The organism is Streptomyces sp. NPDC004838, assembly GCF_053600955.1.
Genome location: NZ_JBSGAW010000012.1, coordinates 167,694 through 215,600, shown reverse-complemented (window position 1 = coordinate 215,600; position 47,907 = coordinate 167,694). Strand labels below are relative to the sequence as shown.

Sequence of the window (47,907 nt, the reverse complement as noted above, 5' to 3'; positions counted from 1 at the left end):
GTCGTGACGTGACACTCATACAGATCAAGTCTACTGCTCGGATTTCCTCCACAGCGGGACTGCGACCCACCCGACCACGGCCCGGCTGGCGAACACGTCCGGACCCACCCCACCTGACCAGGTCTTCTCTCTCCGCTCCCACCAGAACCGGCCAGGACCGGCCCCTTTGATCCGGTCCGTTCCGATCCTCGGGGCGCACCCTCCCGCCCGCCCCGCGCGGGGCGGCCCGCCGAGGACCCCGTACCCTCATACCTCGTGAGTACGGTGTGCGTGGTGCGGCGGCTGGTGAAGACGTACCCTGCCGCGCGCGCCCGCCGAGGGGTTCCCGCCACCCCCGAGGTGCGCGCCACCGACGGCATCAGCCTGGAAGTCGAGGGCGGCGAGATCTTCGGACTCCTCGGTCCCAACGGCGCCGGCAAGTCCACTCTCGTGCGCCAGTTGACCGGTCTGATGCGGCCCGACGCGGGCGGCGTCGAGGTGCTCGGCCACGATCTCGTACGTCATCCGGAGCGCGCCGCCCGCCTCATCGGCTATCTCGGACAGGAGTCCCCGGCGCTCGACGAGCTGACCGTCTCGCTCGCCGCGGAGACGACCGGGCGGCTGCGCGGACTGACCACGCGGGACGCGCGCGCCGAACGGGACGCCGTCCTGGAGGAGCTGGGACTGACCGGACTGGCGGGGCGCGCCCTGAAGAGGCTCTCCGGCGGGGAGCGGCGGCTGGCCTGCTTCGCCACCACGCTCGTGGGAGAGCGCCCACTGCTCGTACTGGACGAACCCACCACCGGAATGGACCCCGTCGCCCGGCGGGCCGTCTGGGCGGCGGTCGACCGCCGCCGTGCCGAACGGGGAACGACCGTGGTGCTCGTCACCCACAACGTCATCGAGGCGGAGACCGTGCTCGACCGGGTCGCCGTACTGGAGCGCGGCCGGGTCATCGCCTGCGACACCCCCGGCGGGCTGAAGGAACGGATCGCGGGCGAGGTCCGGGTCGAGCTGCTGTGGCGCGAGCGCGCGCCGCTGGAAGTGCCCGAGGTCGCCGCGCTGCGCGGGTCCGCTCAGGAGTCCGGCCGCCGCTGGGTGCTCAGGCTCGCGCCCGACGAGGCGCGTGCGGCGGTCGCGGCGGTGACGGGCGGCGCGGCCTTCGCCGCGCTCGATGACTTCACGCTGGCGACGCCCAGCCTGGAGGACGTGTACTTGGCGCTCGGGGGGAACGCGACGAAGGGGCTGGTCAAAGCGTGAGCATCGTGCCCGCGGAGGCGGTGTCCGGGCGGACACAGATCAGGGACCACGGCGCGGCGGCGGTCGCCCCCGCGCCGCTCGCACCGAGGGCGCGGCTGGTGCCGGCGCTCGGCGCGGTGTACCGCGCGCAGTTGTCGCGGGCACGGGTCGCCCGGATTCCGCTGCTTTTCGTGGCGACGTTCCAGTCCGTCGGGATCATGGTCCTGATGCGGGGCGTCGTCGACGGCGGCGCGGAGGCGCGGGCCGTCGTCGCCGGATCGTCGGTGCTGGTGGTCGCGTTCGTCGCGCTCAACCTCCTCGCCCAGTACTTCGGACAGCTGCGGGGGAGCGGCGGCCTCGACCACTACGCGACGCTGCCGGTGCCGCCGGCGGCGGTGGTGCTCGGCGCGGCCGGCGCGTACGCCTCCTTCACCGTGCCCGGCGCCGTCTTCACGGCGGTCACCGGCAGCGTGCTCTTCCAGCTGCCCATGACACACCTGTGGGTCCTCGTCGCGGTCATCCCGCTCTCCGGAGCGGCCCTCGCCGGGCTCGGCGCGGCGCTCGGACTCCTCGCGCCACGGCCGGAACTCGCCACACTGCTCGGACAGTTGGGCATGTCCGCCGCGCTGCTGCTGGGCGTGCTCCCGGCGAGCAGGCTGCCGGAGCCGATCTCGTACGCGCGTGATCTGCTGCCCTCCACCTACGGGGTCGACGCGCTCGCCCGGACGTTCCAGACGAACCCCGACTGGGCGGTCGTCGGCCTTGACCTGGCGGTCTGCGCGGTGGTCGGTCTCGTATCGCTGACGGTCGCGACGTGGGCGTATCGCCGGGCGGCGGTCCGATGAGGCGAGGTCGCGACACGCCTGGCACGATGGCGTGGTGACCGCACCGCTGACACCGCCCCACCAGCCCCACCGCTCGTCGGACGAGCGTTCCCCGCAGCCGCCGCAGGCACACCAGCCGCACCGCCAGCAGCAGGGACATCAGTCGCAGCAAGGGCATCAGGGAGAGCAGGGGCACCCGGGGTCGCCGAGCGGTCCGGTGCCCCCGCACGGCCACGACGCGGGCGACCTGTACGGCGCCGGAGCCCCCGGCGACCCGGGCCGCTCCGGACTCCGGGCCGACCTGCGGGACGGCGCGATCGTGCTGGTGGCCATGGCGGTGCTGGGAGTGGCGCTGGGCCTGCTGTGGCTGTGGCTGGCCCCCAGGGTGCCGCTGGTCTCGGACGGAAAGGCCGTGTTCCTCCAGGACACCGAGGGCGAGGAGTCGATCGGCGCGGACGGAACGTTTGCCCTCCTGGGCCTGGCCTTCGGCGTGGTCACCGCCGCCGCGGTCTTCTGGTTCCGCCGCAGCGGCGGCATCGTCCTCGTGGCGGCCCTCGCCCTCGGCGGGCTCCTCGGCTCGGTCCTGGCCTGGCGCGTCGGCCTCTGGTTCGGTCCCACGAACGACGTGGTCGCCCACGCGAAGGCCGTCGGCGAGGGCGTCACCTTCGACGCCCCGCTGAAGATCAAGGCGTACGGCGTCCTCCTGGCCTGGTCCCTCGCGGCGATGGCGGCCCATCTGTCCCTGACGGCCCTGTTCGGCCCCCGCGACCCCCAACCCGAGCCGGACTGGTACACCCGAGAATCCACCTGACGTCCCGCCCGCCGTCCCGCCGCGGGCGGGGCAGCCGGGGGTCTTGGGCCTAGGCCGCTTCTGATGGATCTTGCTGGGCTCGCGTGCCCTGGCACCGCTCCCCCTCGGCCCTGCGGCCGGGGAGGTGCCCCCACCCTGGGCCTGGCGGCCCGGGAGGTACCCCCACCCTGGGCCTGGCGGCCCGGGAGGTACCCCGACCGCATGGATTCCCTCCTCCGCCTTGCGATGCACGGCACCAGACCCCGCTCCCTGATCCAGCCTGATCCATCAGAAACGACCTAGTGCCGGGCTACGCGGGTCGGCGGCCGTGGTTGGCCTTGCGGGTGCGCCACTTGCGCTTGCGGGTGCGTTTGGACATGGCGAGTCCCTCCCTCGACGGTTCCGTATCCATCTACGGTCTCTACGGTCGTAGCGAAGGAGCGGCCCGCCGTCGAGCCCCTAGGACTCCCTAGGACCCCCTAGGACTGCGATCTCGCCACCGCGAGCACGCCCTACGCGCGCCCGATCGGGGCCAGCACCGCCGACGTCAGCTCCGCCAGGTCCGACGGGGAGAGCTCGACCTCCAGACCGCGCCGTCCCGCCGAGACGCAGATCGTGGGATGGTCCGCGGCCGACGCGTCCAGAACCGTACGGAGGCGCTTGCGCTGACCGAGGGGGGAGATCCCGCCCCGGACGTACCCCGTGGTGCGCTCCGCCGCCGCCGGGTCCGCCATCGCCGCCCGCTTGCCGCCCACCGCGCCGGCCAGCGCCTTCAGGTCCAGCTGGCCCGCCACCGGCACCACGGCGACCGTCAGCTCCCCGTCCACGTCGGCGACGAGGGTCTTGAAGACCCGGTCCGGCGACACCCCGAGCGCCTCGGCGGCCTCCTCGCCGTACGACGGCGACGCCGGGTCGTGCTCGTACGCGTGGACCGTGAACGGTGTGCCCGCCGCGGTCAGCGCGACGGTCGCCGGGGTGCCGCCGGCCGCCTTCTTGGCCTTCTTCGCCACTTCACAGGCTCCTGTTCGCCCAGAGGTTCGGCCGGGACCGGCCGGCTTCGTCCGGAGGTTCGGTCGGGGCCGGCCGGCTCCGACCGAAGGATCAGTAAGGATCAGTAAGGATCAGTTGGGACTGGTCGGCGTCCGGGTCAGATCCACCGCCGGGAGCGACGGAAGATGCCGGATCACCGCGGTCTCCGCGCGCAGCAGCGTCAGCTCCTCGCGCAGCCTCGCCGCCGTGTCGTCCGCCTCCAGGAGCCGCTGCTTCGCGGGTGTGTCCAGTACGGCCGCCGCCGCGACCAGGTACGACACCACCGACGGCTCGTCCGGCAGATCCGCGCCGCTCGACAGGGACCGCTCCCGCGCTCCCGCGAGCCGCTTCTGGTAGCTGCGGAAGGCCCGCAGCACGCCCTCGGCCAGCGCCCCGGCCTCCTCCCCGGTCTCCTCCGGGATCTCCTCCAGCTCGGCCGTCAGGAAGGGACCGCTCGCGTCGACGGAGAGAATCCTGACCCGGGTCGTACCGGTGGCGAGCACCTCGAAGCTGCCGTCCTCCCGCTCCCGGATCGTCGCCGCGTCCGCGATACAGCCCACGGAGTGGAACGCCTGGACCGGATCGTCGCCGAAGCCCGCGGCCGGTCCGCGCTCGGGCTCCGCGGTCCGGTCCGGCATACCGGGCGCGGTCGGCGCGACTTCGTGGCCGTCGCGGATGGCGACCACCGCGAACAGGCGCGGCTCCGACTCGTCCGTCTTCAACAGCTCGCGCATCATGGCGCGATAACGCTCCTCGAAGACGTTCAGGGGCAGGACGAGGCCCGGGAAGAGCACCGAGTTCAGCGGAAAGAGCGGGAGTCGAGCGGTGGTCACGACGGACAAGCCTAGTGGTCCGCGGATCCCCGGTGGTCCGCGGATCCGCTTCGTCCGGCCCCGGCCCACAGAGGCGTCATGGCGGCCAGCCTCAGCCGCACTGCGGTGCGCGCCTCCAGAAAGCGGCCGAGCGGATCCTCGGAGAAGTAGACCCAGGGAAAGGAGGTCGCGTACGGCCCTATCTGCCGGAACTGCTCCAGCGCCGCCTCCCATCGGCCCCGTCTGACCAGTACGGACGCCAGGAGGTTGCGTATCTCCGCGGGCCAGGGGTCCCCTGCCCGGTAGCCGGCGGAGAGTCCGATCGCGAGATCGGCCGCCGCGTCGATGCGGTCGTTCTGCACGGAGGTGGTTCCGGTGGAGCCGGCGTCACGGCTCAGCAGCTGCGCGAACGCGGCCCGCACCGGCAGTGCCTGGATCAGCGAGCCCGGCAGCGCGTCCGAGGCCGCCTTCTCGGCGAAGTCGAAGCACTCACGGTGGGAGCCGTACCACTGGGCGGAGAGATAGCGCAGCGCCGCGACATGACACCCGTAGTGGTGCGAGGAACGGCGTACGGCTTGCTCCCACAGCGATTCGAAGGCGGTGTGCTGGGCATGGGTGCCGCGCGCGTGGTCCAGCGAGATCCGCCACGGCACCGGATCCTCGGGGGCGCCGTCCGCCGCCGCGTCGATCAGCGGCCCGATCTCCCGCAGCCGTTCGGCGCGCGCCGGGGAGGCCCAGGCCCTGCGGACCTCCAGTTCCGCCTTGACGACGAGCGCGTCCGGGTCCCTGGGGGCCGCGGCCAGCCAGCGCACCAGCCACTCGTCCCGCGCGTACGCGAAGGCCGCGAGCCGGGTGACATGGCGGTCCCGGCTCTCCCACTCCGCCGCGCCACGCGTGGTCGCCAGCAGCTTGGCGGCCGGTTCCCAGTCGCCGAGCGCGGCGGCCACGAGCGTCGGGGCCATCCGTTCGTCGGGAGCGTCGAGGAGCACGGCCTCGTCGGGCGGCAGGCCCGTCGAGGCCGTGCCGAGGTGTGGCGCATGGCGGATCCTGCGTGCGGTGAGCAGGAGGGCGCGAAGCAATGACATCGTGCGGACCATTGAAAACCGCAGGTCGGAGCCGCGCCAGGGAATCCCTGTGAAGCTTTGGTAGCGGCAAAATGGTTGTCCTACCCCAGGCCAAGAGAGCGTAAAGACGGGCCAAGAGAGGGTAAAGAAGCGTGGTCGTTCCGGGGTGGAGAATCCCATACGGCCGCCCTTGTGCCACCCGTCTCCACAGCCACGGAGGACTACGGAGGAAGGCAGGCGCCCCAGGGGCCCCAAGGGCGGCGACGACCGCGTGCCGCAACGCGCTGCCCGCACCGGCGGTGAGGCTACCGGGCGTCACCCACTCCGGCAGTGCGGCTTGGCGGCCTCACCCGCGCCGCAGCAGTCTGGACGCCCCCGCCGCCACCGTCGTCGCCAGAATCCATCCCAGCAGCACCAGACCCGCCGCGGCCCACTGCCAGGGGCCCGTCAGCCGCCAGTAGCCGTCCTGGCCGAGGTTGATCACCGGGATCAGCAGATCCAGCGCGTAGAGCGGCGCGTTCCACCGGGGATGCTCGTCCCTCTTGATCGGTTCGGGGTCCACCTGCGCGAACGCCAGCGCGCCCGCCGCCCACAGCACCGCCATCCACAGCGCGGCCCGGCCCGGCCGGTAGCCGTACGCCACCGTCAGATCCTGGAGGTGGCCCCAGAGCTTCGCGGCCAGCGGCAGCGTCTCCCGCCGCCGCCGCTGCTTGGCGAGCAGCACCTCGCGCGCGTCCGCGTCCTCACCGCTGTTGCGGAGCACGGTCGCGAGCCGCTCATACGGCTCCGGGGAGTACTCGGGCGTCGCCGACGCCACCCACTCCAGCCGCCGGCTCAGCGGAAACGCCTGGTACGGCACGAGGTTCTCGTACACGAACCCGCCCATCGCCAGACCGCCGGGACCCGGCCAGCTCGCCGCCAGGTCGACCAGGGTGACGACCTTCGCGCCGTTCAGCACGACCCGCCCCTCCTCGGGGCGCTCCGCGTTGAATCGCAGCTCGGGGGTGACGATCCGGCGCAGGGACAGCTCCTCGCCCGCGCTGAGCACGAAACGCGCCCGGTGCAGATCCACCGCGTCCCCGAACCGGCCGTCGTCCAGACGCACCCCTCCGTAGCACTCGAACGGCTGAATCCGGGTGCCCTGCCTGGCGCCCGTGCCCCGGACGCCGAACGGCGGGGTGACCCCCTGATTCCCGGTCTCGCTCACCCAGGCGGCCGTCAGATAGAGCGTCCTCTCCACCGTGAGCTGGGGTGCGTTCAGGGCGCGGCGCTCGGCGGTGCCCCGCAGCTTGCTGCCGCGCAGACTGAGGGAGACCCCGACCTTCGCGCCCCGGAGACTGAACTCCCCGTACGTCTGGATCAGTTCGGCCTGCAGATCCTGTGCGACCAGCATTCCGTCGGCCGAGATCGCCCGGCCCTTGCGGTCCGGCCGCACATGGATCTGGTTGATCAGCAGATCGGTGCCGATCTGCGCGTCGGTGAGCCGGATGCCGTGCTCGACCCGGCAGCGCGGCAGATGCAGATCGCCCTCGGTGCGCAGCCGTGCCGCCTCCAGCTTCGGAATCGCGCAGCCCACCATGCGCACGGTCGTGACATGCGCCTCGGGCATCAGGATCTCGCTGTCGAAACGGCAGCCGTGCAGCTCCACATAGGGCGCGACCGTGCCGCCCGCGAGCTTGAGCGTGCCGGATATCTGCACCCCGCGCAGTTTGAGCGCGGCGACCCGCCCCGGCCTCGCCGGCGGACCGCTCAGCAGCAGCCGGGCGACGACGAAGGCGCGGACCGTGCGCTCGGGCCCCCAGGGCCGGGCCGAGAACGGATCGTTCCGCAGCGGATCGGGGTCGCTCGCGTCGAACGTGCCCCCGGCTCTGAAGGCGTTCCACATCCGCTGCTCGGACGGGCTCAGCCCATCCGGAGGTCCATCGTCCGGCGGCTCGGGCACAGCCGTTTCCCCCGTTTCCCTCACTCGTGCGAATGGCTTGTGCGAAGTCGCGCGCAGCCCCGTCCAGCGGTCTTCCCGCTGAGTGACGGAGCGAACGCTAGTGGTCATCGGCTGCCCGTGGGGTGGCCGTGACCTGTATCAGCCAGTGATACGGGGAACGGCGGCCGATCCGGGTCTGAGAGAATTGGCGGTGTGATCTCCCGAATCGATCTGCGCGGCGACGCCCTCCCCGAAGGCGCCGCTCTGCGCGACCTGCTGCCCCGTGCCGAGTTCGACGTGGAAGCCGCCCTGGAGAAGGTGCGGCCCATCTGCGAGGACGTACGCCATCGCGGCACGGCTGCGCTGATCGAGTACGCGGAGAGATTCGACGGCGTCACCCTGGAGCGGATCCGGGTGCCCGAGGCCGCGATCAAGGAAGCCCTGGAGCAGCTCGACCCCGGCGTCAGGGCCGCCCTGGAGGAGTCCATCCGGCGCGCCCGGATCGTCCACCGCGCCCAGCGCCGCGCCGAGCACACCACCGAGGTCGTCCCCGGCGGCACGGTCACCGAGAAGTGGGTCCCGGTCGACCGCGTCGGGCTCTACGCGCCCGGCGGCCGGTCCGTCTACCCCTCGTCCGTGATCATGAACGCGGTCCCGGCGCAGGAGGCGGGCGTCACCTCCATCGCCCTCGCGTCCCCGCCGCAGAAGGAGCACGGCGGCCTTCCCCACCCGACGATCCTCGCCGCCTGCGCCCTCCTCGGCGTCGACGAGGTGTACGCGGCCGGCGGCGCGCAGGCCGTCGCGATGTTCGCGTACGGCACCACGGGCCCCGACGGCTGCCCCCCGGCGAACATGGTCACCGGCCCCGGCAACATCTGGGTCGCCGCCGCCAAGCGCTACTTCACCGGCCGGATCGGCATCGACACCGAGGCCGGGCCGACCGAGATCGCCGTCCTCGCCGACGCCACCGCCGACCCGGTCCATGTCGCCGCCGACCTCATCAGCCAGGCCGAGCACGACCCGCTGGCCGCCGCGGTCCTGGTCACCGACTCCAGCGCGCTCGCTGACGCGGTCGAGAAGGAGCTGGAGCCGCAGATCGCCGCCTCCCGGCACATCGAGGACCGCATCGTCCCGGCCCTGTCCGGCAGGCAGTCCGCGATCGTCCTCGTCGACGGCGTCGAGGAGGGGCTGAGGGTCGTCGACGCGTACGGCGCCGAACACCTGGAGATCCAGACCGCCGACGCCGCCGCGGTCGCCGCGCGGGTACGGAACGCGGGCGCGATCTTCGTCGGCCCCTTCTCGCCCGTCTCCCTCGGCGACTACTGCGCGGGCTCCAACCACGTCCTGCCGACCGGCGGCTGCGCCTGCCACTCCTCGGGCCTGTCCGTCCAGTCCTTCCTGCGCGGCATCCACATCGTGGACTACACGCGGGACGCCCTCGCCGAGGTGACCCACCACGTCGTCACGCTCGCGGAGGCGGAGGACCTGCCCGCGCACGGCGCGGCGATGAAGGCAAGGTTCGGCTGGAAGGTGCCCGGCAAGTGAACGACCCGATCGGTATCGACGATCTGCCCATCCGCGAGGAGCTGCGCGGCAAGACGCCCTACGGCGCCCCCCAGCTCGACGTGCCCGTACAGCTCAACACCAACGAGAACCCGTATCCGCTGCCCGAGCCCCTCGTCGAGCGCATCGCCGAGCGGGTACGGGAGGCGGCGCGCGGCCTCAACCGCTACCCCGACCGGGACGCGGTCGAACTCCGCACCGAGTTGGCCGCCTATCTGACCCGTACGGCAGGCCACCCGGTCTCCGTGAAGAACGTCTGGGCGGCCAACGGCTCCAACGAGGTCCTCCAGCAGCTCCTTCAGACCTTCGGCGGCCCCGGCCGCACGGCCATCGGCTTCGAGCCCTCGTACTCGATGCACGCACTGATCTCCCGCGGCACCGGCACCGGCTGGCTCTCCGGCCCGCGCCGGGACGACTTCACCGTCGACCTCGCCGCCGCCGAGCGCGCCATCGCCGAGCACCGGCCCGACGTGGTCTTCATCACCTCGCCCAACAACCCCACGGGCACGGCGGTCGACGCCGGGACGGTCCGCGCGCTCTACGAGGCCGCCCAGGCCGCTCGGCCCTCCCTCGTGATCGTCGACGAGGCGTATGTGGAGTTCAGCCACCGGCCCTCCCTGCTGCCGCTGATCGAGGGCCGCCCGAACCTGGTGGTCTCCCGGACGATGTCCAAGGCGTTCGGCGCGGCCGGACTCCGCCTCGGCTATCTGGCCGCCCACCCGGCGGTGGTCGACGCGGTCCAGCTCGTACGCCTGCCGTACCACCTCTCGGCCGTCACCCAGGCCACCGCGCTCGCCGCCCTGGAGCACACCGATACGCTGCTCGGGTATGTCGAGCAGCTCAAGACCGAGCGGGACCGCCTGGTCGCCGAGCTGCGTGCCATCGGCTACGAGGTCACCGACTCCGACGCCAACTTCGTGCAGTTCGGACGGTTCGAAGGCGAAGGCGCCACGCAGGACGCCTGGCGGAAGATCCTCGACCGGGGCGTCCTGGTCAGGGACAACGGCGTACCGGGCCGGCTGCGGGTCACCGCGGGCACGCCCGCCGAAAACGACGCGTTCCTCGACGCGGTACGTGAGTTGAAGAAGGAGCAGAGCGCATGAGCCGCGTGGGCAGGGTGCAGCGGACCACCAAGGAGACGTCCGTCGTCGTCGAGATCGATCTCGACGGCACCGGGCAGGTCGAGGTCTCGACCGGGGTCGGTTTCTACGACCACATGCTCGACCAGCTCGGTCGGCACGGCCTGTTCGACCTCACGGTGAAGACCGAGGGCGATCTCCACATCGACTCGCACCACACCATCGAGGACACCGCGCTCGCGCTGGGCGCGGCCTTCCGGCAGGCGCTCGGCGACAAGGTCGGCATCTACCGCTTCGGCAACTGCACCGTCCCCCTGGACGAGTCGCTCGCCCAGGTCACCGTGGACCTCTCCGGCCGCCCGTACCTCGTACACACCGAGCCGGAGAACATGGCGCCCATGATCGGCGCCTACGACACCACCATGACCCGGCACATCCTGGAGTCCTTCGTCGCCCAGGCCCAGATCGCCCTGCACGTCCACGTCCCGTACGGGCGCAACGCGCACCACATCGTCGAGTGCCAGTTCAAGGCGCTCGCCCGCGCGCTGCGCTACGCCTCGGAACGCGACCCGCGCGCCGCCGGAATCCTCCCCTCCACGAAGGGCGCGCTGTGAACGGCCTCGCCACCATCCTGATCGTGGTCGGGCTCTTCTTCCTCGGCGGCGTCTACTCCTTCGCCAAGCAGGGGTTGCCCAAGGGCGTGATCGCGCTGCTCGCCATCGGGGCGGGGATGGCCCTGGTCGCCGGTGTGCTCCGGCTGGACGTGTGGTCATGAGCGCACCGAAGAAGGTCGTCGTCTTCGACTACGGATTCGGCAACGTCCGCTCCGCGGAGAGGGCGCTGGCCCGCGTCGGAGCCGATGTCGAGATCACCCGCGACTTCGACGAGGCCATGAACGCCGACGGGCTCCTCGTCCCCGGCGTCGGCGCGTTCTCCGCCTGCATGGAGGGACTGCGCAAGGCCCGCGGCGAGTGGATCATCGGCCGCAGGCTCTCCGGAGGCCGGCCCGTCATGGGCATCTGCGTCGGCATGCAGATCCTCTTCGCCCGCGGCATCGAGCACGGTGTGGAGTCCGAGGGGCTCGACGAGTGGCCCGGCACGGTCGGCCCGCTCAAGGCCCCGATCGTCCCCCACATGGGCTGGAACACGGTCGACGCCCCCGCCGACAGCACCCTCTTCGCCGGGGTCGACCCCGGCGCCCGGTTCTACTTCGTGCACTCCTACGCGGTGCACGAGTGGGATCTGGAGATCACCAACCCCGCCATCCGCGCGCCCCATGTCACCTGGGCCACCCACGGCGAGCGCTTCGTCGCCGCCGTGGAGAACAGCGCGCTCTGGGCGACGCAGTTCCACCCCGAGAAGTCCGGCGACGCCGGCGCCCAGCTGCTGACCAACTGGATCGGAACACTGTGACCAAGCTCGAACTCCTCCCCGCCGTCGACGTCCGCGACGGACAGGCCGTCCGCCTCGTCCACGGCGAGTCCGGTACGGAGACGTCGTACGGCTCCCCCCTGGAAGCCGCCCTCGCCTGGCAGCGCGCGGGCGCCGAATGGCTGCACCTGGTCGACCTCGACGCCGCGTTCGGCACGGGCGACAACCGCGCGCTGATCGCCGAGGTCGCCGGGAACATCGCCGGTCACGGCGTCAAGGTGGAGCTGTCCGGCGGCATCCGCGACGACGCCTCCCTCACCGCGGCCCTCGCCACCGGCTGCACCCGCGTCAACCTCGGCACGGCCGCCCTGGAGACCCCCGAGTGGGTCGCCAAGGTCATCGCCCGGCACGGCGACCAGATCGCCGTCGGACTGGACGTACGCGGCACCACCCTGCGCGGCCGTGGCTGGACCCGCGACGGCGGCGACCTCTACGAGACCCTGGCGCGACTCGACTCCGAGGGCTGCGCCCGGTACGTCGTCACCGACATCGCCAAGGACGGCACGCTCCAGGGGCCCAATCTGGAGCTGCTGAAGAACGTCTGCGCCGCCACCGACAAGCCCGTCGTGGCGTCGGGCGGCGTCTCCTCGCTGGACGACCTCCGCGCGATCGCCGGGCTCGTCCCGCAGGGCGTGGAGGGCGCGATCGTCGGCAAGGCGCTCTACGCGAAGGCGTTCACGCTGGAGGAGGCTCTCGCGGCGGTGTCCTCATGACGGAGGCGGACCAGGACATCCGGCGGATCGCGAGCGGGTCCCCCTGGGAGGACGTCTTCGGGTTCGCACGTGCCGTGGCGGTGGGCGACCGGGTGGTCGTCGGCGGGACGACGTCCTTCAAGGGCCCGATACTGTACGGCGAGGGCGACCCCTACGAGCAGGCGCGGGTCGCCATGTCCAACGCCCTCGCGGCCATCGGCGAACTGGGCCTCGGCCCCGAGTCCGTCGTCCTCACCCGGCTGATCCTGACCCACGCGCGGGACGTGGACGCGGTCGGCCGCGCCCATCGGGAAGTCTTCGGCTCCGTCCGCCCCGTGATGACCATGACGATCGTCTCCGGCTTCGTCGACCCGCGGATCCTGGTCGAGGTCGAACTGGAGGCGTACCGGGGCAATCGCAACGGCCAGGGGGAGCGGGAGGAGGACTCATGACACTCGCCGTCAGGGTCATCCCCTGTCTCGACGTCGACAACGGCCGCGTCGTCAAGGGAGTCAACTTCCAGAATCTGCGGGACGCGGGCGACCCGGTCGAGATGGCCAAGCTGTACGACGCCGAGGGCGCGGACGAGCTGACGTTCCTCGACATCACCGCCTCGTCCGGCAACCGGGAGACGACGTACGACGTGGTCCGCCGTACCGCCGAGCAGGTCTTCATCCCGCTCACCGTCGGCGGCGGCGTCCGCTCGGCCGACGACGTGGACCGGCTGCTGCGGGCCGGGGCCGACAAGGTGGGCGTCAACACCGCGGCGATCGCCCGCCCCGAACTGATCCGCGAGATCGCCGAGCGCTTCGGCCGCCAGGTCCTCGTCCTCTCCGTCGACGCGCGCCGTACCCCGTCGGGCTCCTTCGAGGTCACCACGCACGGCGGGCGGAAGGGCACGGGCATCGACGCGGTCGAATGGGCCCACCGGGCCGCCGAACTCGGCGCCGGCGAGATTCTGCTGAACTCGATGGACGCCGACGGCACGAAGGACGGCTACGACACCGAGATGATCACGGCCGTGCGCGAGCACGTCACCGTCCCCGTGATCGCCAGCGGCGGCGCGGGGCGGCTGGCGGACTTCCCTCCGGCCGTCGACGCGGGAGCGGACGCGGTGCTCGCCGCCTCGGTCTTCCACTTCGGCGATCTGCGGATCTCCCAGGTGAAGGACGTGCTCAGAGAAGCGGGCCACCCGGTCCGCTGAGCTTCCCGGGCCCGGCCGCTCACCCCGTATGACGGGGCGGAGGCGACCGGGCCCACCGGCATCACGTCACGGCCGCCGCCGGGGGCCTGAGTTCCGGGCTCCGTTGGACGTCCCGACAGCGTTGTCGCGGGGGCGGGAGCCCCAGTCGCGGACCGCCGGGCCCACGGCTCCACCGCTCACATGGCGATGCCCAGCTTCGAGTCCCGGACCAGCCCCACGGCATCCTTCTCGCCCTCGATCTCCACCCGCGCCGCGTCCTGGCGGCCGAAGGTGAACATCGTCAGCTCGCTCGGCTCGCCCGTCACGGTGACCACGGGCGTGCCACGGTGGGCGACGACGGTCTGACCGTCGGGGCGGCGCAGTACCAGACCGGCCGGGGACTTGCGGCCGAGCAGCCGGGCCGCCTTCTCCAGACGGGCCCAGAGCGCGTCCTCGAAGACCCGGTCCAGCGGACGCGGGGTCCAGTCGGGCTGGGCGCGGCGCACATCCTCGGCGTGGACGTAGAACTCGACCGTGTTCGCGGCCTCGTCCACCTGTTTGATCCCGTACGGGGACATCTTCGGCGGCCCGGTACGGATCAGCTGGATCAGCTCTTCGTACGGCTTCTCCGCGAACTCCGCCTGCACCCGGTCCAGCCGGGGCTTCAGCACCGAGAGCAGGATTCCGCCCGCCGCGTCGGCGCGACGCTCGCGCACCACGACATGGGCCGCGAGATCCCGTGTCCGCCAGCCGTCGCAGAGCGTCGGGGCGTCGGGACCGGCGTCTTCCAGCAGGTCCGCGAGGAGGAGCCGTTCACGCTTCGCATGGGTCGACATATTCGCCAGCGTACGGCCGACGCGACCGGTCCGCCCAGTGGACGTTCCCACACCGGACCCCGCCCGGGCGGCACAATGGGCGCATGACCAGCAGCGTTCCCGCGAGCCCCCTCGACCCCGCAGTCGCCGCCCGTCTCAAGCGCTCCGCCGACGGGCTGCTCCCCGCCATCGCCCAGCAGTACGACACCGGTGAGGTGCTGATGCTCGGCTGGATGGACGACGAGGCCCTCCACCGCACCCTGACCACCGGCCGGGCGACCTACTGGTCCCGCAGCCGGCAGGAGTACTGGGCCAAGGGCGACACCTCCGGCCATGTCCAGCACGTCAAGTCCGTCGCCCTGGACTGCGACGCGGACACCGTCCTTCTCAAGGTCGACCAGATCGGAGCCGCCTGTCACACCGGGGCCCGCACCTGCTTCGAAGCCGATGTCCTCCCGCTCGGCCAGTAGCGACGTCCTCCCGTTCGGCCAGTAGGGTCGGGCCCCATGGACCTGGAGACTTTCCGCAAGCTCGCCGCCGACCGCCGTGTCATCCCCGTCAGCCGCCGCCTCCTCGCGGACGGCGACACCCCGGTCGCGCTCTACCGCAAGCTTGCCGCCGAGCGCCCCGGCACCTTCCTGCTGGAGTCGGCGGACGGGGGCGCCTCCCACACCGTGGGAGGCGGGGGAGGCAGCTCATGGTCCCGCTACTCCTTCGTCGGGGTGCGCAGCGCCGGGACGCTCACCGAGCGTGAGGGCCAGGCCCACTGGCTGGGCACCCCGCCCGTCGGCGTACCCGTGGAAGGCGATCCGCTGGCGGCCCTGCGCGCCACCGTGGAGACGCTGCACACCCCCCGCGATCTGGCCTCCGGGCTGCCGCCCTTCACCGGCGGCATGGTCGGCTATCTCGGCTACGACATCGTCCGCAGGCTGGAGAAGATCGGACCGGGCGAGCGCGACGACCTCAAGCTCCCCGAGCTGACCATGCTCCTGACCTCGGACCTCGCGGTGCTCGACCACCGGGACGGCACGGTCCTGCTGATCGCCAACGCCATCAACCACAACGACCTCGACACCGGGGTCGACGAGGCGTACGCGGACGCCGTCGCCCGGCTCGACGCGATGGAACATGATCTGGCCCGCCCGCTCGTCTCCCCGCCCGTCGCGCTGCCGAGGTCCGAACTGCCCGAGTTCTCCGCCCTCTGGGGCGGCGAGGACTACCAGGCGGCCGTCGAGGACGTCAAAGAGCGCATCCGGGCCGGCGAGGCGTTCCAGGTGGTGCCGTCGCAGCGGTTCGAGACACCCTGCGAGGCGAGCGCTCTGGACGTCTACCGCGTCCTGCGGGCCACCAACCCCAGCCCGTACATGTATCTGTTCCGCTTCGACGGTTTCGACGTGGTGGGCTCCAGCCCCGAGGCCCTGGTCAAGGTCGAGGACGGGCACGCGATGGTCCACCCCATCGCCGGGACCCGCCCGCGCGGAGCGACCCCGCAGGAGGACCAGGCCCTCGCCGACGAGCTGCTGGCCGACCCCAAGGAGCGCGCCGAGCACCTGATGCTCGTCGACCTCGGCCGCAACGACCTGGGCCGCGTCTGCGAGCCGGGCACCGTCGAGGTCGTCGACTTCATGTCCGTCGAGCGGTACTCCCACGTCATGCACATCGTCTCGACGGTGACCGGCGAGGTCGCCGAAGGCCGTACCGCGTTCGACGTCCTGACCGCCTGCTTCCCCGCGGGCACCCTCTCCGGGGCGCCCAAGCCCCGCGCGATGCAGATCATCGACGAGCTGGAGCCCTCCCGGCGGGGCCTGTACGGCGGCTGCGTGGGCTACCTCGACTTCGCCGGGGACTCCGACACCGCGATCGCCATCCGCACGGCGCTGCTGCGCGACGGCACGGCGTACGTGCAGGCGGGAGCCGGTGTGGTGGCCGACTCCGACCCGGTCGCCGAGGACACCGAGTGCCGTAACAAGGCCGCCGCCGTCCTCCGCGCGGTCCATACCGCCAACCGGATGAACGGCCGGACCGGCCGGTAACCACTACCGGGCTGAAAGACGGCTCGAGGCGTAAGGGATAGTGGGGTATGTGAGCGCAGTCCCCGTACCCCAGCCCCGCGCCGGATCCGCCGCTTCCATCGCCGCCGACCGCGGCCGCCGCAGCCTCGCCGCGGCCCTGCTCCTCGGCGCCGTCGGCGCGACCGTCGTACTGCTCGCCTCCGGCCAGATCTGGGCCGAGGGCACGGCTGACGTCGGCGGCGGCACCCTGCCGCTGGACGCCGACGGCGGCGATGTGACCGGTGTGCCGACCGCCCTCGCCATCGTGGGCCTCGCCGCGCTGGTCGCCGTCTTCGCCGTACGCCGCGCGGGCAGGTTCCTCGTATCGGCGCTGCTCGCCCTCAGCGGCGCGGGCGCGGCCCTCGCCTCCTTCCTCGGGGCCTCCGACGCGGACGCGCTCGACGAGAAGGCGGCCGAGACCACCGGCGACGCCGCCGCCACGATCGACGGGCTCACGCACACCGCCTGGCCCTATGTGACCATGGCCGCCGGTGTGCTGATCCTCCTCGCGGGGCTGCTGGCCCTGAGATACGGCCGGCTCTGGCCGACCATGTCGGGCCGGTACGAGCGCGACGGCAGCCCCCGCTCCCGCAAGGCGCCGACCGTGGACCCGGACCGGCCCGAGGACCTGTGGAAGGCGCTGGACCGCGGCGAGGACCCGACCGACCGGCAGTAGCGGCCGATCGGGGCCGACCGGTCCGGAACGGGGCCGAGCCCGACGGAAACGGACCGGAGCCCCGGCCGGACGGACGGTGGACAGGCGGGACGGACGGTGGACGGGCCGGACAGGCGGGGACGGGCGGTGGACAGGCCGTTCCGGACCCGGCCGCGGGCCCGCGGCCCACGGGAGCGGACATGCGCCCTCCCGTCCGGCGGGCTTCTTCCCGAACCGGCTGTGACCTTGTCCTCAGCGGCCCGCCGCCCCGGCGTTTCACGGCGCGCGGCTGCCCGACGGCGGGTGTGATCTCCGTCTCATCACCCCGGCCTCAGATCGGTTCACGGCGTACGGGACAATGAACGACGAGCCTCCGGCTCGCATCGGGCGCAGGCGTTCCGCCGCGCTCATCAAAGCGTCACAGCAACGAGGAGCGATTCATGTCGGGCACCGCCCACGGACACACACCGGCTGCCTGGGCCGGTGTCACCATCTCCTTCATCGGCTTCTGCGTCGCCGGCGTCTTCATGGTCGCCGCCAACCCGCTCGGCTTCTGGGGCGGCATCGCCATCGTGTTCGTCGGCGGCGGCGTCGGCCTCGCGATGAAGTCGGCCGGCATGGGTGCGCCGAAGGAGTCCGCGGTCCGGATCCAGGCCCGCGAGAGGGCGACGCAGATCGCCCGCACGCGTCCGACGGGGGCAGTGTTCTCCTCGTCCTCCTCCTGACCCACGGGCCCTCACCGGGCCCCCGGCCGACCCCGGCCACGCTACGCAGGGCGCAGACCGGCAGCCGCCGGGCTGCGCCTTTCCGTCACCGTGGAGAGAATCACGGAGTGGACGCCATGACTTCTTCCTCCGTCACACCCGTGCCCGGACCGGGCCAGGAGGCCCCCGTCGGGGCCTCCTCCGCCGGGACCGCCCTGGGCGGGACCGCTCCCGAAGCCGCCAGAGCCGCTCTTCCCGAACCCTCGTCAGGATCCCCGGCCGGGCTTGCCCCCGGCCCCGAATCCGGCCCCGCTCTCGGCCCCGCCTCCGCGGCCGTTCCCGGACCGTCCGCCCATGGGCCGGTGCCCGGCACCGCCCCCGGAGCCGCCCCGGAACCCGCCTCATGGCCCGCCGGCCCGACCTCCGCCCCGCCCCCCGGAACCGGGCACTCCGCCCGCTGGGCCGCTCCCGTACCCGCCGTGGGAGCGCCGACGCCCCCGTCGCGGCCCCAGTCCCTCGCGCGCCGGCTCGTGGCACCGCTCGCCACCATGGCCGGGGTCGCCGCGGCCTTCGCGTACGTCGGCGCCATCGACCCCAACGAGCCCGGCCACTACCCCGCCTGCCCCCTGCTGCGCTACACCGGCGTGTTCTGTCCGGGATGCGGCGGGCTGCGCAGCGCGCACGCCTTCATCCACGGCGACCTGGCCACCGCTTTCGGCGCGAACGCCGTCGCCGTCATCGGCTACGGCGTCTTCGCCGTCCTCTGGACACTTTGGCTGATTCGCGTCGTTCGGGGGAGGCCCGCGGCGAGCTGGCGGATCTCCGTCGCCCCCGTCTGGTGGTGGTCGATCGGCGCGGCCGTACTGATCTTCAGCGTGGTGCGGAACCTGCCTTTCGGCTCCGCGCTTGCCCCGTGACCGGCTCCTCGGGACCCGCGGCGACCTGCTCCGGGTCCCAGCCAGTGGGACAGCCACCGGCCGGATGTGAGGCCCGAGCCGTCCTGCGGATACCATCGACATGGCTGATCCTTGACCATCAACGTCCCGGAAGGGGGCCGCTCGCGTGAGTGTGCTCGACGAGATCATCGAAGGCGTACGCGCCGACCTCGCAGAGCGGCAGACGCGCGTCAGCCTCGACGAGCTCAAGGAACGCGCGGCCCGCGCCCCCGTGGCCAAGGACGGCGCCGCGGCTCTGCGCGGCGAAGGCGTCCAGGTGATCTGCGAGGTCAAGCGCTCCAGCCCGTCGAAGGGCGCGCTCGCCGCGATCGCCGACCCGGCCGCCCTGGCCGCGGACTACGAGGCGGGCGGCGCGGCCGTCATCTCCGTCCTGACCGAACAGCGCCGCTTCGGCGGCTCGTTGGCGGACCTCGAAGCCGTCCGGGCACGGGTCGACATCCCCGTGCTCCGCAAGGACTTCATCGTCACCGCCTACCAGCTGTGGGAGGCCCGTGCGTACGGAGCCGACCTGGCGCTCCTGATCGTCGCCGCGCTGGAGCAGGAGGCCCTGGTCTCCCTGATCGAGCGCGCCGAGTCGATCGGGCTCACCCCGCTCGTCGAGGCGCACGACGAGGACGAGGTCGAGCGCGCGGTGGCCGCCGGAGCGAAGGTCATCGGCGTCAACGCCCGCAACCTGAAGACGCTCCAGGTCGACCGTGGCACCTTCGAGCGGGTCGCCCCCGAGATTCCGGCGCATATCGTCAAGATCGCCGAGTCCGGGGTACGCGGACCGCACGATCTGATCGCCTACGCCAACGCGGGAGCCGACGCGGTACTCGTCGGCGAGTCCCTCGTCACCGGCCGTGACCCCAAGTCGGCCGTCGCCGACCTGGTCGCGGCGGGCGCGCACCCCGCACTGCGCCACGGCCGGAGCTGACGCCTCCCATGCCCGCCGCCGCCCTCCGCCCCGCGCGTCCCGCCCCCGGTGACGCGTACGCCCGCCTCGCCCGCGGCTGCCGCCCTCGCGGCTGCCGCGCCCCGGCGCGACGGGTGCACGGGCGGAGGGTGCGGTACGTCATCGGCTCGGAGCCCGGCCAGGTCAACGGCATGCGATGGCGCGGAGTGCACGCGCCCCGCTGAACCGGTTCTCCCCTCCTCGCGCCTCGAGGTCCGCGGAGGCGGCCACCGTACGGCGGACTCACGGCCGAGCGGTCACGATCGTCCCGGGCAGGCAGCCGCGCGCCGATCGCCGGACGCGTTCCCGTCGGCACGCTCCGGGCGGCTGCCCGGAACGCTCCCGCACGGGCCACCGCCTGTCGCGCCACGGGCAGGCGAGGCACCGACGGCAGCCCCACACCGTGTGGGGCGTCCGTACGGTCCGGCCCGCGCGGACGAGACCGTACGGCGAGACCGCGGCGGCGCGGGCGCGCGCATACCGTGTCCTTTGCACACCAGACTTCAGGGGCGTCAGCCCCTTCTGAGGAGTACGTCGATGTCTTCGGACTTCTTCATTCCGGACCCGGAGGGTCAGGTTCCCAGCGCCGCTGGATACTTCGGCGCCTTCGGCGGCAAGTTCATTCCCGAGGCGCTCGTCGCCGCGGTGGACGAGGTCGCCGTCGAGTACGACAAGGCGAAGGCGGACCCCGCCTTCGCGGCAGAGCTGGACGACCTCCTGGTCAACTACACCGGCCGCCCGAGCGCCCTCACCGAGGTTCCGCGCTTCGCCGAGCACGCGGGTGGAGCGAGGGTCTTCCTGAAGCGGGAGGACCTGAACCACACCGGTTCGCACAAGATCAACAATGTGCTGGGCCAGGCGCTGCTCACCAAGCGCATGGGCAAGACACGCGTCATCGCCGAGACCGGGGCCGGCCAGCACGGCGTCGCCACCGCGACCGCCTGTGCGCTCTTCGGCCTGGAATGCACTATCTACATGGGCGAGATCGACACCCGCCGCCAGGCGCTGAACGTCGCCCGGATGCGGATGCTCGGCGCCGAGGTCGTCCCGGTGAAGTCCGGCAGCCGGACACTGAAGGACGCCATCAACGAGGCGTTCCGCGACTGGGTCGCCAACGTCGACCGGACGCACTATCTGTTCGGTACGGTCGCGGGCCCCCACCCCTTCCCGGCGATGGTGCGCGACTTCCACCGGGTCATCGGCGTGGAGGCCCGCCGCCAGATCCTCCAGCGGGCGGGCCGGCTCCCCGACGCGGCCATCGCCTGCGTCGGCGGCGGCTCCAACGCGATCGGGCTCTTCCACGCGTTCATCCCGGACGCGGACGTACGGCTCATCGGCTGCGAGCCCGGCGGACACGGCCTCGACTCCGGCGAGCACGCGGCCACCCTCACCGCGGGCGAGCCCGGCATCCTGCACGGATCGCGGTCGTACGTCCTCCAGGACGACGAGGGCCAGATCACCGAGCCGTACTCGATCTCGGCCGGCCTCGACTATCCGGGCATCGGCCCCGAGCACTCGTATCTCAAGGACAGCGGCCGGGGCGAGTACCGCGCGATCACCGACGACGAGGCGATGGAGGCGCTGCGGTTGCTGTCGCGCACCGAGGGCATCATCCCGGCGATCGAGTCCGCGCACGCGCTCGCCGGAGCGCTGGACGTCGGCCGCGAACTGGGCGAGGGCGGGCTGCTCCTCGTCAATCTGTCCGGCCGGGGCGACAAGGACATGGACACGGCCGCCCGTTTCTTCGGGCTGTACGACGGAACCGCAGAGGAGGCCGCGAAGTGAGCGGAAACGTGACCCTGCTGAGCGACACCCTCGCACGGGCCAAGGCCGAGAACCGGGCCGCGCTCATCGCCTACCTCCCGGCCGGCTTCCCGACCGTGGACGGCGGCATCGAGGCGGTCAAGGCCGTCATCGACGGCGGCGCGGACATCGTCGAGGTCGGGCTGCCGCACAGCGACCCCGTCCTCGACGGCCCGGTCATCCAGACCGCCGACGACATCGCCCTCCGCGGCGGCGTCAGGATCGCCGATGTGATGCGCACGGTCCGCGAGGCCCATGCCGCCACCGGCAAGCCCATCCTGGTGATGACGTACTGGAACCCGATCGACCGGTACGGCATCGCCCGCTTCACCGCCGAACTCGCCGAGGCGGGCGGCGCGGGCTGCATCCTGCCCGACCTCCCGGTCGAGGAGTCCGGCGTATGGCGGGAACACGCCGAGAAGCACGGTCTCGCCACCGTCTTCGTCGTCGCCCCGAGCAGCAAGGACGCCAGGATCGCCCGGATCACCGAAGCCGGTTCCGGCTTCGTGTACGCGGCCTCGCTGATGGGCGTCACCGGCACCCGCGAGTCGGTGGGCGCACAGGCCGAGGACCTCGTGGAGCGCACCCGCGCCACCACCGATCTTCCGGTCTGCGTCGGCCTCGGCGTCTCCACCGCCGGGCAGGCCGCAGAGGTCGCAGCCTTCGCCGACGGAGTCATCGTCGGATCCGCGTTCGTCAAGCGCCTCCTCGACGCACCGGACGCCGAAGCGGGCATCGCGGCCGTGCGCACCCTGGCCGCGGACCTCGCCGGAGGCGTGCGCATGGGCCGCACCGGCGGGTAACACGGCGGCCGGAGGGGTTCACCGGCCGGGCCTCCCCGGCCGGCCTCCCCGGTCACCGCACGGGGGCCGTCCGTACGTGGAGTCGCTCGTGCGCATTGCTCGTACGAATCGCTCGTATGGGTGGATCGGGTACCGGGGAGGCGCGTACGCGCCTCCCCGGTTCGTTTGCGGGTTGTGAGCGAGAAGAATCATGAACGGAATCGGACAGCGCGAGAGCGGATCCAGCGGGAGCGACGGCTGGAGAAGTCGCGCGAGAGGCGACGTCGCCTGGTGATCGTGTCCGCCGCGGTGGTCGCGGTCCTCGGCCTCGCGGCGGTCGTCGGCGTCCTCGCGGCGAGTGCCGACAAGGAGAAGGACAGCGGCTCCGTGGCCGGACCGCTGCTCGCGCCCTCGGGCGCCGAGGGCAAGGAGCAGCTCGCCATCCCGGTGGGCGCCAGCGACGCCCCGTCCACGCTCACGGTGTGGGAGGACTTCCGCTGCCCGGTCTGCGCCCAGTTCGAGAATGTGATGCGGGACACCATCCACGAGCTGGAGAAGTCCGGGCAGCTCAAGGTCGAGTACCACTTCGCCACCATCATCGACGGGAACATGGGCGGCACCGGCTCCCTGCGCGCCGCCAACGCCGTGGCCTGCTCCCAGGACGCCGGCAAGTTCGCCCCGTACCACGATGTGCTCTACCGGAACCAGCCGCCGGAGTCCGACGACGCCTTCGCGGACAACGGCAGGCTGATCGAGCTGGCGGGCAAGGTCGGCGGTCTCGACACGGCCGGATTCCGCAGCTGTGTGGAGGACGGCAAGCACGACTCCTGGGTCAACAAGTCGAACACGGCGTTCCAGAACGGCGGCTTCCGCGGGACCCCGACCGTGCTCCTCAACGGTGAGTCGATCTTCCCGGACAAGGGCGGCAAGCAGATTTCCCCGGAGAATCTCAAGAAGTGGGTCGCAGAAGCGAACAAGGGGAAGAAGCCGGGGACCCAGCGCCCGAGCCCGGCGGCCTCCTGAGGGCCCTCACCAGGCATTTCCCGGCGTTTTCCGACGCGCCACGGCCCCGGAGCCCCCTTGGCTCCGGGGCCGCCCTCGTTATGCAGACGTTGCCGGGGCACTTGCCGAGTCCACTGCTAAGCAAGGTAGCGTCGGGTCTGCCATGGAACTTGCCTACATTCCCAGCCCGTCGTCCGGCGCGATCCACATCGGACCGCTTCCGCTGCGCGGCTACGCGTTCTGCATCATCATCGGTGTCTTCGTGGCCGTCTGGTACGGCAACAAGCGCTGGATCGCCCGGGGCGGCAAAGCCGGTACCGTGGCGGACATCGCGGTCTGGGCCGTGCCCTTCGGCCTGGTCGGCGGGCGGCTCTACCATGTGATCACCGATTACCAGCTGTACTTCAGCGACGGTAAGGACTGGGTCGACGCCTTCAAGATCTGGGAGGGCGGCCTCGGTATCTGGGGTGCGATCGCGCTGGGCGCGGTGGGCGCGTGGATCGGCTGCCGCCGCCGTGGGATCCCGCTGCCGGCCTGGGCGGACGCCCTCGCACCGGGCATCGCCCTGGCACAGGCGATCGGCCGCTGGGGCAACTGGTTCAACCAGGAGCTGTACGGAAAGCCGACGGATCTGCCGTGGGCGCTCGAGATCTCCGCGGGCGCGAACCGTGAGGCGGGGCTCTACCACCCGACGTTCCTCTACGAGTCGCTGTGGTGCGTCGGTGTGGCCTTGCTGGTCATCTGGGCCGACCGCCGCTTCAAGCTGGGCCATGGCCGGGCGTTCGCCCTCTATGTCGCGGGGTACTGCGCGGGCCGCGCCTGGATCGAGTATCTGCGGGTCGACGAGGCGCACGAGGTTCTGGGGCTGCGGCTGAACGTCTGGACCGCGATCATCGTCTTCACCCTGGCTGTGGCGTACATCGTGATCTCGGCGCGGATCCGGCCGGGGCGCGAGGAGATCGTGGAGCCCGACAGGCAGGACGCCCGCGGCGTCGACGGTGCTCAGCCCGCCGATGGCACGGACGGCAGCGACAGCGCCGAGGGCGCGGCCGAGGGCGGGAAGCCGTCCTTGGCGAAGTCGACGCCCGCATCCACGCCTGCATCCGCATCCACTCCCGCGTCCGCATCCGCGTCCGATGACAAGGGCGGGCCGGCCGGCTCCAAGGGCTCCACCGCCTCCGTGGCGGAAGCGGACACGGGGAACTGACCGCACGGACGGCGCGGCGCGGGCCGGGCAGCATACGACGGACAGCGCCGCGCGCGGCGAGACGTCCGGCGTGAGGCCGCCGGGAACTCTCAGGGGTTCCCGGCGGCCTCACGGCGTCTGTGAGGGCGTGAGGGCGCACGTGCGGGCGCTGATGCAGATGTACGGGTCAGGGGCTCTCCCGGCGCGCGATCGCGAGGGTCCGCTCGGCCGCCGCCACGATCGCCGCGTCGACGAACCGGCCGTCCGGCAGCGCCAGCGCGCCCCCGTCCGTGGCCGCCGCCTTCACGACCCGTACCGCCGCGTCGATCTCCTCGGGGGTGGGGCGGAAGGCCCGTTCGATGACGGGGAGCTGCCGGGGGTGGATGGCCGCACGGCCCAGGAAGCCGAGGGCGCGGCCATGGGTGCAGGAGGCGTAGAGGGCGTCCAGGTCCCTGATGTCGGGGAACACGGACTGGGACGGGGGTCTCAGGCCCGCGGCGCGGGCGGCGATGACGATCCGGGTGCGCGGCCAGTCGAGGGAGGAGCCGTCCCGTACCCCGAGGTCGGCGCGGAGATCGGCCTCCCCGAGCGCGATGCCGTGGACGGCCGGATGGGCGGTGGCGATGGCGTACGCGTGCTCGATCGCGAGCGCCGACTCCAGTAGCGCGTAGAGCGGAACGCCGGGCGCGAGGGCCGCGATCCGGTGAATGTCAGTGCTGTGTGCGACCTTGGGAACACGGAGAGCACAGAGGCCGGGGAGCCCGGTCAGGGTCTCGGTCTCCTCGGGGGAACGGTGGGAGTTGATGCGGACATGCACGGGAAGGGGCTGGGGGGAGGTGAGGAGTTCGGCCGTGGCGGCGAGGGCGTACTTCTTGCGTTCGGGGGCGACCGCGTCCTCCAGGTCGACGATCACCACGTCGGCACCGGAGGCGAGGGCCTTGAGCACGACTTCGGGGCGGTCTCCGGGTGCGTACAGATAGGTGAGGGGGATGGTGGTCATAGGGCGCCCTGGGCGCGCAGTGCGGTGATATCGGCTTCGGTCAGGCCGAGTTCGGTGAGGACCTCCTCGGTGTCCGCGCCGTGGGGGCGGCCCGCCCAGCGGATGGCGCCGGGGGTCTCGGAGAGGCGGAAGAGGACGTTCTGCATACGGATGGTGCCGAGTTCGGGGTCCGGGACCGCGGTGATGGTGTTCAGCGCCCGGTACTGGGGATCGTCCATGACGTCACGGATGTCGTGGATCGGCGCGATCGCGGCCTCGGCCTTCTCGAAGGCGGACATGGCCTCGTCGCGGGTTCGTCCGGCGATCCAGCCGCCGACCGCCTCGTCGAGTTCGTCCGCGTGCTCGGCCCGGCCGGTTCCGCTGGAGAACCACGGAGCGTCGATGAGGTCGGGGCGGCCGACGAGACGCATGACGCGTTCGGCGATGGACTGGGCCGAGGTGGAGACGGCCACCCAGCGGCCGTCGGCGGTGCGGTAGGTGTTGCGCGGGGCGTTGTTGCCGGAGCGGTTGCCGGTCCGCGGCTGGACATGGCCGAGCTGGTCGTACCAGATCGGCTGCGGACCGAGCACGGTGAGGATGGGTTCGATGATCGCCATGTCGACGACCTGGCCGCGGCCCGTGGCGGTGCGGGCGGCGAGCGCGGTCATGACGGCGTAGGAGGTGGCGAGGGCGGCGATCGAGTCGGCGAGTCCGAAGGGAGGGAGCGTGGGCGGGCCGTCGGGCTCGCCGGTGATGGCGGCGAAACCGCTCATCGCCTCGGCGAGGGTGCCGAAGCCGGGCCGGTGGGAGTACGGGCCGAACTGGCCGAAGCCGGTGACCCGGGCCAGGACGAGACGGGGGTTGGCGGCGCTCAGCTCCGCCCAGCCGAGGCCCCATCTCTCCAGGGTGCCCGGCCGGAAGTTCTCGACGACCACATCGGCGGTGGCGGCCAGCCGGAGCAGGGTGTCACGGCCGCCGGGGGCGGAGAGGTCGAGGGTGATGGTGCGTTTGTTGCGGCCGAGCAGTTTCCACCAGAGGCCGACGCCGTCCTTGGCGGGACCGTGTCCCCGTGACGGGTCGGGGCGGTCGGGGTGTTCGACCTTGACGACCTCGGCACCGAAGTCGCCGAGCATCGTGGCGGCGAGGGGGCCAGCGAAGAGAGTGGCCAGGTCCAGTACGCGAAGACCCTGAAGGGGGGTGGCGCGCACGGCGGTTGTGGGCGGTGTCTGTGTCATGAGGTGCTGTCGTTCTCCGAGTCGATCTCCGGGCGGCACGGCATGGAGGTGGACGCGCCCGTGCGCTGGACGCACAGGGCGGCGGCCGACGAGGCCCAGCGCAGGGCCTGTTCGACGGGCTTGCCCTCGCCGAGCGCGACCGCGAGGGCGCCGACGAAGGTGTCACCTGCGGCGGTGGTGTCGACGGCGTTCACCACGCGGGCGGGGACCGTGAGGGGGGCGGTGTCCCGGCTCGCGTGGAGACAGCCCGCCGCGCCGAGCGTGATCACGACCTCGGGGACCTGTCGCAGCAGCGCCTCGGCGGCCGCAAGGGGGTCGGCGATACCGGTCAGCGTGGTGGCCTCGTGCTCGTTGGGCACCAGCAGATCGGTGACGGCGAGCAGTCCGGGGGGCAGCGGCTGGGCGGGCGCGGGGGTCAGTACGGTCCGTACGCCGTGGCGGCGCGCGGCCTCGGCTCCGTCGAGTACGGCGCTGAGGGGGAGTTCGAGCTGGAGGAGGAGTGTGTCGGCGGTGGCGATGAGGGTTTCGTCGCCGGGGGTGAGGGCGGTGACGGTGCCGTTGGCGCCGGGGATGACGACGATCGCGTTGCCGCCGTCGTCCTCGACGACGACGGTCGCGAGACCGGAGGGGCCTTCCGCCGTGCGCAGCAGGTCGGTGTCGACGCCGGAGGCGGCCAGGGTCCGCCGAAGCCGTGGGCCGAAGTCGTCCGATCCGACCGCTCCGATCATCGCGACGTCTCCGCCCGCGCGGGCGGCGGCGACGGCCTGGTTGGCTCCCTTGCCGCCGGGGATCGTCGTGAACTCCCGTCCGGTGACGGTCTCTCCGCGTTTGGGCGCGTGGGCGACATACGTGACGAGGTCCATATTGGTGCTGCCGAGCACCACGATGCCGGTCATGGGCGCAGGGCCTCCTGGTGGGTGAGGTGGGCGAGGGCGTCGAAGCCGATGCCGTCGAAGCCGGCGACGGATGTGGCGAGTCGGTTCCGGAGCGGGGCGGTCCACCGGTCGGGCAGCCGTTCGGGGCGACCGGCGAGAAGTCCCGCGATCGAACCCGCCGTCGCGCCGTTGGAGTCGGTGTCCCAACCGCCTGATACGGCCCGGCAGATGGAGCCGGTGAAGTCGCCGTCGGCGTGGGTGAGGGCGGCGGCGAGCAGAGCGGCGTTGGGGACGGCGTGGACCCAGTGGTACCGGCCGTAGGAGGTGTGGAGGCGGTCGACCACGGTGTCGAAGTCCGGTTCGGCGCGGGCCGCGTCGATGCCGGAGCGGACGGCCTCGGCGAGCCGGGAGCCGGGCGGCACGACCGTGAGGCCGACGGCGAGCGCCTGATGGACGTCATGGGCTCCGCCGGCCGCGGCGGCGATCGACGCGGCGATGAACATCGCGCTGTACACGCCGTTCGCGGTGTGGGTGAGGGACGCGTCCCGGTACGCCTGGGCCGCTGCCGCGCCCGGATCGCCGGGGTGGGTCCAGCCGTGCGTATCCGCGCGGATGGCGGCCCCGATCCACTCCCGGAAGGGGTTGTGGTGGCTCGCCGTGTCAGGGGGTTCGACCCCGGAGAGCAGATTGCGGTAGGCGATCCGCTCGGCGGTGAACGTCCGCCCGGCCGGAAGCACGTCCAGCCAGAGCCGCCCGACGTCCTCGGTGCGGAAGTCCCGTCCGTAACGCTGGATCAGCAGCAGGTTCAGGAGCGGGTAGTTGAGGTCGTCGTCCTCCGGCATCCCGTCGATGTTCTCGGCGAGCGACGTGGGCGCGGAACGTCGGTTCCAGGGGTGGGCGCGGGCGAGATCCGCGGGCAGACCTCTGGCGGTGAACCAGGTGTGCAACGGCCAGTTGCCGGTCGCACGGCCGATGGCGCGAATGGCGTGGAGGGGCAGCTTCTCGACGGGTTTGCCGAGCAGACAGCCCGCCGCCCGGCCGAGCCAGGCGGCGTGCAGGGCATCGCGGTACCCGTGTCCGGTGGTCCCGTTCCCGGTCGCCCGGTGTCCGGTGGTCTCGTTCCCGGTCGTCTCGTTTCCGGTCACCCTGCGTGCGGTGGTCCCGTGTCCGGCCGTTTCGTGTCCGGCCGTTTCGTGTCCGGTCGTTTCGTGTCCGGTCGTTTCGTGTCCGTCGGAACGGGGTCCTGCCGTCCGGTCCTCGCGTGGCCCGTTCCGGCTTAAGCCCGCGGGAGCCGGCCAAGGCTCAGAGCTGCACCCTTCGGGCCGGGCGCCGGCATCCGGTCCCCCGCCCGGCGGGTTCGCGGCGGGCGTGAGCGTAGGCCGGGGGATCTGCGAGCCGCCGTGGTGGTCCGGTGCGGGGCGGCGCTGCGGGGCCTCGGACCGTACAGCGGTCGGCCAACCCGGGCAGGCCGTTCGGATCGAGTGGAGTTCCGTCGGCTCACGGGCCGTCAGAGGACTGGACAGAGCGGCGAGTTCGTCGAGGAGGCGGGTCGCGAGAGTGCGCAGCCGCCGGGACACGGGGGTGGGCGACGAGCCCGCTGCCGGGGGAGCGGGGGAGCCGCCCGCCGTCCGCCATGCCCTGGCGACGGCGGTCGCGTCCCGGCCGTCCTCCTCGGCCTGACGCAGCTCATGACCGATCAGATCCTCCGGCTGCACCCACGTGACCCGGAGCCCGGCCGGTTCCCCGGCCGTCGCCGTGGGCGGCGTCACCGCGCTCTCACGGGCGGCCCCCGGCGCGGTACCCGTCGTGGGGGTCGCGATGGCGGTGGTGGGCGGCTCGGCTGCGGGCGTCGGGCTTTCGGGCGTCGGGCCCGCTTTCGGGAGTGCTCCGCCCGACGGGACGGCGTCGCGCTGTCGGCGGTGGGTCTCGTCCGTCGTCCGCCGGGTGGAGGGCGCGGTGGCGGCGGGGCCGGTGGTGGCCGGGCCGGTGGTCGGGGGCTTGGCTTCGGGCGTCGGGGGCCCGGAGGCCGTGGACGTCATCGGGTGTCCGCCGTCAGATGGGCGAAGGCCGACTCGTGCGCGCGTCGGCGTTCCGTGTCGCGTACGAAGATCTCGCGGGCGACGGCGGCCAGTTCACGCGCCGGGGTGTGCAGATCCAGTCGGCTGGCCTCGGCGACCGACTTCGCCCAGTCGTGGGGGACCGACTGCTCGCCCCGGAGCGCGCCCGCGATCGCGCCGGACATCGTGGCGATGGAGTCGCAGTCGCGGCCGTAGTTGACCGAGCCCAGAACCGTGGGCCGGTAGTCGCCGCCGCCGACCAGCAGCATGCCCAGGGCGATGGGCAGTTCCTCGATGGAGTGCAGCCGGGAGGGGCGACGGGCGGCCAGGGAGGGGGCGCGGTAGTCGGGGCCGACCGTGTCGAAGGGAGCGACCGCCGTACGGAGCGGGGCCAGCGCCGACTCGAAGTCCGTGTGCAGCACGGCGACTTCGGCCACCGCCTCGATCGCCGCGCGGGTGCCGTCCTTCGCCACGGCCAGCGCCGTGTCGACGACCGACGCGGGTGTCGCTCCTGGCGCGCAGGCCGCCGCGACCGCGGCCGCGAAGACGCCCGCCGCCTCCCGTCCGTACGAGGACTGGTGCGCGCCCGCGAGGTCGAGGGCCTCCGCATAGGCGGCGGCGGGGTTCGCGGCGTTCACCAGGCCCACGGGGGCCATGTACATCGCCGCGCCGCAGTTGACGATATTGCCGGCGCCCGCCTCGCGCGGGTCGTTGTGGCCGTAGTGGAGACGGGCCACGAGCCACTTCTCGGCCAGGAAGATCCGCTGAAGGGGGAGCGCCTCGGCCTCCAGTTCGGGAATCCAGCGGGGCTTGGAGATCAGGTCGGGGACCAGGTGATCGGCGATCGCGTAGGCGTCGAGGTGGTCGCGGACCTTCGCGTACACCCTGATCAGCGCATGGGTCATCAGGGTGTCGTCGGTGACGTGGCCGTCGCCCTTGTGGTACGGGGCGATGGGGCGGGCGGTGCGCCAGGCGTCGCCGTTCCAGGGCCCGACGATGCCGTGGACCCGGCCGCCGTGCCGCTCGGAGATCTGCTCGGCCGTGTACCCCTCGACCGGTCCGCCGAGCGCGTCGCCGACCGCCGCGCCGATGAGAGCGCCGGTGATCCGGTCATCGAGTGCCGGGGTCGTTGGTGGTGTTGGCGTCATGCCGGAATTGTCCACCCGGTGCGGTCAGTTCCGCGTGTGCGAGGAGCCCGGCGAGTTCGACCAGGTCGGTGCCCGCGAGCCGGGGGAGCGCGCATCCGGGGAGGGTGCGGCAGGCATCGCGCCAGGAGTCCGGAATGCCGTCCCCGCCGCCGAGTACGCCGGTCAGCGCACCGGCGAGCGCGGGCGCGGAGTCGGCGACCCTCGACAGACAGGCCGCAGTCGGCACGGCCTCGGCGACCCGGCCGCGCGCCGCCGTCGCGACGGCGAGCGCCACCGGAACGGTCTCGGCCGCGGCGATTCCATAGCTGTAGACGTGGTCGACGATCTGATGCTCCAGCAGGGGTACGAGATCGAACGCGGCGTGCGCGTTCCGCGCGAGTGCGACGGCGTGCCGCGCGTTCCGGCCGATCTCCGTCGAGGCGGGCAACTGGGCGAGGGCCGCGTCCACGGCCTCGTCGACCGGCGCGCCGCCGAGCGCGGCGGCGACGGCCGCGGCCATGGCACGGGCGCCGTGAACCCCGTCCCCGTCCTGGGTGTAGCGCGCGTCGAACTCCGCGAGCGCGGCGGCGGCGGCCGGGTCTCCGGGGTGGACGACCGCGAGGACGGCGGCCCGTACACAGGCGGCGTCGTCGAAGTAGTGCGGGTTGTCGTGGCCGGTCGCCGGGGGCCGCAGGCCGGTGGCGAGATTGCCCAGCCCCGCGCGTACGGAGATCCGGGCGCGCAGCGGGAGCACGGCGGACTCCACCTCGGGCGCGCGGGCCGCCGCCGCCGCGACCTCGCCCGCGAGGGAGTTCCAGGCGAGGTCCACGGCCGCCCGCATACGGCGTTCCGGCGGCAGGCTCGCGAAGAGGCCGCCGCACGCGGTGAGCACGGTCTCCGCGGTGAAAGCGGCCCACTCGGCGTCGTCCGACGGGCCGAGGCGGAGGGGTTCGGGCGGCTGGTTGAGGGCGATCGGGACGGGAAGGGTGGTGGTCGCGTTCTGCTCGGCGAAGGTGTCCAGCTCACGGGTGAGCCGGCGCGTCCATTCGGGCATTCGCGCGGCCCGGTGCCGCGCGGCCGGCCACCCGGCGGCGTCGCCCGCGGCGAGCCCGAGCAGAAGGCCCTCGACGGGACGGAGCGAAGGGCTGCCCGGCTCGCGGCGCGCGTGGGCGTGGGCGCGTGTGTGGGAGCCGGAGCCGGAGCCGGAGCCGGCGCGGGTGTGGGCGCGGGCCGTGCTCGGGCGGTGAGCGTCGCGCTCGGGTGCGGAGACGGGGTGCGGGGCGGACAGGGGGCGTTCAGGGGGGTGGAGGCCGGGGGCCGCGCGGGCGTCCCGGCGCGGGCCGGGACGTTCGCGCAGGACCCTCGCGGACGGGCCGGGGCCGGGGGCCGTGGTGGCCGCGTCCGGCGTCCGACCCGTCCCGGCCCGCGCGACGTCGCCGGGGAGGTACACGGTGACGGTCCCGTGGTGCGCCCCGGAGCCGGAGCGCACCGGGAACGGGCGGTGATGCCGCGCCGCGCCCCCCGCACCGCCGGTCCCGCGGTGCGGCTCGAGTGCGCCTGGGAGGGCGGACGGCGTGGCCTCGTGCCCGCCCGTCGGCGGGGCGCCGGGCGGCTGCGGGGCGGTGTCCGTCGCCGTGGGTACGCGGGTTTTCGCCGCGGGCGGGCCGGGCGCGGTGCCGCCGGGGTGGTCGTGCGGCGCGCACCCCTCTCCGGGAGGAACCCCCGTTCCGGAAGGAATCCCTTCACCGGGAAGAGGCGCGGCCCCGGCCCCCTGCCCGGAGGGCACACCGTCGGCGGGGGCGGTCGCCGTGAGCTCCGGTGGTGGACCGGGCCCGTCCGTGACGGGCGTGCGCCCGTCCGTCGCTTCCGTGGTCATGCCGCTTCCCCCGGATCGTCGTCCGGGGTGAGCGGATCGTCGTCCGGAGTGAGGAGGTCCGCGACATCCAGAATGTGGTGGCCCCTCATCGAGGGGAGACAGCTCCCGCGAACCGGGCCGATGGCCGAGGCCCATTCGGCGGGGATCGCCGACGAGCCGGCCACCGCCCCGGCGAGCGCGCCCGCCACCGCCGCCGTCGTATCGGCGTCACGGCCCATGTTGACCGCCGTCAGCACCGACGTACGGAAATCACCGCGCGCCGCCGCGAACGCGCCGAAGGCGAGCCCCACCGCCTCCGGGGCGAGATCGGTCCACGGGTAACCGCCGATGACGACCGAGGAACGGACCGCCCGCTCCATGGCCAGCGTGCTCTCGTGGACGCCCTGCGCGGCGACGACCCCTCGGCGCAGCGAGCGGGCCGTCCAGGAGTCCATCGGGATCACCGAGAGAGCCGCGCCGATCACCCCGGCCGGGCCCGCGCCCGCCATCGCCGCCGCCACACCGGCCGCGACCGCCTGGCCGCCGTAGATGCCCTCACCCTCATGGCTGACCGTCCCGTCGATCGCCACCAGCCTGGCCGCCTCCAGCGGACGGCCCGCCGCGAAGACCCCGAACGGCGCCGCCCGCATCGCCAGACCGTCGCTCCAGGCGTGCCGGTGCTGCGCCGAGATGGGGGCGGCGAGACCACGGCGGAGGTTCTCCAGAGTGCCGCGCTCGCTGAACCCCGCGCCCCGGAACGGGCCCTCGTCCAGATCCGCGATCCAGTGGTGCCAGGCGTTCTCCACATGGGCCAACGTCAGGGCCGAGCCGTGCCGGGCGAGCAGGAGGCCGGAGAAGATGGCGTACTCGGTGTCGTCCGTGCCGGCCGGGTCGTCGTTCACGAAGCCCTCGATACGGCCCCACCTGCGGCGGATCTCGGACGGCCGCATGTTCTCCGCGGGCGCGCCCAGGGCGTCGCCGACCGCCAGCCCGAGCAGGGCCCCGTACGCGCGGTCCCGCAGCGGCGAGAGCGGCCCGGCCGGCGGGATCGCCGCGCGTACGGAGGAATCGGCGGGATCGTCTGCGATCAACTCCATGGGCGAGCCCCTTCCACGCGCACGAGCCTGGTGCCTGCATCTGTGCCACGCGCGGTGCGCGACAAGTCCGAGAAACGTCCCTGTCACCCCGATTGTCACCCGCTCGACTCCAGGTAAGTACGGCCTGCCTTGCTGGCGCGGTCCTTACATCGCGCGTACTTTCGACGGTGTTCGAAGGGGGTGGCGGGGTGAACGGCTCCGCCGTCCGAGCAAGGGGAGACTGTGTCCATCATCGAAAACGGCGCGACCCTGCACGAGGCGCACCGCGACAACCACACACACCGTGACGTCAACGGCGGCTGGCTGCGGCCCGCGGTGTTCGGCGCGATGGACGGACTGGTCTCCAACCTGGCCCTCATGACCGGTGTCGCGGGCGGGGCGGTGTCGCAGCAGACCATCGTCATCACGGGCCTCGCCGGGCTGGCCGCGGGCGCGTTCTCGATGGCGGCGGGGGAGTACACCTCGGTCGCCTCGCAGCGGGAGCTGGTCCAGGCGGAACTGGACGTGGAGCGGCGGGAGTTGCGCAAGCACCCGGTGGACGAGATGGAGGAGCTGGCGGCGCTGTACGTGGCGCGGGGCGTCGAGCCCGAGCTGGCGCGCGAGGTCGCGATGCAGCTCTCCAGGGATCCCGAGCAGGCGCTGGAGATCCACGCGCGGGAGGAACTGGGGGTCGACCCGGACGATCTGCCGTCACCGCTCGTGGCGGCGGTCTCCTCCTTCGGTGCGTTCGCGCTCGGGGCGCTGCTGCCGGTGCTGCCGTATCTGCTCGGCGCGAACGCGCTGTGGCCGGCGGTGCTGCTCGCGCTGGCGGGCCTCTTCGGCTGCGGGGCGCTGGTGGCCCGGGTGACGGCGCGGAGCTGGTGGTACAGCGGGCTGAGGCAGCTGGCGCTGGGCGGTGTGGCGGCGGCGGTGACGTACGGGCTCGGGGTGCTGTTCGGAGCGGCGCTCTGACGATCCGGACGGGGGCATGACCCGGCGGGCCGGGCCCGTCCGTCGCGCGGCGGCCGGTGGGCGTCATGGCCCGCCTCGCGCCTCACGCGGAGGGCTCCGCGCCCCGGCACCGGCTCGGACCCGTGGAAGACCGCAGGGGGCGTTCCCCACCGGGACTCAGCCCGGGTCGTCCCCACGGACCGGGGCTCCGCCCCGGCCCCCGCGCCTCAGCCCCGGCCCCCGCGCCTCAGCGGTCGGCGGGCTTCTCTCCGCCGACCGCCGGCTTTCTCGGCCGCCTTCTCTGCCGAGGTCGGTTTCCGCCGGGTCGGTCGCGTTTCAGGCCGCCCGGCCCCTTTCCGCCTGCCGGTGTCGGAACGCCGAATCGGGACGCGGGCCGCCCCCGCCTCCGCACCCCGGCACCGGCTCGGCCCCCTGCCCGCGATCGTCGGCGGGCCAGGCTCGGCCCCCCGCCCCGCGATCGTCGGCGGGCCCGGCGCGGTCGCCCCGGCCCGTTTCACAGGCCGGTCCCGTACGCTTGGCGCCAATGCCTTCGCCGGTGCGGGGCGGAGCCCCGGCAGGATGCACGGGCCCGCCCTCGCCCGGACGCCGGAGCCCCGCCCCCGCGGGCCCGGCTGTGATGTACGTCCCGAAGCCGTACTCCGGTCACGGTGAGAGACTGGGCATGGCGCCGGGAAGACAGCCGTAACACCGCGGTTTCGAGTCCTTCATCTCGGGGCATGAGCCGAGGGCGATTCGGGCAATGAAGCCCTGGGTACGCGACCGGTCCCGTAGATGCCGATCTGTCCGGCGGAAATCCTCGACCGAGCCATTACGGCGTCCGCATGTTGGAATGAGTAATCCGCTTTTCGAGAAGCATTCCATCATGTAACCTGCACGGAATTTCTCCGCAGAGGGCCAACGTCGTCCCTCGGCACCAGCACATGCCACGACGACGACGGGAGAGCCGATGCGTTTCGACGCCTGGTCGCCCATGGACGGTCGCCCCGCCCCCCAGGGGATGTACGACCCCCGTAACGAACACGATGCCTGCGGTGTCGGGTTCGTGGCCACCCTGACCGGTGTTGCCAGCCATGAGCTGGTGGAACAGGCGCTGACGGTACTGCGGAACCTCGAACACCGCGGTGCCACCGGCTCTGAGCCCGACTCGGGGGACGGCGCCGGGATCCTGCTCCAGGTACCGGACGCGTTCCTCCGGGAAGTCAGCGGATTCGAGCTCCCCGAGGCAGGGGCGTACGCCGTCGGCATCGCCTTCCTCCCCGAGGACGGCACCGCCGACGCCGTCTCGCGCATCGAGACGCTCGCGGGCGAGGAAGGGCTCACCGTCCTCGGCTGGCGCGAGGTCCCCGTCACCCCCGATCTCCTCGGCAACGGCGCCCGCGCCACCATGCCGGTCTTCCGCCAGCTCTTCGTGAGCGACGGAACGAGCACCGGCATCGCGCTCGACCGCAAGGCGTTCGTCCTGCGCAAGCGCGCCGAGCGCGAGGCCGGGGTCTACTTCCCCTCCCTGTCGGCGCGCACCATCGTCTACAAGGGCATGCTGACCACCGGCCAGCTGGAGCCCTTCTTCCCGGACCTCTCCGACCGGCGCTGCGCCACCGCCGTCGCGCTCGTCCACTCGCGGTTCTCGACGAACACCTTCCCGAGCTGGCCGCTGGCCCACCCCTACCGCTTCGTCGCCCACAACGGCGAGATCAACACGGTCAAGGGCAACCGCAACTGGATGCGCGCCCGCGAGTCCCAGCTGGTCTCCGGGCTCTTCGGCGGCGAGCTGGAGCGGATCTTCCCCGTCTGCACACCGGACGCCTCCGACTCCGCCTCCTTCGACGAGGTGCTGGAGCTGCTCCACCTCGGCGGCCGTTCGCTGCCGCACTCCGTGCTGATGATGGTCCCCGAGGCATGGGAGAACCATGACTCCATGGACCCGGCCCGGCGCGCCTTCTACCAGTTCCACTCCGCGATGATGGAGCCCTGGGACGGTCCCGCCTGCGTGACCTTCACCGACGGCACCCAGGTCGGCGCGGTCCTCGACCGCAACGGACTGCGGCCCGGACGGTACTGGGTCACCGACGACGGACTCGTGGTGCTCTCCTCCGAGGTCGGCGTGCTCGACATCGACCCCGCCAGGGTCGTACGCAAGGGACGGCTCCAGCCCGGCCGGATGTTCCTCGTCGACACCGCCGAGCACCGCATCATCGAGGACGACGAGATCAAGTCCACCCTCGCCGCCGAGAATCCCTACGCGGAGTGGCTCGAAGCCGGGATCATCGAGCTGGAGGACCTGCCCGAGCGCGAGCACATCGTGCACACCCACGCCTCGGTCACCCGCCGCCAGCAGACCTTCGGCTACACCGAGGAAGAGCTGCGCGTCATCCTCGCCCCGATGGCCCGGACCGGCGGCGAACCGCTGGGCTCCATGGGCACGGACTCCCCGATCGCCGCCCTCTCCGAGCGGCCACGGCTGCTCTTCGACTACTTCACCCAGCTGTTCGCCCAGGTCACCAACCCGCCGCTGGACGCCATCCGCGAGGAACTGGTCACCTCGCTGCACTCCTCCCTCGGCCCCGCCGGGAATCTGCTGGAGCCGACCGCGGCCTCCTGCCGCAGCGTCACCCTCCCCTTCCCGGTGATCGACAACGACGAGCTGGCCAAGCTCATCCACATCAACGCCGACGGCGACATGCCCGGCATGAAGGCGGCGACGCTCTCCGGCCTCTACCGCGTCGGCGGCGGCGGCGAAGCGCTGGCCGCCCGTATCGAGGCCGTCTGCGCCGAGGTGGACGCGGCCATCGAGGACGGCGTCCGGCTGGTCGTGCTCTCCGACCGGCACTCGGACGCCGAGCACGCGCCGATCCCGTCGTTGCTGCTCACCTCCGCCGTGCACCACCACCTCATCGCGACCAAGCAGCGCACCCAGGTCGGGCTGCTCGTCGAGGCCGGCGATGTGCGCGAGGTGCACCATGTCGCGCTGCTCATCGGCTACGGCGCCGCCGCCGTCAACCCGTATCTCGCGATGGAGTCCGTCGAGGACCTCGTCCGCGCCGGGAACTTCATCGAGGGCGTCGAGACCGAGCAGGCCATCCGCAACCTGATCCACGCCCTCGGCAAGGGCGTGCTGAAGGTCATGTCCAAGATGGGCATCTCCACCGTCGCCTCCTACCGAGGCGCGCAGGTCTTCGAGGCTATCGGGCTCGACGAGTCCTTCGTCCACACGTACTTCAACGGCACCGCCAGCAAGATCGGCGGCGCGGGCCTGTCAGTCGTCGCCGACGAGGTCGCCGCCCGGCACGCCAAGGCGTACCCGGCCTCCGGCATCGCCCCGGCGCACCGCGCGCTGGAGATCGGCGGCGAGTACCAGTGGCGCCGCGAGGGCGAGCCCCACCTCTTCGACCCGGAGACGGTCTTCCGCCTCCAGCACTCCACCCGCAACCGCCGCTACGACATCTTCAAGCAGTACACGGACCGGGTGAACGAGCAGTCCGAGCGGCTGATGACGCTCCGCGGCCTGTTCGGATTCGCCTCCGGCCGGGAGCCGATCCCGCTGGACGAGGTCGAGCCCGCCGCCGAGATCGTCAAGCGGTTCTCGACCGGCGCGATGAGTTACGGATCCATCTCCCGCGAGGCGCACGAGACCCTCGCCGTCGCCATGAACCGGCTGGGCGGCAAGTCCAACACCGGCGAGGGCGGCGAGGACGCCGACCGGCTCTACGACCCCGAGCGCCGTTCCAGCATCAAGCAGGTCGCCTCCGGCCGCTTCGGCGTGACGAGCGAGTACCTGGTCAACGCCGACGACATCCAGATCAAGATGGCGCAGGGCGCCAAGCCCGGCGAGGGCGGTCAGCTGCCCGGCCACAAGGTCTACCCGTGGGTGGCCAGGACCCGGCACTCCACTCCGGGCGTCGGCCTGATCTCCCCGCCGCCGCACCACGACATCTACTCCATCGAGGATCTCGCCCAGCTGATCCACGACCTCAAGAACGCCAACCCGAAGGCCCGGATCCACGTCAAGCTGGTCTCCGAGGTCGGCGTCGGCACCGTCGCCGCCGGCGTCTCCAAGGCGCACGCCGACGTGGTCCTCATCTCCGGACACGACGGCGGCACGGGCGCGTCACCCCTGACGAGCCTCAAGCACGCGGGCGGACCCTGGGAGCTCGGGCTCGCCGAGACCCAGCAGACCCTGCTGCTCAACGGGTTGCGCGACCGGATCGTCGTCCAGACCGACGGACAGCTCAAGACCGGCCGCGACGTCGTCATCGCCGCGCTGCTCGGAGCCGAGGAGTTCGGTTTCGCGACCGCGCCGCTCGTCGTCTCCGGCTGCGTCATGATGCGCGTCTGCCATCTGGACACCTGCCCGGTCGGCATCGCCACCCAGAACCCGGTGCTGCGCGAGCGGTTCTCCGGCAAGGCCGAGTACGTCGTCAACTTCTTCGAGTTCGTCGCCGAGGAGGTCCGCGAACTCCTGGCCGAACTGGGCTTCCGTACGCTGGAAGAGGCCGTCGGCCACGCCGAGATCCTCGACACCGAGCGGGCGGTGAAGCACTTCAAGGCCCAGGGGCTCGATCTGACCCCGCTCTTCCACGTGCCCGAACTGCCCGACGGCGCGGTACGCCACGCCCTCGTCGAGCAGGACCACGGACTGGAGAAGGCGCTCGACAACGAGCTGATCAAGCTCGCCGCCGACGCGCTGAACGCCACGTCCGCCGAGGCGGCCCAGCCGGTGCGCGCCCAGGTCGCCATCCGCAACATCAACCGGACCGTCGGCACGATGCTCGGCCACGAGGTGACCCGGAGGTTCGGGGGCGCGGGACTGTCCGACGACACCATCGACATCACCTTCACCGGCTCGGCCGGCCAGTCCTTCGGCGCCTTCGTCCCCCGCGGGGTCACCCTGCGCCTCGAAGGCGACGCCAACGACTACGTCGGCAAGGGCCTCTCCGGCGGCCGGGTGATCGTCCGCCCCGACCGGAGCGCGGACCATCTGGCCGAGTACTCCACCATCGCGGGCAACACCATCGCGTACGGAGCGACCGGCGGCGAACTTTTCCTGCGCGGCCGAACCGGCGAACGGTTCTGCGTCCGCAACTCCGGCGCCACCGTCGTGTCGGAGGGCGTCGGCGACCACGGCTGCGAGTACATGACCGGCGGTCACGCGGTGGTGCTCGGTGAGACCGGACGCAACTTCGCGGCCGGCATGTCCGGCGGCATCGCCTATGTCGTCGACCTCGACCGGGACAACGTCAACCCCGGCAACCTCCAGGCGATCGAGACCCTCACCGACACCGACAAGGCGTGGCTGCACGACGTCGTGCGCCGCCACCAGGAGGAGACGGGCTCCACCGTCGCCCTGACGCTCCTCGCCGACTGGTCCGCGAACGCCGACCGGTTCAGCAAGATCATCCCATCCACGTACAAGGCAGTGCTCGCCGCCAAGGACGCCGCTGAGCTCGCCGGTCTCTCCGACCAGGAGACCACCGAGAAGATGATGGAGGCGGCGATCAATGGCTGACCCCAAGGGCTTCCTGACCACCGGGCGCGAGGTCGCCACGACCCGTCCCGTGGACGAGCGTCTCAAGGACTGGAACGAGGTCTACGTTCCGGGCTCCCTGCTGCCGATCATCAGCAAGCAGGCCGGCCGCTGCATGGACTGCGGCATCCCGTTCTGCCACAACGGCTGTCCGCTCGGGAACCTCATCCCCGAGTGGAACGACTACGCCTACCGCGAGGACTGGGCAGCCGCCTCGGAGCGCCTGCACGCGACGAACAACTTCCCCGAGTTCACCGGACGGCTCTGCCCCGCGCCCTGCGAGTCGGCCTGTGTGCTCGGCATCAACCAGCCCGCCGTCACCATCAAGAACGTCGAAGTCTCCATCATCGACAAGGCGTGGGACTCCGGCGACGTCACCCCGCAGCCGCCGGACCGGCTCTCCGGCAAGACCGTCGCCGTCATCGGCTCGGGCCCGGCCGGCCTCGCCGCCGCCCAGCAGCTGACCAGGGCCGGTCACACCGTCGCCGTGTACGAGCGGGCCGACCGCATCGGCGGACTGCTGAGGTACGGCATCCCCGAGTTCAAGATGGAGAAGGTCCACATCAACCGGCGCATCGAGCAGATGCGCGCGGAGGGCACCAAGTTCCGTACGGGGGTGGAGATCGGCCGCGACATCGACGCGGCCAAGCTGCGCCGCCGGTACGACGCGGTGGTCGTCGCGGCCGGTGCGACGGTCTCCCGCGATCTGCCCGTCCCCGGCCGGGAGCTGAACGGCATCCACTTCGCGATGGAGTATCTGCCGCTCGCCAACAAGGTGCAGGAGGGCGACTTCGTCGCCCCGCCGATCACCGCCGAGGGCAAGCACGTCGTCGTCATCGGAGGCGGCGACACGGGCGCGGACTGCGTGGGCACCGCCCACCGGCAGGGCGCGGCCTCGGTCACCCAGCTGGAGATCATGCCCCGGCCGGGCGACGAGCGGAGCGCCGGCCAGCCCTGGCCGACCTTCCCGATGCTCTACAAGGTCACCTCGGCACACGAGGAGGGCGGCGAGCGCGTCTACTCGGTGTCCACCACCCACTTCGAGGGCGACGAGGACGGGAACGTCCAGTACCTGCATCTGATCGAGGTCGAGTTCAGCGGCGGCAAGCTGACGCAGAAGCCCGGCACCGAGCGCAGGATCCCGGCTCAGCTCGTCACCCTGGCGATGGGATTCACCGGCACCGACCAGGAGAACGGCCTGGTCCGGCAGTTCGGTCTGGAGCTGGACGAGCGCGGCAACGTCGCGCGCGACGCGGAGTACGCGACCAACGTCGACGGCGTGTACGTCGCGGGTGACGCGGGCCGCGGCCAGTCGTTGATCGTGTGGGCGATCGCCGAGGGCCGCTCGGCGGCGCGCGGGGTCGACCGCTATCTGACCGGCACGAGCGAACTCCCGGCCCCGATCCGCCCGACCGACCGCGCGCTGACGGTCTGACGGCTCGACGGTGCGCTGAGGTCCGGGCCGTCCGACCGAGCCCTCACGCGCACCGGTGAACGTCCCGTACAACGGCGTACGGAACACCATGCGGCGCCCGCCCAGTCCCCGACCAGGTCTCGGGTGGGCGCCGCAGCATGTGCCGGCGCGGGCCACGCGCTCCCGGCCCGGCCCCCGGTCCCTGCGGCGTGCCCCGCGCCGGTGTCGTTCCCGCCCGCGAGGCCCTTGCGGCAGCAGCGGCCCGACCGCTGCCGGTGATCCACGGGAAGCGCCGATCCCGGTGCCGCTGTCGTACCCGTGACGTAATCTCGGCATACCCGTCGATTAGCGCATAGCGCATGGCGCATGGCCGACCTCCTTTTCCGGAGGGCGACTTCGCCCGGCGGACCGCCGAGCAGGGCACGGTACGGAGCAGGGCACGGAACGGAGCAGCGATCATGGCCGCATGGCCCACCGCCGGGGGACCGGCCATCAGCCTTCGCAAGGTCGAGGAGAAGGCGCCCGCGCTGGTCAGCCTCTACAAGTCCGCGGGCGTGTCCTTGCGGAAACACGGTCTCGGGGACGAGCGAGCCGCCGTCTATCTGGTGGTCGACTACTCCGGCTCGATGAGGCCGTACTACAAGGATGGCAGCGTGCAGGCGCTCGCGGACCGGGTGCTCGGGCTCTCGGCCAACCTCGACGACGACGGACGGGTGCCCACGGTCTTCTTCTCCACCGACATCGACGCGGTCACGGAGATCGCGCTGGAGAACCACCACGGCCGGATCGACCGGATCGTCGCGGGCCTCGGGCACATGGGCAAGACCAGCTACCACCTGGCGATGGACGCGGTCATCGACCACTACCTCGACAGCGGTTCCACCGCACCGGCACTCGTCGTCTTCCAGACGGACGGAGGCCCGATCAACAAGCTCGCGGCCGAGCGCTATGTGTGCAAGGCGGCGAAGCTGCCGATGTTCTGGCAGTTCATAGGATTCGGTGACACGCACAGCAAGCAGTTCGACTTCCTGCGCAAGCTCGACGAGCTGGCCGTACCGGCCAAGCGGCCCGTCGACAACGCCGGTTTCTTCCACGCGGGCCTCGACCCCCGGCGCGTGCCGGACGCCGAACTGTACGACCGGCTCGTCGGAGAGTTCCCGGCCTGGCTGAAGGCGGCCCGTGCTCAGGGCATCGTGCGCTGAGCCGCGGGGGATTCGGCGGCGGCTCAGCGGTCGTAGGCGGTCGTAGGACCGCTCGGTCCCGGTCGACCGGTTGAAGATCAGGCCCAGCCGCCCCCGGCAGCCCCCGGCCGGCAGGCCGGGGGCCAGGGGGCGGCCGCCACCCGTACCGGTCGCGCCGCCACCCGTACCGGGCCCGTATCAGGCCCGGACCAGGACCCGCGTCCGGATCACGACCCTGTCACGCCGTGTCGAATCCGCGCCGCCGGTCCACATCCGTCACCTCCGTCCGATGCGCCGCACTCTCATGCCGTGCCGCCTGGGCGTAGTGCTCGGCGATACCGGGCCCCAGTAACTCCTCCACGAGTCCGGCGTCGAAGTCGCGGACGGCTTCGTCGAGCGACGTCGGCACCGGCCGAGCCGTCCATGCCACCGGCGTGGCCGCCACCCCCGACGCATGCGCATACGCGCTTCCGACCTGTTCGGGCGGCGGATCGATCTTGTCGTCCAGTCCGTACAGCACAGCGCCGAGCACGGCCGCCAGCGCCAGATACGGATTGGCGTCGGCGCCCGGCAGCCGGATCTCCAGATGGTGACGGTCGCCCCGGCCGACGAGCCGCACCGCACAACTGCGGTTGTCACGCCCCCAGGTGAAGTTCGTCGGCGCGTAGGCCCGCGCGTCGAAACGCTTGTACGAGTTCACCGTGGGCGCGTACAGCGGGGCGAGACGCGGCAGCGCCTGAAGCAGTCCGCCGACGGCGTGGCGTACCGCATCAGGGGTTCGGTCGTCGTCCCGCGCGAACAGTTCGCCACCGGCGAGCCCCAGCGACAGATGGATATGGCAGCCACTGCCCGTGCCGCTCAGCGGAGCCGCCATGAACGTCGGTGCGAGCCCGGCCCGTTCACCGAGAGTCCGCGTCGCCTGCTTGAACAGCAGATGCGCGTCCGCCGCGAGGAGCGGATCGCCGTGCGGGAACGTGACCTCCACCTGCCCCGGCGCACCCTCGGTCTTGACGGCCTCGACCGGCAGCCCGGCCCCCGCGAGCGCCCTCCGCAGATCCCCCAGGAACGAGGCCACCCGCTCGGGATGATCGAGGGCGTAGTCCTGGCTGCGGCTGCTCACCGGCTCCAGCTCCCGGTAGTCACCGCCGCGGATGGCGGCGTACGTGCCGTGGAACAGCACGAACTCCGTCTCCAGCCCCACGCTCGCGGTCAGCCCCTGCCCCGCGAGCCGGTCCACCACCGAACGGAGGATCCGGCGCGGCGCGACGGCGAGCGGCTGCCCGTCGTCGCCGAAGGCATCGCCGAAGACGAGGGCCGTCCGCGGCAGCCAGGGGAGCACATGCACGGCGCCGGGATCGGGACGCACCTCCATGTCCCCGTACCCGGTGTCCCACGAGGCCACCGCGTATCCGTCCAGCTGACGCATGTCCACATCCGTGGCGAGGAGATACGCGCACATTCCGGCCCCGTCGGGCACCACATGGTCGAGGAAGTGGGCGGGGCTGAACAGCTTCCCCTTGAGACGGCCCTGCATGTCGGGGACGGCCAGATACACGGAGTCCACGGCTCCGCTCTCGGCCAGCAGCACCAGATCCCTGAAGGAGACGGTCCGTCCGGCGGGCATCACCGGGGCCTCGGCGATCCGCGACCGGGGACCGCCGGTCATACGAGGTCCTCCGCCATGCGGTCGCGCTCGTCCTCGGTCCCGTACGGGATCTCGTAGGTGCGCTTGCCGCGGGCCTTCCACAGGATGCCCGCCAGGGCCAGGACGACCAGCAGGGCGATGGGCGCGTAGTTGAACGTCGCGGTGGTGATGGGGCTGACGGGCGGCAGACAGAACAGCACGGTGACGAAACCGACCCAGACGACGGCCGTCCAGCCGATCGGCCTGCTCCACTTGCCCAGATGCCACGGCCCCGGAGTGAACCGCTTTCCGGCGCGCAGCCGGAGATAGACGGGGATGGCGTACGCGGGAGTGATGCCGATGACGTTGATCGAGACGATGGCGGTGTACGCGGTCGTGGAGTACAGCGACGGCAGGGCGAGGACGAAGGGGACGGCCACGGCCAGCCACACCGCCGGCACGGGGGTCCGGGTGCGGGTGCTCAGCCGGCGCCAGGTGCGGGAGAACGGCAGGGCTCCGTCACGGGAGAACGCGAAGACCATGCGCGAGGCGGAGGCGAGGCCCGCGTTCGCGCAGAAGAGCTGCGCCACGATGATGACCAGCAGCAGGGCCTTCGCCGAGGCGGGCCCGAGCGCGTCGAGGAAGATCTGCGCCGGGGGGACTCCGGTCTCGCTGGCCATGGTGCCGGCGTAGTCCTGGATGGCGAAGAGCATTCCCGCGAGGAGCGCGAAGCCGACGATCCAGGACAGGAAGATCGAGCGGACGATGCCACGGGCGGCGCTGACCTGGGCGTGTGTCGTCTCTTCGCTGAGATGCGCGGAGGCGTCGTAGCCGCTGAAGGTGTACTGGGCGAGCAGCAGGCCCAGCAGCCCGACGTAGAGCGGGTTGCTCCACCCGGTCTCGTTGGAGAAGTGCCCGAAGACGAATCCGGCGGACTGGTGGTGCGAGGGCACGATGGCGAGCGCGCCGACGATGACCGCGACACCGCCGAGATGCCACCACACGCTGATCGAGTTGAGGATGCTGACCAGCCGCACGCCGAAGAGATTGAGCATGGCCAGAAGCAGCAGGATGCAGCCGAAGATGAGGAGCGTGCTCTCCGGAGTGGGGGTTATGCCCCATTGGAGATTGAGCCACGCGCCGATGAACAGGGCGGAGCCGTAGCAGCCGCCCGCCATGCCGCCGAGGAGCCCCAGAAGGTTGAACCAGCCCGTGACATAGCCCCAGCGCGGGCCGCCGAGCCGGCTCGCCATGTAGTAGAGGGCCCCGGAGACCGGGTAGGCGGAGGTGACCTCGGCGAGCGCTGCGCCGACGGCCAGCACCATCAGGCCGACGAAGGCCCAGCCCCACAGCATGACGGCGGGACCGCCGGTGGCGAGGCCGAAGCCGAAGAGGGTCATACAGCCGGACAGGATCGAGATGATGGAGAAGCTGAGGGCGAAGTTGCCGAACGGGCCCATGCGCCGGGCGAGTTCGGGCTTGTAGCCGAGGCTTCTGAGGATTTCCTCGTCGCTGGGGACGCCGTTGCCGGATATCGCGGGGGACAAGTGAACTACCTCCAAAGGGGGAGCGAAGGGAGTGGAACGGATGTAAGCGATGAAAGGGGTAGAAGGGATGGAAGGGGCGGGAGGAGTGCGGGGTGGTCCGTCCGGTGGTCGCGGGACGGAGAACGGAGAGGAGAGCGGTACGGTCGGCGCGGCCGGTCGGCTCGCGGGCCGGCCTTCTAGGAGTCCTTCAAGCAGCGCTGACGGGCACGGAGGAACTCCTCCTGCCACCGTTCGGGCGCGTCGGCGATGAACCGCCAGGGGGCGGGGGTCGCGCAGGAGCCGATCGCCTGGAACACCTCCGCGCACGCCTCCTCACCGAAACCGCCCGAATGCAGCGCCTGGGCAAGGTAGTTGAGATCGAGGGGCGACCATGTGGTGCTGTCGGCGTGGACGAACCAGCGCTCCAGGGCGTTCTTCGTGTAGTACGAGACCGGGTCGGTGGTCCAGAACAGAGGCGTGAGCTGACCGCTCTCCTGGCGGCTGCGGTAGATGTCCGCGTAGACGTACAGGGGGATCACCGCCAGGGGGGATCCGGGCTGTGCCCAGGAGGAGACCCAGCGTGCGAAGTCCGAGGTGTTCTGGCGGTACGCCTGGAGCGACTGGAGCAGCCGGTGCCAGGCTTCCCGGTTGCCCCGGTCGCGTTCGAGTACGGCCGACAGCAGACCCCACGGTCCCGACGGCAGGGGCCGTTCCCATGCGCTGATCCGGTGCTCGGGCCGCCGCCGGTACTCCTCCGGCGAGTCCACCTGGGCCAGGGTGAGCAGTCCCAGCCACGGGACCGGGTCGGTCGGATGGGCGCGTGCGGCGAATTTGCAGGTCAGCCGGGCGCGTTGGGCCTGGGCGACCGCGTCCCGGTCCTTCTCGCGGTGGGCGTTGAGGGCGCGCTGCACCTCCACGCGGGCCTGCATCATCCGGGCCGGGTAGGAGCGCGGCTCCTCCTGGGCCCATGCCTCGACGGTGTCACCGGTCGCGGCCGCCGCCGCCAGGATCTGACTCCGTGACGTCCACGACCCCCAGGTGGTGGTGGAGTGCAACAGATCCCGCATCGCGAGCCACCGTCCGGCGCGTACATCGTCCAGCGCCGGGCGCAGGGCCGTGTCGAAGCCCGCCGGATCGAACAGCGGCGCCCCCGCCGCCATCAGCGCGTCCCCGCGATCGGCATCGCGAAGGGACGGCGGCCGGTGCCGCCCGGTGGGCGCGAACCGGCCGCCGGGCCTAAGACGCCGGTGCGAACGGGGCCGGGCGCGCAAGGCGTCGCCGGCACGGTTTGAGTGAGCGGGCTGTACATGAGGGTCCTCAGCAGGAGATCAACTGGTGGCAGGCCGCGTACGGGACGGGCGATGGCGAACACAGGGCTGCTCGCCGCACACGGGCGGCCGGGTCCGGCCGGGAGGGACCGGGAGCACATCGGGCCTGAACGTGGGCAGGCGGAGAATCAGGAACACCGTCCGCTTGATAGCGGGAATTCTTCGGACGAGACGCGATAATCGGCCCAAGCTGACGGCCGGCGCAAGGCATTCCCGAAATTTCGGCGCAAACGTGATCCAAGCCCTCCCCGCCCGGCCTCACGTTCGCCCACAATCCCCCAGACCCGTCGGCCCTGCTCCCGGCCGCCCGAGCCTACCCGCGCCGGACGCGGCCCATGCGGTGAAATCCCTCATCGTGTCTGCCTCATTCCCCCCACGTCCCACTGTTGTCCCGCCAGCCTCACGGATGCGTGCGCGCCCGCGGATTTCAGCCGCGCGCGGTCGAGTCGCGGGTCTCGGGGCGCGGGTCTCGGGGCGAGGGTCGGGAGCCTCGGGGAGCCGGCTTTGGGGTCGCGAGACCGGGTCCCGCACCGGGTGGAGCCCCCGGCACGAGCCCGGCGTCCGGTGCGCGGTGCCCGGGGCCCGGCGTCCGGAGCCTGGTGTGTGGCGTCCAGAGTCCAGAGTCCGGAGTCTGGTGTCCGGA

At 72.2% G+C, this 47,907-nt stretch carries 40 protein-coding genes and 1 pseudogene; 26 read left to right on the top strand and 15 right to left on the bottom strand.

What is annotated here, in order from left to right; translation table 11 throughout:
* Positions 1 to 264 precede the first annotated feature (264 nt).
* From ACWEFL_RS16660 to ACWEFL_RS16650, 3 genes are read left to right on the top strand one after another with little or no spacing between them, the layout of a single operon-like run.
* The gene (locus ACWEFL_RS16660; RefSeq protein WP_451712638.1) at positions 265 to 1,239 is read left to right on the top strand and encodes an ABC transporter ATP-binding protein; all 975 of its coding nucleotides are present in this window, start codon (positions 265 to 267) and stop codon (positions 1,237 to 1,239) included.
* Positions 1,236 to 2,063 carry an ABC transporter permease gene (locus ACWEFL_RS16655; RefSeq protein ID WP_451712603.1) on the top strand — a complete coding sequence of 276 codons (828 nt, stop codon included), beginning with the start codon at positions 1,236 to 1,238 and terminating at the stop codon, positions 2,061 to 2,063. The genes ACWEFL_RS16660 and ACWEFL_RS16655 overlap by 4 nt, the downstream gene beginning before the upstream one ends.
* A 34-nt stretch (positions 2,064 to 2,097) precedes the next feature.
* Positions 2,098 to 2,853: an ABC transporter permease gene (locus ACWEFL_RS16650; protein WP_451712601.1), complete on the top strand. Its 756-nt coding sequence runs from the start codon at positions 2,098 to 2,100 to the stop codon at positions 2,851 to 2,853.
* A gap of 491 nt (positions 2,854 to 3,344) precedes the next feature.
* On the opposite strand, the gene ybaK is transcribed toward ACWEFL_RS16650, so the two are convergent.
* From ybaK to ACWEFL_RS16630, 4 genes are all read right to left on the bottom strand, one after another.
* Positions 3,345 to 3,842 (bottom strand): Cys-tRNA(Pro) deacylase, encoded by a 498-nt coding sequence (ybaK, locus tag ACWEFL_RS16645; protein ID WP_451712599.1) that lies wholly within the window; start codon positions 3,840 to 3,842, stop codon positions 3,345 to 3,347.
* Between the two features lie 111 nt (positions 3,843 to 3,953).
* Positions 3,954 to 4,694, bottom strand: coding sequence for an LON peptidase substrate-binding domain-containing protein (locus ACWEFL_RS16640; RefSeq protein WP_451712596.1), 741 nt, complete (start codon positions 4,692 to 4,694; stop codon positions 3,954 to 3,956).
* An 11-nt stretch (positions 4,695 to 4,705) separates the two neighbouring features.
* Positions 4,706 to 5,770 (bottom strand): hypothetical protein, encoded by a 1,065-nt coding sequence (locus tag ACWEFL_RS16635; RefSeq protein WP_451712595.1) that lies wholly within the window; start codon positions 5,768 to 5,770, stop codon positions 4,706 to 4,708.
* Positions 5,771 to 6,083: 313 nt separating this feature from the next.
* The gene (locus ACWEFL_RS16630; protein WP_451712636.1) at positions 6,084 to 7,622 is read right to left on the bottom strand and encodes an oxidoreductase; all 1,539 of its coding nucleotides are present in this window, start codon (positions 7,620 to 7,622) and stop codon (positions 6,084 to 6,086) included.
* Positions 7,623 to 7,871: 249 nt separating this feature from the next.
* Between ACWEFL_RS16630 and hisD the strand changes: the two genes are divergently transcribed.
* Genes hisD through hisF form a run of 8 tightly spaced genes read left to right on the top strand, consistent with a single transcriptional unit; the run spans position 7,872 to position 13,627 of the window.
* Positions 7,872 to 9,203, top strand: coding sequence for a histidinol dehydrogenase (gene hisD / locus ACWEFL_RS16625; RefSeq protein WP_451712593.1), 1,332 nt, complete (start codon positions 7,872 to 7,874; stop codon positions 9,201 to 9,203).
* The gene (locus ACWEFL_RS16620) at positions 9,200 to 10,324 is read left to right on the top strand and encodes a histidinol-phosphate transaminase (protein WP_451712590.1); all 1,125 of its coding nucleotides are present in this window, start codon (positions 9,200 to 9,202) and stop codon (positions 10,322 to 10,324) included. The genes hisD and ACWEFL_RS16620 overlap by 4 nt, the downstream gene beginning before the upstream one ends.
* The gene (gene hisB / locus ACWEFL_RS16615; RefSeq protein ID WP_451712587.1) at positions 10,321 to 10,914 is read left to right on the top strand and encodes an imidazoleglycerol-phosphate dehydratase HisB; all 594 of its coding nucleotides are present in this window, start codon (positions 10,321 to 10,323) and stop codon (positions 10,912 to 10,914) included. The genes ACWEFL_RS16620 and hisB overlap by 4 nt, the downstream gene beginning before the upstream one ends.
* Positions 10,911 to 11,075: a hypothetical protein gene (locus ACWEFL_RS16610; protein WP_451712585.1), complete on the top strand. Its 165-nt coding sequence runs from the start codon at positions 10,911 to 10,913 to the stop codon at positions 11,073 to 11,075. The genes hisB and ACWEFL_RS16610 overlap by 4 nt, the downstream gene beginning before the upstream one ends.
* A complete protein-coding gene (gene hisH / locus ACWEFL_RS16605) occupies positions 11,072 to 11,713 on the top strand; it encodes an imidazole glycerol phosphate synthase subunit HisH (protein WP_451712582.1) in 642 nt (213 codons plus the stop codon). The genes ACWEFL_RS16610 and hisH overlap by 4 nt, the downstream gene beginning before the upstream one ends.
* Positions 11,710 to 12,444 (top strand): bifunctional 1-(5-phosphoribosyl)-5-((5-phosphoribosylamino)methylideneamino)imidazole-4-carboxamide isomerase/phosphoribosylanthranilate isomerase PriA, encoded by a 735-nt coding sequence (gene priA, locus ACWEFL_RS16600; RefSeq protein ID WP_451712579.1) that lies wholly within the window; start codon positions 11,710 to 11,712, stop codon positions 12,442 to 12,444. The genes hisH and priA overlap by 4 nt, the downstream gene beginning before the upstream one ends.
* The gene (locus ACWEFL_RS16595) at positions 12,441 to 12,875 is read left to right on the top strand and encodes a RidA family protein (RefSeq protein WP_451712576.1); all 435 of its coding nucleotides are present in this window, start codon (positions 12,441 to 12,443) and stop codon (positions 12,873 to 12,875) included. Before priA ends, ACWEFL_RS16595 begins: the two co-directional genes overlap by 4 nt.
* Positions 12,872 to 13,627 (top strand): imidazole glycerol phosphate synthase subunit HisF, encoded by a 756-nt coding sequence (hisF, locus tag ACWEFL_RS16590; RefSeq protein WP_451712573.1) that lies wholly within the window; start codon positions 12,872 to 12,874, stop codon positions 13,625 to 13,627. The genes ACWEFL_RS16595 and hisF overlap by 4 nt, the downstream gene beginning before the upstream one ends.
* A 176-nt stretch (positions 13,628 to 13,803) precedes the next feature.
* Here hisF and ACWEFL_RS16585 read toward each other — a convergent pair whose 3' ends face one another.
* Positions 13,804 to 14,442: a TIGR03085 family metal-binding protein gene (locus tag ACWEFL_RS16585; protein WP_451712571.1), complete on the bottom strand. Its 639-nt coding sequence runs from the start codon at positions 14,440 to 14,442 to the stop codon at positions 13,804 to 13,806.
* 83 nt (positions 14,443 to 14,525) lie between these two features.
* Here ACWEFL_RS16585 and hisI point away from each other — a divergent pair, with 83 nt between their 5' ends.
* The 11 genes and pseudogenes from hisI to lgt all read left to right on the top strand — a co-directional run.
* A complete protein-coding gene (gene hisI, locus ACWEFL_RS16580) occupies positions 14,526 to 14,891 on the top strand; it encodes a phosphoribosyl-AMP cyclohydrolase (protein ID WP_451712568.1) in 366 nt (121 codons plus the stop codon).
* 36 nt (positions 14,892 to 14,927) lie between these two features.
* The gene (locus tag ACWEFL_RS16575; protein ID WP_451712565.1) at positions 14,928 to 16,454 is read left to right on the top strand and encodes an anthranilate synthase component I; all 1,527 of its coding nucleotides are present in this window, start codon (positions 14,928 to 14,930) and stop codon (positions 16,452 to 16,454) included.
* A gap of 40 nt (positions 16,455 to 16,494) precedes the next feature.
* Positions 16,495 to 17,148 (top strand): TIGR02234 family membrane protein, encoded by a 654-nt coding sequence (locus ACWEFL_RS16570; protein WP_451712562.1) that lies wholly within the window; start codon positions 16,495 to 16,497, stop codon positions 17,146 to 17,148.
* Between the two features lie 419 nt (positions 17,149 to 17,567).
* A complete protein-coding gene (locus tag ACWEFL_RS16565) occupies positions 17,568 to 17,852 on the top strand; it encodes an HGxxPAAW family protein (protein ID WP_451712559.1) in 285 nt (94 codons plus the stop codon).
* 116 nt (positions 17,853 to 17,968) lie between these two features.
* On the top strand, positions 17,969 to 18,748 hold the full coding sequence (locus tag ACWEFL_RS16560; RefSeq protein WP_451712556.1) for a DUF2752 domain-containing protein: 780 nt from the start codon (positions 17,969 to 17,971) through the stop codon (positions 18,746 to 18,748).
* Positions 18,749 to 18,893: 145 nt separating this feature from the next.
* On the top strand, positions 18,894 to 19,703 hold the full coding sequence (trpC, locus tag ACWEFL_RS16555; protein ID WP_451712553.1) for an indole-3-glycerol phosphate synthase TrpC: 810 nt from the start codon (positions 18,894 to 18,896) through the stop codon (positions 19,701 to 19,703).
* A gap of 8 nt (positions 19,704 to 19,711) precedes the next feature.
* Positions 19,712 to 19,906, top strand: coding sequence for a tryptophan biosynthesis modulator TrpM (trpM, locus tag ACWEFL_RS16550; RefSeq protein ID WP_451712551.1), 195 nt, complete (start codon positions 19,712 to 19,714; stop codon positions 19,904 to 19,906).
* Between the two features lie 352 nt (positions 19,907 to 20,258).
* Positions 20,259 to 21,506, top strand: coding sequence for a tryptophan synthase subunit beta (gene trpB / locus ACWEFL_RS16545; protein ID WP_451712550.1), 1,248 nt, complete (start codon positions 20,259 to 20,261; stop codon positions 21,504 to 21,506).
* Positions 21,503 to 22,327: a tryptophan synthase subunit alpha gene (gene trpA, locus ACWEFL_RS16540; RefSeq protein WP_451712547.1), complete on the top strand. Its 825-nt coding sequence runs from the start codon at positions 21,503 to 21,505 to the stop codon at positions 22,325 to 22,327. The genes trpB and trpA overlap by 4 nt, the downstream gene beginning before the upstream one ends.
* A 174-nt stretch (positions 22,328 to 22,501) precedes the next feature.
* Positions 22,502 to 23,329 (top strand): DsbA family protein, encoded by an 828-nt coding sequence (locus ACWEFL_RS16535; RefSeq protein WP_451712544.1) that lies wholly within the window; start codon positions 22,502 to 22,504, stop codon positions 23,327 to 23,329.
* A gap of 142 nt (positions 23,330 to 23,471) precedes the next feature.
* Positions 23,472 to 24,365: pseudogene (gene lgt / locus ACWEFL_RS16530) on the top strand (prolipoprotein diacylglyceryl transferase); the annotation flags it as partial.
* A 316-nt stretch (positions 24,366 to 24,681) separates the two neighbouring features.
* Here lgt and ACWEFL_RS16525 read toward each other — a convergent pair.
* From ACWEFL_RS16525 to ACWEFL_RS16495, 7 genes are all read right to left on the bottom strand, one after another.
* The gene (locus tag ACWEFL_RS16525) at positions 24,682 to 25,494 is read right to left on the bottom strand and encodes an HpcH/HpaI aldolase/citrate lyase family protein (RefSeq protein ID WP_451712541.1); all 813 of its coding nucleotides are present in this window, start codon (positions 25,492 to 25,494) and stop codon (positions 24,682 to 24,684) included.
* Positions 25,491 to 26,708: a CaiB/BaiF CoA transferase family protein gene (locus ACWEFL_RS16520; protein WP_451712538.1), complete on the bottom strand. Its 1,218-nt coding sequence runs from the start codon at positions 26,706 to 26,708 to the stop codon at positions 25,491 to 25,493. Before ACWEFL_RS16520 ends, ACWEFL_RS16525 begins: the two co-directional genes overlap by 4 nt.
* On the bottom strand, positions 26,705 to 27,604 hold the full coding sequence (gene rbsK / locus ACWEFL_RS16515) for a ribokinase (protein WP_451712535.1): 900 nt from the start codon (positions 27,602 to 27,604) through the stop codon (positions 26,705 to 26,707). The genes ACWEFL_RS16520 and rbsK overlap by 4 nt, the downstream gene beginning before the upstream one ends.
* The gene (locus ACWEFL_RS16510; protein ID WP_451712634.1) at positions 27,601 to 29,160 is read right to left on the bottom strand and encodes an ADP-ribosylglycohydrolase family protein; all 1,560 of its coding nucleotides are present in this window, start codon (positions 29,158 to 29,160) and stop codon (positions 27,601 to 27,603) included. Before ACWEFL_RS16510 ends, rbsK begins: the two co-directional genes overlap by 4 nt.
* 458 nt (positions 29,161 to 29,618) lie before the next feature.
* Positions 29,619 to 30,788 carry an ADP-ribosylglycohydrolase family protein gene (locus tag ACWEFL_RS16505; RefSeq protein ID WP_451712533.1) on the bottom strand — a complete coding sequence of 390 codons (1,170 nt, stop codon included), beginning with the start codon at positions 30,786 to 30,788 and terminating at the stop codon, positions 29,619 to 29,621.
* Positions 30,751 to 32,055, bottom strand: coding sequence for an ADP-ribosylglycohydrolase family protein (locus ACWEFL_RS16500; RefSeq protein ID WP_451712631.1), 1,305 nt, complete (start codon positions 32,053 to 32,055; stop codon positions 30,751 to 30,753). The genes ACWEFL_RS16505 and ACWEFL_RS16500 overlap by 38 nt, the downstream gene beginning before the upstream one ends.
* A 584-nt stretch (positions 32,056 to 32,639) precedes the next feature.
* On the bottom strand, positions 32,640 to 33,719 hold the full coding sequence (locus tag ACWEFL_RS16495) for an ADP-ribosylglycohydrolase family protein (protein ID WP_451712530.1): 1,080 nt from the start codon (positions 33,717 to 33,719) through the stop codon (positions 32,640 to 32,642).
* A gap of 222 nt (positions 33,720 to 33,941) precedes the next feature.
* Here ACWEFL_RS16495 and ACWEFL_RS16490 point away from each other — a divergent pair, with 222 nt between their 5' ends.
* From ACWEFL_RS16490 to ACWEFL_RS16475, 4 genes are all read left to right on the top strand, one after another.
* The gene (locus ACWEFL_RS16490; RefSeq protein WP_451712527.1) at positions 33,942 to 34,670 is read left to right on the top strand and encodes a VIT1/CCC1 transporter family protein; all 729 of its coding nucleotides are present in this window, start codon (positions 33,942 to 33,944) and stop codon (positions 34,668 to 34,670) included.
* Between the two features lie 946 nt (positions 34,671 to 35,616).
* A complete protein-coding gene (gene gltB, locus ACWEFL_RS16485) occupies positions 35,617 to 40,173 on the top strand; it encodes a glutamate synthase large subunit (RefSeq protein WP_451712524.1) in 4,557 nt (1,518 codons plus the stop codon).
* Complete coding sequence (locus tag ACWEFL_RS16480) at positions 40,166 to 41,626, top strand: glutamate synthase subunit beta (RefSeq protein ID WP_451712521.1); 1,461 nt, start codon at positions 40,166 to 40,168, stop codon at positions 41,624 to 41,626. Before gltB ends, ACWEFL_RS16480 begins: the two co-directional genes overlap by 8 nt.
* A gap of 437 nt (positions 41,627 to 42,063) precedes the next feature.
* Entirely contained in the window at positions 42,064 to 42,807 is a 744-nt protein-coding gene (locus tag ACWEFL_RS16475; RefSeq protein ID WP_451712518.1) for a vWA domain-containing protein, read from the top strand.
* 217 nt (positions 42,808 to 43,024) lie between these two features.
* On the opposite strand, the gene ACWEFL_RS16470 is transcribed toward ACWEFL_RS16475, so the two are convergent.
* The 3 genes from ACWEFL_RS16470 to ACWEFL_RS16460 form a co-directional block, all read right to left on the bottom strand.
* A complete protein-coding gene (locus ACWEFL_RS16470; RefSeq protein WP_451712517.1) occupies positions 43,025 to 44,452 on the bottom strand; it encodes a glutamine synthetase family protein in 1,428 nt (475 codons plus the stop codon).
* Positions 44,449 to 45,870, bottom strand: a complete 1,422-nt coding sequence (locus ACWEFL_RS16465; protein ID WP_451712628.1) for an amino acid permease — start codon at positions 45,868 to 45,870, stop codon at positions 44,449 to 44,451. Before ACWEFL_RS16465 ends, ACWEFL_RS16470 begins: the two co-directional genes overlap by 4 nt.
* Positions 45,871 to 46,133: 263 nt before the next feature.
* A complete protein-coding gene (locus ACWEFL_RS16460) occupies positions 46,134 to 47,096 on the bottom strand; it encodes a hypothetical protein (RefSeq protein ID WP_451712515.1) in 963 nt (320 codons plus the stop codon).
* Positions 47,097 to 47,907 lie beyond the last annotated feature (811 nt).

What these genes read in the sequence shown, in the direction of transcription:
- ACWEFL_RS16635 (WP_451712595.1), bottom strand. Translation starts at nt 5,770, where the DNA reads ATGGTCCGCACGATGTCATTGCTTCGCGCCCTCCTGCTCACCGCACGC.
- ACWEFL_RS16630 (WP_451712636.1), bottom strand. Translation starts at nt 7,622, where the DNA reads ATGTGGAACGCCTTCAGAGCCGGGGGCACGTTCGACGCGAGCGACCCC.
- hisB (WP_451712587.1), top strand. Translation starts at nt 10,321, where the DNA reads ATGAGCCGCGTGGGCAGGGTGCAGCGGACCACCAAGGAGACGTCCGTC.
- hisH (WP_451712582.1), top strand. Translation starts at nt 11,072, where the DNA reads ATGAGCGCACCGAAGAAGGTCGTCGTCTTCGACTACGGATTCGGCAAC.
- ACWEFL_RS16595 (WP_451712576.1), top strand. Translation starts at nt 12,441, where the DNA reads ATGACGGAGGCGGACCAGGACATCCGGCGGATCGCGAGCGGGTCCCCC.
- hisF (WP_451712573.1), top strand. Translation starts at nt 12,872, where the DNA reads ATGACACTCGCCGTCAGGGTCATCCCCTGTCTCGACGTCGACAACGGC.
- ACWEFL_RS16585 (WP_451712571.1), bottom strand. Translation starts at nt 14,442, where the DNA reads ATGTCGACCCATGCGAAGCGTGAACGGCTCCTCCTCGCGGACCTGCTG.
- hisI (WP_451712568.1), top strand. Translation starts at nt 14,526, where the DNA reads ATGACCAGCAGCGTTCCCGCGAGCCCCCTCGACCCCGCAGTCGCCGCC.
- ACWEFL_RS16575 (WP_451712565.1), top strand. Translation starts at nt 14,928, where the DNA reads ATGGACCTGGAGACTTTCCGCAAGCTCGCCGCCGACCGCCGTGTCATC.
- ACWEFL_RS16565 (WP_451712559.1), top strand. Translation starts at nt 17,568, where the DNA reads ATGTCGGGCACCGCCCACGGACACACACCGGCTGCCTGGGCCGGTGTC.
- ACWEFL_RS16560 (WP_451712556.1), top strand. Translation starts at nt 17,969, where the DNA reads ATGACTTCTTCCTCCGTCACACCCGTGCCCGGACCGGGCCAGGAGGCC.
- trpM (WP_451712551.1), top strand. Translation starts at nt 19,712, where the DNA reads ATGCCCGCCGCCGCCCTCCGCCCCGCGCGTCCCGCCCCCGGTGACGCG.
- trpB (WP_451712550.1), top strand. Translation starts at nt 20,259, where the DNA reads ATGTCTTCGGACTTCTTCATTCCGGACCCGGAGGGTCAGGTTCCCAGC.
- ACWEFL_RS16525 (WP_451712541.1), bottom strand. Translation starts at nt 25,494, where the DNA reads ATGACCACCATCCCCCTCACCTATCTGTACGCACCCGGAGACCGCCCC.
- ACWEFL_RS16520 (WP_451712538.1), bottom strand. Translation starts at nt 26,708, where the DNA reads ATGACACAGACACCGCCCACAACCGCCGTGCGCGCCACCCCCCTTCAG.
- rbsK (WP_451712535.1), bottom strand. Translation starts at nt 27,604, where the DNA reads ATGACCGGCATCGTGGTGCTCGGCAGCACCAATATGGACCTCGTCACG.
- ACWEFL_RS16505 (WP_451712533.1), bottom strand. Translation starts at nt 30,788, where the DNA reads ATGACGCCAACACCACCAACGACCCCGGCACTCGATGACCGGATCACC.
- ACWEFL_RS16495 (WP_451712530.1), bottom strand. Translation starts at nt 33,719, where the DNA reads ATGGAGTTGATCGCAGACGATCCCGCCGATTCCTCCGTACGCGCGGCG.
- gltB (WP_451712524.1), top strand. Translation starts at nt 35,617, where the DNA reads ATGCGTTTCGACGCCTGGTCGCCCATGGACGGTCGCCCCGCCCCCCAG.
- ACWEFL_RS16480 (WP_451712521.1), top strand. Translation starts at nt 40,166, where the DNA reads ATGGCTGACCCCAAGGGCTTCCTGACCACCGGGCGCGAGGTCGCCACG.
- ACWEFL_RS16475 (WP_451712518.1), top strand. Translation starts at nt 42,064, where the DNA reads ATGGCCGCATGGCCCACCGCCGGGGGACCGGCCATCAGCCTTCGCAAG.
- ACWEFL_RS16470 (WP_451712517.1), bottom strand. Translation starts at nt 44,452, where the DNA reads ATGACCGGCGGTCCCCGGTCGCGGATCGCCGAGGCCCCGGTGATGCCC.
- ACWEFL_RS16465 (WP_451712628.1), bottom strand. Translation starts at nt 45,870, where the DNA reads ATGGGCCCGTTCGGCAACTTCGCCCTCAGCTTCTCCATCATCTCGATC.
- ACWEFL_RS16460 (WP_451712515.1), bottom strand. Translation starts at nt 47,096, where the DNA reads ATGGCGGCGGGGGCGCCGCTGTTCGATCCGGCGGGCTTCGACACGGCC.